This is a genomic window from Phocaeicola sp. GP0067, assembly GCF_031119655.1.
Taxonomy (GTDB): Bacteria; Bacteroidota; Bacteroidia; order Bacteroidales; family Bacteroidaceae; genus Phocaeicola; species Phocaeicola vulgatus.
The window spans coordinates 1-46,017 of sequence record NZ_JAVHZY010000032.1; the positions used below are offsets into that span (position 1 = coordinate 1).

General features: G+C 42.5%; 36 protein-coding genes and 1 tRNA gene. 29 read left to right on the forward strand and 8 right to left on the reverse strand.

Annotation, left to right across the window (positions count from 1 at the left end):
• Positions 1-636: 636 nt before the first annotated feature.
• The 5 genes from RE317_RS18170 (at position 637) to der (ending at position 4,787) form a co-directional block, all read left to right on the forward strand.
• Positions 637-1,170, forward strand: a complete 534-nt coding sequence (locus RE317_RS18170) for a DUF177 domain-containing protein (RefSeq protein ID WP_080510721.1) — start codon at positions 637-639, stop codon at positions 1,168-1,170.
• Positions 1,171-1,181: 11 nt separating this feature from the next.
• Positions 1,182-1,367 (forward strand): 50S ribosomal protein L32, encoded by a 186-nt coding sequence (gene rpmF / locus RE317_RS18175; RefSeq protein WP_002562387.1) that lies wholly within the window; start codon positions 1,182-1,184, stop codon positions 1,365-1,367.
• A 104-nt stretch (positions 1,368-1,471) separates the two neighbouring features.
• Entirely contained in the window at positions 1,472-2,476 is a 1,005-nt protein-coding gene (locus tag RE317_RS18180) for a beta-ketoacyl-ACP synthase III (RefSeq protein ID WP_008655190.1), read from the forward strand.
• Positions 2,477-2,558: 82 nt separating this feature from the next.
• The gene (gene era, locus RE317_RS18185) at positions 2,559-3,440 is read left to right on the forward strand and encodes a GTPase Era (RefSeq protein ID WP_005840230.1); all 882 of its coding nucleotides are present in this window, start codon (positions 2,559-2,561) and stop codon (positions 3,438-3,440) included.
• Positions 3,441-3,473: 33 nt separating this feature from the next.
• Positions 3,474-4,787 (forward strand): ribosome biogenesis GTPase Der, encoded by a 1,314-nt coding sequence (gene der, locus RE317_RS18190; RefSeq protein ID WP_005840228.1) that lies wholly within the window; start codon positions 3,474-3,476, stop codon positions 4,785-4,787.
• Positions 4,788-4,864: 77 nt separating this feature from the next.
• Here the strand turns inward: der and RE317_RS18195 are convergent, their stop codons facing one another.
• Both RE317_RS18195 and RE317_RS18200 read right to left on the reverse strand, forming a co-directional pair.
• Positions 4,865-5,629, reverse strand: a complete 765-nt coding sequence (locus RE317_RS18195; RefSeq protein WP_005840227.1) for an ABC transporter ATP-binding protein — start codon at positions 5,627-5,629, stop codon at positions 4,865-4,867.
• Positions 5,626-6,369 (reverse strand): ABC transporter permease, encoded by a 744-nt coding sequence (locus tag RE317_RS18200; RefSeq protein ID WP_032935144.1) that lies wholly within the window; start codon positions 6,367-6,369, stop codon positions 5,626-5,628. The genes RE317_RS18195 and RE317_RS18200 overlap by 4 nt, the downstream gene beginning before the upstream one ends.
• A gap of 128 nt (positions 6,370-6,497) precedes the next feature.
• Between RE317_RS18200 and lptB the strand changes: the two genes are divergently transcribed.
• Positions 6,498-7,319: an LPS export ABC transporter ATP-binding protein gene (lptB, locus tag RE317_RS18205; protein ID WP_005852797.1), complete on the forward strand. Its 822-nt coding sequence runs from the start codon at positions 6,498-6,500 to the stop codon at positions 7,317-7,319.
• Between the two features lie 74 nt (positions 7,320-7,393).
• On the opposite strand, the gene RE317_RS18210 is transcribed toward lptB, so the two are convergent.
• The gene (locus tag RE317_RS18210) at positions 7,394-7,639 is read right to left on the reverse strand and encodes an RNA-binding protein (protein ID WP_005840220.1); all 246 of its coding nucleotides are present in this window, start codon (positions 7,637-7,639) and stop codon (positions 7,394-7,396) included.
• Between the two features lie 381 nt (positions 7,640-8,020).
• On the opposite strand from RE317_RS18210, the gene tig reads away from it, so the two are divergent.
• The 5 genes from tig (at position 8,021) to RE317_RS18235 (ending at position 16,714) form a co-directional block, all read left to right on the forward strand.
• Positions 8,021-9,376, forward strand: a complete 1,356-nt coding sequence (gene tig, locus RE317_RS18215; RefSeq protein ID WP_005840219.1) for a trigger factor — start codon at positions 8,021-8,023, stop codon at positions 9,374-9,376.
• A 180-nt stretch (positions 9,377-9,556) separates the two neighbouring features.
• A complete protein-coding gene (clpP, locus tag RE317_RS18220; RefSeq protein ID WP_005840217.1) occupies positions 9,557-10,228 on the forward strand; it encodes an ATP-dependent Clp endopeptidase proteolytic subunit ClpP in 672 nt (223 codons plus the stop codon).
• Between the two features lie 123 nt (positions 10,229-10,351).
• The gene (clpX, locus tag RE317_RS18225) at positions 10,352-11,602 is read left to right on the forward strand and encodes an ATP-dependent Clp protease ATP-binding subunit ClpX (RefSeq protein ID WP_005840215.1); all 1,251 of its coding nucleotides are present in this window, start codon (positions 10,352-10,354) and stop codon (positions 11,600-11,602) included.
• A 157-nt stretch (positions 11,603-11,759) separates the two neighbouring features.
• Positions 11,760-13,940 carry a DNA helicase RecQ gene (gene recQ, locus RE317_RS18230; RefSeq protein ID WP_005840213.1) on the forward strand — a complete coding sequence of 727 codons (2,181 nt, stop codon included), beginning with the start codon at positions 11,760-11,762 and terminating at the stop codon, positions 13,938-13,940.
• 677 nt (positions 13,941-14,617) lie between these two features.
• Positions 14,618-16,714, forward strand: a complete 2,097-nt coding sequence (locus RE317_RS18235) for a BT4734/BF3469 family protein (RefSeq protein ID WP_117694150.1) — start codon at positions 14,618-14,620, stop codon at positions 16,712-16,714.
• A 123-nt stretch (positions 16,715-16,837) separates the two neighbouring features.
• On the opposite strand, the gene RE317_RS18240 is transcribed toward RE317_RS18235, so the two are convergent.
• Positions 16,838-17,272: a DUF6078 family protein gene (locus tag RE317_RS18240; RefSeq protein ID WP_016271391.1), complete on the reverse strand. Its 435-nt coding sequence runs from the start codon at positions 17,270-17,272 to the stop codon at positions 16,838-16,840.
• A 251-nt stretch (positions 17,273-17,523) separates the two neighbouring features.
• Here RE317_RS18240 and guaB point away from each other — a divergent pair, with 251 nt between their 5' ends.
• The 14 genes from guaB to RE317_RS18310 all read left to right on the forward strand — a co-directional run bounded on the left by guaB (position 17,524) and on the right by RE317_RS18310 (position 34,520).
• A complete protein-coding gene (gene guaB / locus RE317_RS18245; protein WP_005840208.1) occupies positions 17,524-18,999 on the forward strand; it encodes an IMP dehydrogenase in 1,476 nt (491 codons plus the stop codon).
• 12 nt (positions 19,000-19,011) lie between these two features.
• Positions 19,012-20,349, forward strand: a complete 1,338-nt coding sequence (locus RE317_RS18250; protein ID WP_117848848.1) for a peptidylprolyl isomerase — start codon at positions 19,012-19,014, stop codon at positions 20,347-20,349.
• Between the two features lie 36 nt (positions 20,350-20,385).
• A complete protein-coding gene (locus tag RE317_RS18255) occupies positions 20,386-21,258 on the forward strand; it encodes a peptidyl-prolyl cis-trans isomerase (protein ID WP_022508951.1) in 873 nt (290 codons plus the stop codon).
• 4 nt (positions 21,259-21,262) lie between these two features.
• Complete coding sequence (locus RE317_RS18260; RefSeq protein ID WP_005840202.1) at positions 21,263-22,621, forward strand: peptidylprolyl isomerase; 1,359 nt, start codon at positions 21,263-21,265, stop codon at positions 22,619-22,621.
• A gap of 17 nt (positions 22,622-22,638) precedes the next feature.
• Positions 22,639-24,306 carry an OstA-like protein gene (locus tag RE317_RS18265; protein WP_117848845.1) on the forward strand — a complete coding sequence of 556 codons (1,668 nt, stop codon included), beginning with the start codon at positions 22,639-22,641 and terminating at the stop codon, positions 24,304-24,306.
• A 2-nt stretch (positions 24,307-24,308) separates the two neighbouring features.
• Positions 24,309-24,605 carry a hypothetical protein gene (locus tag RE317_RS18270; RefSeq protein WP_005840198.1) on the forward strand — a complete coding sequence of 99 codons (297 nt, stop codon included), beginning with the start codon at positions 24,309-24,311 and terminating at the stop codon, positions 24,603-24,605.
• Between the two features lie 21 nt (positions 24,606-24,626).
• Positions 24,627-26,495, forward strand: coding sequence for a DNA mismatch repair endonuclease MutL (gene mutL / locus RE317_RS18275; protein ID WP_005840196.1), 1,869 nt, complete (start codon positions 24,627-24,629; stop codon positions 26,493-26,495).
• A 228-nt stretch (positions 26,496-26,723) separates the two neighbouring features.
• Positions 26,724-27,932 carry a BamA/TamA family outer membrane protein gene (locus RE317_RS18280; protein WP_005840194.1) on the forward strand — a complete coding sequence of 403 codons (1,209 nt, stop codon included), beginning with the start codon at positions 26,724-26,726 and terminating at the stop codon, positions 27,930-27,932.
• Positions 27,933-27,946: 14 nt separating this feature from the next.
• Positions 27,947-28,756, forward strand: coding sequence for a 3'(2'),5'-bisphosphate nucleotidase CysQ (gene cysQ / locus RE317_RS18285; RefSeq protein ID WP_117709512.1), 810 nt, complete (start codon positions 27,947-27,949; stop codon positions 28,754-28,756).
• 15 nt (positions 28,757-28,771) lie between these two features.
• On the forward strand, positions 28,772-30,325 hold the full coding sequence (locus tag RE317_RS18290; RefSeq protein ID WP_117709510.1) for an SLC13 family permease: 1,554 nt from the start codon (positions 28,772-28,774) through the stop codon (positions 30,323-30,325).
• Between the two features lie 29 nt (positions 30,326-30,354).
• Positions 30,355-30,969, forward strand: coding sequence for an adenylyl-sulfate kinase (gene cysC, locus RE317_RS18295; RefSeq protein ID WP_005840188.1), 615 nt, complete (start codon positions 30,355-30,357; stop codon positions 30,967-30,969).
• Between the two features lie 11 nt (positions 30,970-30,980).
• Positions 30,981-31,892 carry a sulfate adenylyltransferase subunit CysD gene (gene cysD / locus RE317_RS18300; RefSeq protein ID WP_005840186.1) on the forward strand — a complete coding sequence of 304 codons (912 nt, stop codon included), beginning with the start codon at positions 30,981-30,983 and terminating at the stop codon, positions 31,890-31,892.
• Positions 31,893-31,928: 36 nt separating this feature from the next.
• A complete protein-coding gene (cysN, locus tag RE317_RS18305; RefSeq protein ID WP_008667718.1) occupies positions 31,929-33,386 on the forward strand; it encodes a sulfate adenylyltransferase subunit CysN in 1,458 nt (485 codons plus the stop codon).
• 27 nt (positions 33,387-33,413) lie between these two features.
• Positions 33,414-34,520, forward strand: coding sequence for a sulfotransferase (locus tag RE317_RS18310; RefSeq protein WP_008667717.1), 1,107 nt, complete (start codon positions 33,414-33,416; stop codon positions 34,518-34,520).
• Between the two features lie 77 nt (positions 34,521-34,597).
• On the opposite strand, the gene RE317_RS18315 is transcribed toward RE317_RS18310, so the two are convergent.
• Both RE317_RS18315 and yaaA read right to left on the reverse strand, forming a co-directional pair.
• Positions 34,598-35,797: an OmpA family protein gene (locus RE317_RS18315; protein WP_005852854.1), complete on the reverse strand. Its 1,200-nt coding sequence runs from the start codon at positions 35,795-35,797 to the stop codon at positions 34,598-34,600.
• 106 nt (positions 35,798-35,903) lie between these two features.
• The gene (gene yaaA / locus RE317_RS18320) at positions 35,904-36,671 is read right to left on the reverse strand and encodes a peroxide stress protein YaaA (protein WP_005840177.1); all 768 of its coding nucleotides are present in this window, start codon (positions 36,669-36,671) and stop codon (positions 35,904-35,906) included.
• Between the two features lie 87 nt (positions 36,672-36,758).
• On the opposite strand from yaaA, the gene RE317_RS18325 reads away from it, so the two are divergent.
• The gene (locus RE317_RS18325; RefSeq protein WP_005840175.1) at positions 36,759-37,259 is read left to right on the forward strand and encodes a TlpA disulfide reductase family protein; all 501 of its coding nucleotides are present in this window, start codon (positions 36,759-36,761) and stop codon (positions 37,257-37,259) included.
• 20 nt (positions 37,260-37,279) lie between these two features.
• A complete protein-coding gene (locus RE317_RS18330) occupies positions 37,280-40,084 on the forward strand; it encodes a TonB-dependent receptor (protein WP_008667711.1) in 2,805 nt (934 codons plus the stop codon).
• Positions 40,085-40,149: 65 nt separating this feature from the next.
• On the opposite strand, the gene carB is transcribed toward RE317_RS18330, so the two are convergent.
• On the reverse strand, positions 40,150-43,371 hold the full coding sequence (gene carB, locus RE317_RS18335) for a carbamoyl-phosphate synthase (glutamine-hydrolyzing) large subunit (RefSeq protein WP_008781978.1): 3,222 nt from the start codon (positions 43,369-43,371) through the stop codon (positions 40,150-40,152).
• A gap of 254 nt (positions 43,372-43,625) precedes the next feature.
• Positions 43,626-44,417: a hypothetical protein gene (locus RE317_RS18340; RefSeq protein ID WP_005840169.1), complete on the reverse strand. Its 792-nt coding sequence runs from the start codon at positions 44,415-44,417 to the stop codon at positions 43,626-43,628.
• Between the two features lie 103 nt (positions 44,418-44,520).
• Between RE317_RS18340 and trpS the strand changes: the two genes are divergently transcribed.
• The gene (gene trpS, locus RE317_RS18345) at positions 44,521-45,615 is read left to right on the forward strand and encodes a tryptophan--tRNA ligase (RefSeq protein WP_005840166.1); all 1,095 of its coding nucleotides are present in this window, start codon (positions 44,521-44,523) and stop codon (positions 45,613-45,615) included.
• Positions 45,616-45,830: 215 nt separating this feature from the next.
• A tRNA-Val gene (locus RE317_RS18350) sits at positions 45,831-45,905 on the forward strand.
• Positions 45,906-46,017: the final 112 nt, after the last annotated feature.

The following is a 46,017-nucleotide window of genomic DNA, read 5'->3' on the forward strand; positions in this document are numbered from 1 at the left end:
GTTAAGCCTTGTCACGCCGATGGTACTGCGTCACAGTGGGAGAGTAGGTAGCCGCCGTTTTGATTGAAGCCTCCGGAACTTCTTCAAGTCCGGAGGCTTTTTTTTGTATACGCACGTGTGAAATGTGACCTCTACCGTTTTTTCGGCTCAGTTTGAAAACTTGGGGGAATTAGTTAAAAGCCTTATCTTTCCCGTGGGTGTGGATACGTTTCCCACGGAACTGTCCGGAAGGCTCCGCCATGTCCTTTCTCCGGCGGAAGCGGTTCCGGAAACCCTCGCCGGGTACTTATGCCTTGGAATAGGGACTGGAAATAGAACAGGCAGGTCTGAAGACCTGCCCTGATAGAGAACCGGGAGATGATAATAGGGCCTTTATGCAAGCTGCATGAGCCGAAAAGGGATAGTGGAGTATAAAGGGAAGAAGTGTACAATGAAAATCACTGATATGAGATATGAAAGGCAAACACACTTCAAAAAAACGCTAAATTATGCGCTAAAAATAATATATGTCTAATTTATATTTGAAAAATACGCACTTATATTATACATATTGGAATATTATTCGTATCTTTGTCGCCCGATTTATATAGTATTGCTTTGGGAAAGTTTGATAAATATAAGATTGAATTGAAGAATATGAAAGCGGACTCTGCTAAGTATGAGTTTACGCTGGATAATCAATTCTTTGTAGATCTGGATGGACCGGAAGTACAGAAAGGGAAACTGGCAGTAGAACTGAATGTGAAAAAGACATCCGGTGTTTTTCTGTTGGATTTTCAAACTGAAGGCTTTGTCATTGTACCGTGTGACCGTTGCTTGGATGAAATGGAATTACCTGTTTCAACTTCAGATAAACTGAAAGTAAAGTTAGGTTCTTCATTTGCGGAAGAGGGCGACATAGTTGTAGTACCTGAAGAAGATGGGTATATTAACATCGCATGGTTTTTGTATGAGTTTATAGCCTTGAATATTCCCATGAAGCATGTACATGCGCCTGGGAAATGCAACAAAGGCATGGTTGGCAAGCTGAGTAAGCATTTGCGCATTTCGGCGGATGATGAAGATGATGATGACATAGCGGTGGAGTTACCCGAAGGAGATATCAGCGAAGGGCCCCAGGAAATAGATCCGAGATGGAATGAATTAAAGAAAATATTAGATAATAATTAAAGTTTAGAAAAATGGCACATCCTAAAAGAAGACAATCAAAAACGAGAACTGCAAAGAGAAGAACTCATGATAAAGCAGTTGCTCCTACTTTAGCTATCTGTCCTAACTGCGGCGAATGGCATGTTTACCACACTGTATGTGGAGCTTGCGGTTATTATAGAGGTAAGTTAGCAATCGAAAAAGAAGCTGCTGTCTAATCAGTAGCTTTAAACACGTTTGTACGTTTTATAAAATAAAGCCGGCGAGCTTCGGCTCTGTCGGCTACTTTTTTGTAAGGGTATAAACTAATTAAATTGGAATGATGGAAAAAATAAATGCAGTAATAACAGGAGTCGGTGGATATGTACCAGATTATGTCTTGACTAACGAAGAGATTTCAAGAATGGTAGATACCAATGATGAATGGATTATGACTCGAATCGGAGTTAAAGAAAGACGTATTCTGAATGAAGAAGGATTAGGTACATCGTATATGGCGCGTAAGGCTGCCAAACAACTGATGCAGAAAACAGCTTCTAATCCGGATGACATTGATGCAGTAATCGTAGCAACTACTACTCCTGACTATCATTTCCCTTCCACTGCTTCTATCCTGTGTGATAAGCTGGGATTGAAAAATGCATTTGCATTTGATTTGCAGGCTGCCTGCTGCGGCTTTTTGTATTTAATGGAAACTGCTGCTTCACTTATCGCATCGGGAAGACATAAAAAGATTATTATTGTCGGTGCAGATAAGATGTCATCTATGGTAAACTACCAGGATCGTGCAACTTGCCCTATCTTTGGTGATGGTGCAGCAGCATGTATGGTGGAAGCTACTACAGAAGATTATGGTATTATGGATTCTATTCTTCGTACAGATGGTAAGGGACTTCCTTTTCTTCACATGAAAGCCGGTGGTTCTGTATGTCCTCCTTCTTATTTCACTGTTGATCATAAGATGCATTATCTTTATCAGGAAGGAAGAACAGTATTTAAATATGCTGTTTCCAATATGTCGGATATTACAGCGACTATTGCCGAAAAGAATGGTTTGAATAAAGATAATATCGACTGGGTAATTCCTCATCAGGCTAATCTGCGTATTATTGATGCGGTAGCCTCTCGCTTGGAAGTTCCCTTGGAAAAGGTAATGATTAATATTCAGCGATATGGTAATACCAGTGGTGCTACACTTCCGTTGTGTCTTTGGGATTACGAAAAGCAGCTGAAGAAAGGAGATAACCTGATATTTACAGCTTTCGGCGCAGGTTTTACCTATGGAGCCGTTTATGTGAAATGGGGTTACGATGGTAGTAAGAGATAATAATCATTAAACTACAAATACAAATGAACGCATCCGTATTCCGATGCGTTTTTTTGTCTGTAACCAATAAAATGAAAGAATTATGCATAAGGCAGGATTTGTAAACATAGTAGGAAACCCCAACGTAGGCAAGTCGACACTGATGAATTTGCTGGTGGGGGAACGTATTTCTATTGCAACGTTCAAGTCGCAGACAACTCGTCATCGTATCATGGGAATCTTGAATACGGACGATATGCAGATTGTATTCTCGGACACTCCGGGAGTAGTGAAGCCAAACTACAAGTTACAGGAATCTATGTTGAACTTCTCAGAGTCGGCATTGGTGGACGCGGATATATTGCTGTATGTGACAGATGTGGTGGAGAAAACGGATAAAAATGCGGACTTTATAGAAAAAGTCCGTAATGTCAAGGTTCCTGTCTTATTGTTAATTAATAAAATAGATTTGACCAATCAGGAAGATTTGGTCAAGTTGGTGGAAGCATGGCACGAACAGCTTCCTCAAGCTGAAATTATTCCGATTTCCGCTACTTCTAAATTCAATGTGGATACGGTAATGAAGCGTATCAAGGAATTGCTGCCCGATTCACCCCCCTATTTCGGTAAGGATCAGTGGACAGACAAACCGGCGCGTTTCTTTGTCACCGAGATTATCCGCGAGAAGATTTTGCTTTATTATGATAAGGAGATTCCTTATTCTGTAGAAGTGGTAGTGGAGCAATTTAAGGAAGATGCTAAGAGTATCCATATCAATGCTGTGATTTATGTGGAACGTGAATCGCAAAAAGGTATTATTATAGGTAAGCAGGGCAGGGCATTGAAGAAGGTGGCTACAGAGGCTCGTAAAACGTTGGAACATTTTTTCCAAAAGTCTATTTATCTGGAAACCTTTGTGAAAGTTGATAAGGATTGGAGAAGCTCGGACAAAGAATTAAAGAACTTTGGGTATCAAATGGATTAAAATCGACTGTGATAGCCGTAAACAAGAAAGAAAATGGGAAATTTAGTAGCAATCGTAGGACGCCCCAATGTGGGAAAGTCTACACTTTTTAATCGTCTGACCAAAACGCGTCAGGCAATTGTAAACGAGCAGGCAGGAACTACCCGCGACCGTCAGTATGGCAAGTCGGAATGGGTGGGACATGAGTTTTCTGTCGTTGATACCGGTGGATGGGTAGTAAACTCGGATGATGTTTTTGAGGAAGAGATCCGTAAACAGGTAAGTCTTGCCATAGATGAAGCGGATGTAATCTTGTTTGTTGTGGATGTAGTGAACGGGGTTACCGATTTGGATATGGCTGTAGCCTCTATTTTGCGGCGTACAAAGAAACCTGTTATTATGGTAGCTAACAAGACTGATAATAATGAACTGCAATATAATGCTGCCGAATTTTATAAATTGGGGCTGGGTGATCCCTATTGTATTTCTGCATTAAGCGGAAGCGGTACAGGGGAATTGTTGGATCTGGTGGTAGGTAAATTCAGTAAGGAGGGTGAAGAACTGCTGGATGAGGATATCCCTCGTTTTGCAGTAGTAGGACGTCCGAATGCCGGAAAATCTTCTATCATCAATGCCTTTATCGGGGAGGACCGTAATATTGTAACAGAGATTGCAGGTACTACCCGCGATTCTATTTATACCCGTTATGAAAAGTTTGGTTTTGACTTTTATCTGGTAGATACTGCCGGTATCCGTAAGAAGAATAAGGTAAGCGAGGATTTGGAATATTATTCTGTCATTCGCTCTATCCGTTCTATTGAGAATTCGGATGTGTGTATTCTTATGCTGGATGCCACCCGCGGCATTGAAGGACAGGATTTGAATATCTTCTCTCTCATTCAACGTAATCAGAAAGGTTTGGTGGTAGTGGTGAACAAATGGGACTTGGTAGAGAACAAGAATGCCAAAGTGATGAAAACTTATGAGGAAGCCATTCGTTCCCGTCTGGCACCGTTTGTTGATTTTCCTATCATCTTTGCTTCCGCTTTGACAAAACAACGTATTTTCAAGGTGCTGGAAACTGCAAAAGAAGTATATCAGGCACGTACTACCCGTATTCCGACAGCTCGTCTGAATGAAGAAATGCTTCCGTTGATCGAGGCTTATCCGCCTCCTTCAAATAAAGGTAAGTATATCAAGATTAAATATTGTACGCAGTTGCCAAACACACAGGTTCCTTCTTTTGTGTTCTTTGCTAATTTGCCGCAATACGTGAAAGAGCCTTATAAGCGTTTCCTTGAAAACAAGATACGTGAGAAATGGAATTTGTCAGGAACGCCGATAAATATCTTTATCAGACAGAAATAAGAATAGTGGTTAATGATTAGTGGTTAATGGTTTTCACCGTGATATCCGCTGGTTATTAACCACTAATCATTTTATCATTATTTTCTATGTTCTTCCACTTCTCTCACCTTGCGGAGCAGATCAGATGCAAAGATAAAATTATTCAGCCGTTCATTGGTAGCAGTGAACACATCATCTTTTGTTCCTTCCCATTCCTTATGTCCTTGATAAATATAGAGAATACTGTCGCCGATTCCCATAACGGAATTCATATCGTGAGTATTGATAATAGTGGTCATATTATACTCTGTAGTTATGTCATGAATCAGTTCATCAATTACCAGGGAGGTTTTAGGGTCCAGGCCGGAATTAGGTTCATCACAAAACAAATACTGGGGATTTAAAGCTATGGCACGTGCAATTGCTACACGCTTTTGCATACCACCACTGATTTCTCCCGGATATTTGCTTTGTGCCTCAATCAGGTTCACACGGTCCAGGCAGAATTGGGCGCGTTTTACGCGGTCACGATACGTATCGTTTGAGAACATATCCAATGGAAACATTACATTCTCTAGTACGGTAAGAGAGTCGAACAAGGCGGCACTTTGGAAAATCATTCCCATTTCGCGGCGCAATGTCTTTTTTTCTTTTTTATTCATGTTGAGGAAGTTGCGTCCGTCATACAGAATCTCGCCTTTTTCGGGAGTCAGCAAACCGACGATACACTTCATTAATACCGTCTTCCCGGAACCGCTCTGACCGATAATCAGATTGGTCTTACCATTGTTAAAAGTAGCATTGATATCCACCAATACGTCTTTTCCCTCGAATGATTTATATAATGATTTAACTTGTATCATCCCATTAAAAGTTGTGTTAATACTAAATCGGAAAATAGAATGAGTACACTGCTCATTACTACAGAATCTGTACTGGCTTTACCTACTGCAATAGAACCTCCTTCTACCGTGTAACCGAAATAAGCAGATACACTGGAAATGATGAAAGCGAAAAAGATAGATTTAATAAAACTGCACCATACAAACCATTCCTGAAAACTATATTGCAGCCCATAGGCCAGATCCTCGGCATTCATGACTCCTCCGAACCAACAGGTGCAAAAGGCACCAATAATCCCCGAGGATATGCTGAAAATAACCAAAAAAGGAATCATTGTCATCAAAGCTATAATTTTAGGAAGAATAAGGTATCCGGCGGAATTGACCCCCATGATTTCCAATGCATCAATCTGTTGGGTTACACGCATGGTTCCTATTTCGGAGGCAATATTAGAACCTACCTTTCCTGACAGGATCAAGCACATGATGGAGGAGGAGAATTCCAGCAACATGATTTCGCGAGTGGTGTAGCCTACCACAAAACGGGGCATCCACGGGCTTTCGATGTTTAATTTGATTTGAATGGTAATTACGGCACCAATGAAAAAAGAAATAAGCAGTACAATACCGATGGAATTTACTCCCAACTGTACCATCTCATTGAGATATTGCTTGAAAAACATATGCATACGTTCCGGACGAGCAAAAGTACGCCCCATCAGCATGATATATTTCCCTACGGTTGTTATGGGTCTTATCATCATAGTTTTCACAATTTCCTGCAAAAGTAGCCTTTTTTGTCTATATAAATGCAAAAGAAGTTCTGATTTTCTGTTCTGTTATGCGTTTCCTAAACTTTTTTAGTATTTTTGTCGCAAAATACATGGATATGTCAGAGCAGGAAATAGAACAACAAAATACAGTGACCGATGACAACCGTATGATACTTCGTACAGAAAATCTGGTGAAGAAATACGGCAAGCGTACGGTAGTAAGTCATGTTTCTTTTGATGTGAAGCAGGGAGAGATTGTAGGGTTATTGGGACCGAATGGTGCCGGTAAGACTACTTCGTTTTATATGACTACGGGACTTATCGTGCCGAATGAGGGGCATATATTCCTAAATGATTTGGATATTACCAGTTATCCTGTATATAAGCGTGCTCAGAATGGCATTGGATATTTAGCACAGGAGGCTTCAGTTTTTCGTAAGATGAGCGTGGAGGATAATATTGCCTCTGTGCTGGAGTTGACTAATACTACTCCGGAATATCAAAAGGACAAACTGGAAAGCTTGATTGCCGAGTTCCGTTTGCAGAAAGTACGTAAGAATTTGGGAGACCAGCTTTCAGGAGGCGAGCGTCGTCGTACGGAGATTGCGCGTTGTCTGGCTATCGACCCTAAGTTCATTATGTTGGATGAACCGTTTGCAGGAGTAGATCCTATTGCCGTAGAGGATATCCAGCATATTGTATGGAAATTGAAAGATAAAAATATTGGTATTTTAATTACCGACCATAATGCATTGGAAACGTTGCGCTTGACCGACCGTGCGTATCTGTTGTTTGAAGGAAAAATTCTGTTTCAGGGAACCCCTGAAGAACTAGCGGAAAATCCTGTTGTCCGTGAGAAATATCTAGGCACTAATTTTGTGCTTCGCCGTAAGGATTTTCAATTGGCGGAAAAGGACAGGCAGGGAAAAAATGTATAAAACCGGAGATGTGGGATATAAAAAAAGCTCTGAATTTGCTCAGAGCTTTTTTTTTGATTGTATCAGATAAGTAATTAGTCTCTAGGTCTTGCTTCCTTGATTACCAATTGGCGTCCCATGAATTCCGAGCCGTTCAGTTCATTCATGGCCTGGGCTGCTTCTGCGTCATTTTCCATTTCAACAAATGCAAATCCTTTAGATTTACCTGTTTCGCGGTCTTTGATAACTTTTACAGAAGTAACAACTCCATAAGCCGCCATTGCTTGTTCCAAATCTCCTTCCTTAACACGGTAGTTAAGGTTTCCAACATACATGTTCATAGTGAAAAAATAAAAATAATTAAAATAAAAAATACTCTCTGAGTGGTGATTATTAATGAAGTAGGGGATTCGAACGACAGAGAGTTTACGTAAGTGCTATTCGTACAAAAGTAAAACCTTGTAATAAAAATCACTAGCTATAATTAGTATCACCAGTCGGGCACAAAGGAACGCATAAATTTTGAATTTGCAAGAAGAAAAACAACTTTTTTTTCTTTTTTTTGAATCGGTTTCTTAGTCAGTCATTTTAAATGGATACTTTCTGCTGTCAATTAGTATTTTTTAGTCTGTGTATTTGGTTATTGAAAGATTAAACACTAATTTTGCAACCTCTTTGGTGAAAAACAGAAAGAAGTAATAATTAAATAAATAAAGTTCAGAATGAATATTTCATTGCAAAACGTTGACAAAGTGAGTGCATTGCTTACTTTAAAACTGGAAAAAGCTGATTATCAGGCAAGAGTAGAAAAGACACTGAAGACTTACCGTCAGAAAGCTAATATTCCGGGATTCCGTCCGGGTATGGTGCCTATGAGTTTGATTAAAAAACAATTTGGCAAGTCTGTCCTTGTAGAAGAGGTTGATAAAATGATGCAGGAAAAGGTAAACGAATATATCCGCGACAACAAAGTGAATATGCTGGGTATGCCGTTGCCTAATGAAGAAAAGATGAAACCTATCGATTTCGATACGCAAGAAGATTTTGAATTTGTGTTCGACATCGCTTTGGCTCCTGAATTTACAGCTGAAATCTCAGCTGCGGATACAGTGGATTACTATACTATCGAAGTTTCAGACGAACTGATAGAACAGCAGGTTAAAATGTATACTCAGCGTGCTGCAAAATATGATAAAGTAGAGCAGTATGAAGACAAAGACATGATTAAAGGTCTGTTGGCTGAATTGGATGAAAATGGAAATACTAAAGAAGGCGGTATTCAGGTAGAAGGTGCGGTAATGATGCCGGCTTATATGAAGAATGATGAGCAAAAGGCTATATTTAACGGTGCTAAAGTAAATGATGTGCTGGTATTTAATCCTGCTGTAGCATTTGATAATAATGAAGCTGAACTTTCTTCTTTGTTGAAGATAAAGAAAGAGGAAGTTGCCGGTGTGAAAGGTAACTTCAGCTTCCAGGTGGAAGAGATCACCCGTATGGTTCCCGCTGAGTTGAACCAGGAATTGTTCGACAATGTATTTGGCGAAGGCACTGTAAGCAGTGAGGAAGAATTCCGCGCTAAGATCAAAGAAGGAATTGCAAAGCAGTTCGAATCAGATAGCGATTATAAATTCTTGATCGATGTTCGTGAATATTTGGTTAATAAGATTGGTAAGTTGGAATTCCCCGATGCGTTACTGAAGCGTATCATGTTGCTGAATAATGAAGAGAAGGGTGAAGCTTTTGTCGCTGAAAACTATGACAAGAGTATCGAAGAACTGACTTGGCATCTGATTAAAGAGCAATTGCTCAAGAATAATGAGATTAAAGTGGAACAAGCCGATGTGATGAATATGGCCAAGGAAGCAACTCGCATTCAGTTTGCTCAATACGGAATGTTGAATATCCCTGAAGAAGTTCTAGAGAACTATGCAAAAGAAATGTTGAAGAAGCAGGAATCTGTAGAAGGTTTGGTAAACCGTGCTGCTGAAAGCAAACTTTCTGCCGCATTGAAAGCTAAGGCTACTTTAAACCACAAAACGGTTTCTATGGAAGAATTCAACAAAATGTTTGAATAATAACTTAGTAAGTCGAAGTAAGTGATTGCTAAAACTTTCTAAAAAAGGGGTTTTTGACCATAAATTTTCGTTATAGATAAGAGTATTGGATACGTTAACCGTATTTTTTTGTACTTTTGTTTGTTTGAAAAATAGAGGTTGAAAACCCTTTTTTGTTACTAATAACTAAACCATTAGATTATGGATGATTTTAGAAAATTTGCTACCAAGCATTTGGGGATGAACAGTATGGTGCTGGATGATGTCATCAAGTCGCAAGGATATCTGAATCCTTACATTTTGGAGGAGCGTCAGTTGAATGTGACTCAGTTGGATGTGTTTTCCCGACTGATGATGGACAGAATTATTTTTCTGGGTACACAGATTGATGATTATACAGCCAATACACTCCAGGCGCAGCTTTTATATTTGGACTCAGTAGAGTCTGGTAAAGATATATCTATTTATATCAATTCTCCCGGAGGATCTGTTTACGCCGGATTAGGTATTTATGATACCATGCAGTTCATTAATAGTGATGTTGCCACGATCTGTACAGGTATGGCCGCTTCGATGGCAGCCGTGCTGTTGGTTGCGGGAACAGAAGGTAAACGTTCTGCGTTGACTCATTCACGTGTGATGATTCATCAGCCGATGGGAGGCGCGCAAGGACAAGCTTCGGATATTGAGATCACGGCCCGTGAAATCCAAAAGTTGAAGAAAGAACTGTATACCATTATTGCAGACCACTCTCATACGGATTTTGACAAAGTATGGGCAGACTCTGACCGTGACTACTGGATGACAGCTCAGGAAGCTAAGGAATATGGTATGATTGATGAGGTGCTGTCACGCAAACCGGCTGCTCTATAATGTATTTATTTCCATTCGATAAGAATAACAGTACTAAAAACAACCCAGGTTTCCGCTATCATTTCATGCAGGCTTCTTTCTTAAAGACGCATTAGGAAACTTGGATATTTAAAGGAATAAACATTGGAAGATAATAAAACACCTAGAAACAGTAGAAGGAAATGTAGTTTCTGCGGACGTTCGGAAAATGAAGTCGGATTTCTGATAACCGGAATGAACGGCTGCATTTGTGACAGTTGCTCGGAGCAGGCATATGAAATTATGCAGGAAGCCATGCATCAAAAAAAAGGTGCACCGGGTGAGTTGAACTTGAAGGAACTTCCGAAGCCAAAGGAAATCAAGGAATTTCTTGACCAATACATTATTGGTCAGGATGACGCCAAACGCTATCTTTCCGTTGCCGTTTACAATCATTACAAGCGTCTGCTCCAAAAAGTGGATAAGGATGATATAGAGATTGAAAAGTCCAATATCATTATGGTAGGTAGTACGGGAACGGGAAAAACCTTGCTGGCACGCACTATTGCCAAATTATTGCATGTGCCGTTTACCATTGTTGACGCCACCGTGCTGACAGAGGCCGGATATGTGGGTGAAGATATTGAGAGTCTTTTAACCCGTCTGCTTCAAGTAGCGGATTATAATGTGGCGGAAGCTGAAAGAGGCATCGTATTTATTGATGAGATTGACAAGATTGCCCGTAAAGGAGATAACCCCTCCATTACTCGTGATGTAAGTGGTGAAGGTGTACAACAAGGTCTGTTGAAACTGCTGGAAGGATCTATCGTGAATGTACCACCTCAGGGAGGACGTAAACACCCCGACCAGAAAATGATTCCGGTCAATACGAAAAACATTCTGTTTATTTGTGGTGGGGCATTTGATGGTATTGAACGCAAAATTGCGCAACGTTTGAATACGCATGTGGTAGGTTATAGCGCGGCAAAGGACGTGGTGAAGATAGATCGCGGCAACTTGATGCAATATATTGCCCCTCAGGATTTGAAATCATTCGGGCTGATTCCTGAAATCATAGGCCGTCTGCCCATCTTGACTTATCTGAATCCGTTGGATAGAACCGCTTTGCGCAATATCTTGACGGAACCGAAGAATTCCATTATCAAACAGTATGTTAAATTATTTGAAATGGATGGGGTCAAGCTGGAGTTTCAACCCGAAGTATTCGAGTATATTGTAGACAAAGCTATTGAGTATAAGTTAGGAGCACGCGGATTACGTTCCATTGTGGAAACGATCATGATGGACGTTATGTTTGAAATTCCCTCTCAGAAAGCGAAAAAGTACGAAGTGACACTTGATTTTGCAAAACAGCAGATGGGAAAGGCAAATATTTCGCGAATGCAAACAGCTTAGTATCAAGATATAAAGGGAGAGAGAAAGAAAAAATGCAATTCTTCTGAAAAATATTACCCGAAATATTCGTGTAATTTGAGAACTTGTTTATAACTTTGTTAGGCAACAAAAGATGTAAAACAAGAAATCGGGAAAACCGTGAAAAACTATTGATACAATGACGGAGAATATAAATTTAACGGACGCATTAAAAAAGTATTTTGGATTTGATACTTTCAAAGGTAATCAGGAAGCGATTATCCGTAATCTGCTTGCCGGAAATGATACATTTGTTTTGATGCCTACGGGCGGTGGTAAATCGTTATGCTATCAGTTGCCATCCCTTATCATGGATGGAACAGCAATCGTTATATCTCCTTTAATTGCATTGATGAAGAATCAGGTGGATGCCATGCGTAATTTCAGTGAGGAAGACGGAGTAGCACACTTTATAAATTCGTCATTGAACAAATCGGCTATAGACCAGGTTAAATCGGATATCCTGAGCGGCAAAACCAAATTGCTCTACGTAGCTCCCGAATCCTTGACAAAGGAGGAGAATGTAGATTTCCTGAAAGGAGTGAAGATCTCATTTTATGCGGTGGATGAAGCACACTGTATTTCGGAATGGGGGCATGACTTCCGTCCGGAGTACCGTCGCATCCGTCCTATTATTAATGAAATAGGAAAGGCGCCGGTGATTGCCCTTACTGCTACTGCAACTCCGAAAGTGCGTATGGATATTCAAAAAAATCTGGGTATGCAGGATGCGCAGGAGTTCAAGTCCTCTTTCAATCGCCCGAACCTGTATTATGAAGTGCGCTCGAAGACAAATAATATTGACAGGGATATTATCAAGTTTATCAAGGCTAATCCTGGTAAATCAGGTATTATCTACTGTTTGAGCCGTAAGAAGGTGGAAGAATTGGCCGAAGTGCTTCAAGCTAACGGAATCAATGCGCGTGCTTATCATGCCGGAATGGATTCTGCTACACGCACAGCCAATCAAGACGGGTTCCTGAAAGAGGATATAGATGTGATTGTAGCTACCATCGCTTTTGGAATGGGAATTGATAAGCCCGATGTGCGCTTTGTGATACATTATGATATTCCGAAAAGTCTGGAAGGTTATTATCAGGAAACGGGGAGAGCCGGTCGTGACGGAGGGGAAGGTCAGTGTATTACGTTCTATTCCAACAAGGACTTGCAGAAGCTGGAGAAGTTTATGCAGGGAAAGCCCGTGGCAGAGCAGGAAATCGGTAAACAGTTGCTGTTGGAAACAGCTGCATACGCAGAGTCTTCTATATGCCGTCGTAAATCATTGTTACATTATTTTGGGGAAGAATATACAGAGGAGAATTGTGGAAATTGTGATAACTGTTTAAATCCTAAAAAGCAAGTGGAGGCTCAGGATTCATTATGCGCTGTGATTGAAGCAATCATAGCAGTGAAAGAAAACTTTAAAGCAGATTATATAATTGATATTCTTTTGGGTAAGGAAACGTCAGAAGTACTTGCTCATAAACATGAAGAACTGGAAGTATTCGGTTCAGGCATGGGAGAAGAAGAAAAAATGTGGAATGCTGTCATTCGTCAGGCTTTGATAGCGGGTTATTTAAGTAAAGACGTAGAGAATTACGGTCTGTTGAAGGTTACCCCTGAAGGACATAAATTCTTGAAAAAACCGAAATCCTTCAAGATTGTTGAAGACAATGATTTTGAGGAGGAGGAAGAAGAAACTCCGGTTCGGGGAGGTGCCTCTTGTGCAGTAGACCCCGTGCTTTACTCTATGTTGAAGGATTTGCGTAAGAAGCTGTCCAAGAAACTGGATGTGCCGCCGTATGTTATTTTCCAGGATCCTTCTTTGGAGGCGATGGCTACCATTTATCCGGTGACTTTGGAAGAATTGCAGAATATTCCGGGCGTAGGTGCCGGAAAGGCAAAACGTTATGGCCAGGAGTTCTGTGTATTGATAAAGAAGCATTGTGAGGAAAATGAAATAGAGCGTCCGGAGGATTTGCGTGTCCGTACGGTGGCCAATAAATCCAAACTGAAGGTATCCATCATTCAGGCTATTGACCGGAAGGTAGCCTTGGACGACATTGCAGTGTCAAAGGGGTTGGAGTTCGGTGAATTATTGGATGAAGTGGAGGCTATTGTTTATTCAGGAACCAAGCTGAATATTGATTACTTCCTGGAGGAAATTATGGATGAAGACCATTTGAACGATATTTATGATTACTTCAAGGAGTCTACAACAGACAAAATAGATGACGCGATGGATGAATTGGGTGATGACTATACGGAGGATGAAATCCGGTTGGTCCGCATCAAGTTTATTTCTGAAATGGCAAATTGATGCTTCTTTGATTGTTTTGATAATAAAAAAGCCGGGCGACAGAGATGTTTGTCCGGCTTTTCATATGTTTTTATAGCATATTCTTGTTTCGGGAGAAAATATCCGTTGTATTTGCATAAACCTTAAATTTGGTATTATGAGAAATCTAAACTGTCACATCCGTCACATCTGTCACACAGCAGTTTATGCGCTTGAATTACAACGTGTTGCGATGGTGACGGATAGCGTGACGGATACGGTGACAGACTTTTGTCAATCTTGCACATATGCTACAGCCTCTTTTTACATGCATGATGTGGGTTGTTCCACTTGTTGGAACAGTTTGTTCCGCCCAGTGGAACAAATAGTTTCATGCTAATGGAACAAATTATTCCTATCAGTGGAACAACTTATTTCTATATGTAAAGACAGGTTGTACCATGCGCTAGAATTAATGGTTTCTATTAGAAAAACTCATTGTTCCAAATGGTGCAATACATTGTATCATAGCATATAATGGTCTGGATTATACCTGTCGCGAATGCATTCCTTCAATATCTTTCCGCTTCACCTCCCTATCGGAAACTCCTGTGCCCTTCGCGTCCTTTTTTTTGAAAGAAACCTTCCTGTATATTGCTTTGTTTCCCGATTTTATCCGTATCTTTATAGATTGGAAAAAACGAATAAATACACGATAAATGATAAAGATTACCCAAGTACGCGACGGCGGAAACCATGTAACCCAAAGCACCCTTACACTGGATGCATGGGTAGAAAGAATGAAAGAGGAAGTGAAAACCTATCCCGTCACCATGTTCAGAAGCCAGTTGCGCCATTTCCTCCCCGGCGACCATTGCGAGGCGGCGGACAAACTGCCCAAGATGATGCCCGCCGCCGAGTTCCGCAAGACGGAGGGCGGACAGTGCATGAAGGCTTATAACGGATTGGTGGAATTGACCGTAGGCCCCTTGGCGGGCAGGGCGGAAGTGGAGCAGGTGAAACGGGAGGCATGGAAGTTGCCGCAGACGCGGTGCGCCTTTATGGGCGCCAGCGGACATTCGGTGAAAATCCTGGTGGCTTTCACCCGACCCGACAATACGCTGCCCCTTACCCGTGCGGAGGCGGAAGCGTTTCATGCTCATGCCTACATCATGGCGGTGAAGTGCTACCAGCCCCAGTTGTCATTCGATATCCGTCCCAAGGAACCTTTCCTGGAACAATATTCACGCCTTTCCTATGACCCCGATGTGCTTTACCGGCCGGACTCCGTGCAGTTCTACCTGTCACAGCCTATGGGGATGCCCGATGAAATGGCCTTGCATACCGAACCTGCTGTCTCCGGCCAGCGTCCTTTGGAACGTGCCTTGGGGAGTTATGAAACGGCAGATGCGCTCTCCATGCTGTTCGAGGCGGCCTTGAGGCAGGCTTACATTGATTTGGATAAGCCCGATCCGGCCGATGAAAAGTCCTCCTATAGCTGGGATACCCTTCTTTCGCAACTGGCGTTGAACTGTTTCCGGTCGGGCATTCCGGAGGAAGCGGTGGTCAGCAGGGCGCGTTTCCGTCATTTTGCACGCAAACCTTTGGAACTGGTGCGTCAGGTGGTACGGAATGTGTACAGCCGGCGTCAGGATTTCGGAAGCAAATGCGCTTTGAGCCGTGAGCAGCAATTGTCGGTCCTCATTGCCGAGTTTATGAAAAGACGTTATGAATTTCGCTTTAACGTGCAGACCGGCGAGGCGGAGTTCCGCGAGCGGCATTCCTTCTGCTTCCGCTTTCAGCCGGTGGACAAGCGTGCGCTGAACAGCATCGCCCTGGATGCACAGGCCGAAGGTATCCCATTGTGGGACAGGGATATCAGCCGCTATGTGTATTCCAATCGTGTGCCGGTGTATAATCCGCTGGAGGATTTTCTGTTCAACCTTCCGGAGTGGGACGGACGCGACCGCATCCGTCCGCTGGCGCAGACCGTACCTTGTAACAATCCGCATTGGCCCGAATTGTTCCATCGCTGGTTTCTGAACATGGTGGCTCATTGGCGGGGAATGGACAAGCGCTATGCCAACAGTGTTTCGCCCCTGCTGGTGGGAGCGCAGGGAACGCGCAAGTCCACCTTTTGCCGCAGCATCATGCCGCCTTCCGAATGTTCCTACTATACGGACAGCCTCGATTTCTCACGCAAGAAAGATGTCGAACTAAGCCTGAATCGCTTCGCGTTGATCAACATTGACGAGTTCGACCAGGTGAGCGCCACACAACAGGGATTCTTGAAGCACATCCTGCAAAAGCCGGTGGTGAATGCGCGCCGGCCTTACGGCACATCGGTGGTGGAGATGCGCCGCTATGCTTCGTTCATTGCCACCAGTAACCACAAGGATTTGCTGACCGATCCTTCGGGCAGCCGCCGCTTCATCTGCATTGAGGTGAAGGGGGTGATTGATACCTCGCGTCCCATAGACTACGATCAGTTGTATGCACAGGCCATGCACGAGCTGGCGCACGGCGAGCGTTACTGGTTTAATGATGCGGACGAGTATGTCATGACGGAGGCGAACCGCGAATTTCAGCAATATTCTCCTGAAGAGCAGTTCCTTTTCCGTTATTTCCGCATGGCGGAAGCGGGGGAAGAGGGCGAGTGGATGGCGCCTGCCGAAATATTGAAGATATTGCATCAGGAAGTGGATATTCCATTGAACGCCAAGAGGGTGGCGGCATTCGGACGAATTTTGAGGAAACAGGGTATTCCTTCACGGCATACACGTAAAGGCACTGTGTATCAGCTGGTAAGGGCATGATGAGGTCCGGAGGCGGCGGTGTGACAGATAAAAGTCCGTCACACCATCTGTCACACCATCTGTCACAGTGGTAAACTATTGTCGCACAATGTGTTGCATGCGGCTGTGACAGTGTGACGGATATTACCAGTTAAATTCATTTGTGTAGTAGTCGAATGACGGCTCTTCGCTGATGCCTCTCTGGCGGAACAGAAGGCGGATGGTCTGTTGGTCCTGTGGTGAAAAAGGGCGTTCCTTGCGGAAGCACCGGTAATACTGGCTTCTGCCCAGGTGGTTGATGATCATATTGCGCAGCAGGCTGCCTTCTTTGTAGGGCACATTGTCCAGCAGGTGGGTGACTCCCCATGCCATCCGCACTTTGTCGGTGGAACGGAACAGTTCACATTCTTCACCCTCCTTGGGATAACGGAGCGGGTTTACCACTTTGAGAAATAGATGTTCATCCGTATCCTGCAGGGCGGCAGTTCGTCTCAGGCAGTTTTGGGAACGGGGGCATGTGGCGTTAAGGCAGCGTGCGAAGTCTTTGGGCGCAAAGGGAAATTGCGGTTGTTTTTCCATGTTTCTTTTGTTTCTTTTGTTCAAAGTACAAATTTAATGAAAAACACTGGACCTGAAGAATAAAAGCGCTTCATTTGTTTCATGAACTCCCTGTTTTTTTGTAATTGTTTTATGTGAGCCATTTGGGGGACTGATTCTTTTTATTTCTGCAAAATTTCGTATTCTCTTAGCAAAAAAATATTCTATCGTTTTCCCATATTGAATAAAATGCGTATATTTGCACGCAATAAAATCTAAACGCATAAAGCCCTATGTCATTTATTGCAGATAAAATCGTAATGGACGGATTAACCTACGACGATGTATTGTTGATCCCCGCCTATTCTGAAGTTTTACCAAAAACAGTCGAACTCACGACTAAGTTCTCACGCAACATCGAGTTGAAAGTCCCTTTTGTGACTGCCGCTATGGATACGGTTACAGAAGCGAAAATGGCCATTGCCATTGCCCGTGAAGGGGGAATCGGTGTGATTCACAAAAACATGTCTATCGAAGAGCAGGCACGTCAGGTAGCCATAGTGAAACGTGCGGAAAACGGTATGATTTATGATCCTGTGACTATCAAGAGAGGATCTACTGTGAGAGATGCACTTGCGTTGATGTCTGAATATAGAATCGGCGGTATCCCTGTAGTAGACGATGAAAGATATTTGGTAGGTATTGTGACGAACCGTGACCTTCGTTTTGAGAAGGATATGGACAAACGTATTGATGAAGTAATGACGAAGGAGAATATTGTCACTACCAACCAGTCCACTGACATGGAGGCTGCCTCACGGATTCTGCAAGAGCATAAGATTGAAAAGTTGCCGGTGGTGGATAAGGAAGGTAAACTGGTAGGTCTTATTACTTATAAAGATATTACAAAAGCGAAAGATAAACCGATGGCTTGCAAGGATGCCAAAGGACGTTTGCGTGTGGCTGCCGGTGTAGGGGTTACTGCCGATACGCTGGACCGTATGCAGGCCTTGGTTGATGCCGGTGCGGATGCAATCGTTATTGATACGGCTCATGGCCACTCCATGTATGTGATCGAAAAATTGAAAGAAGCTAAGAAACGTTTCCCGAATATTGATATTGTGGTAGGTAATATCGCTACGGGCGAAGCTGCCAAAATGTTGGTGGAAGCCGGTGCGGATGGTGTGAAGGTCGGTATCGGTCCGGGTTCTATCTGTACTACCCGTGTGGTTGCCGGTGTGGGTGTTCCCCAGCTTTCTGCCGTTTATGATGTTGCCAAGGCGTTGAAAGGTACAGGTATACCCTTGATTGCTGATGGTGGCTTGCGTTATTCGGGGGATGTGGTAAAAGCTTTGGCTGCCGGCGGTTATAGTGTAATGATCGGTTCATTGGTTGCCGGAACGGAAGAGTCACCGGGTGATACGATTATCTTTAACGGACGTAAATTCAAATCTTATCGTGGAATGGGATCTTTGGAAGCGATGGAGAACGGCTCGAAGGATCGTTATTTCCAGAGCGGAACTGCCGATGTGAAGAAACTGGTTCCGGAAGGTATTGCAGCCCGTGTACCTTATAAAGGTACTTTGTATGAAGTGATTTACCAGTTGGTAGGTGGTCTTCGTGCGGGAATGGGATATTGTGGCGCTGCTAATATAGAACAATTGCATGATGCCAAATTCACCCGTATTACTAACGCAGGTGTATTGGAAAGTCATCCGCATGATGTGGCCATAACCAGCGAGGCTCCTAACTACAGCCGTCCTCAATAAAATGTATGAATGATGCCGCATAGAATGGTCGGTATTCTGTCACTTCTCCTTGTGTTCGCGTTGGAAATGCGGGCGCAAGGAGAAGTTGTGTTATCTATTGACGGTGAACCTGTAAAACGTTCCGAGTTTGAATATTATTTTCGTAAATCTTCTCATCGGACCCCGCTTTCTTTTCTACCTTCTTTTATCAACTATAAATTAAAAGTACGCTATGCACATGATATGGGAATAGATACGTTGTCTGTTTTCCGCAGGCAGGTGGACTGGTATCGGGGCAAACTTTTAAGAACTTATTTGGCAGATGCAGAAAAGGAGGAACAGGCTGCCCGCCGATTATACCTGCAAGGTGAACAACGTTTGCAGGCAAATGATTGGATAAAAATTGCCCATATTAGCAAATATTTATCCCAGAATGCAAGCCGTCAGGAGGAAATGAGGGTGCGGCAGCAAATGGATTCGGTTTATGAAGCATTGCGGGAAGGCGCGGATTTTGCAACGCTGGCCCGCCGGTACTCGGATGATGAAGCTTGTAAAAATGTGGGAGGAGTGTTGCCGTGGATGCCTGTGAACAAGAATATGCAGGAATGGATAGACAAACTGGAATCTTTGGAAAGAAATAAGATTTCAGCTCCTTTTTATTCACCTATGGGCATTCATATAGTGAAATGGATAGAGCGCAGGCAGGGTGTCAGTTTTGAAGAAAAACGGGAACAGTTATTGAATTATCTGGAGAAGAATGGCAATTGTACATGGAAGGAGCTTTCTGCAGGACAGAAGGAAGAACTGGAGTTCCGGGTGCGGGAATTGCAGGATGGTTTGCTTGCGGCTTATTTGTCGCAAAAATATCAATCGGGTGATGAAGCTTGGAATGAGGATGACCTGGAACGCTTCTTCAAGCAACATAAATCAGACTATGCCTGGGAATTGCCGCATTATCGGGGAGCAGTGATTCATTGTAAAGATAGAAAAACGGCTTCAGCCATTAAGAAACAATTGAAAAAAAAACCGGTATCCCAGTGGAAAGATATATTACATACACTGACCGGAGATGATGCTTCCTCCAAAGTTCGTATGGAAGCAGGTGTCTTTCAGATAGGGACCAACAGGTATATTGATAAATTGGTCTTTAAATGCGGTAGCTTTCAGCCTGAGCCGGATTTACCTTATACTTTTGTGATGGGAAAGAAGTTAAAGAAAGGTCCTGAAAGTTATGAGGATGTAAGAGAAGCGGTTGTCAAGGATTATCTGACTGTCTATGAGGATGCCTGGTTGAAAGATTTGAAGCAGAAATATAAGGTTGAAATTAACCAAGAGGTTTTAAAAACAGTTAATAATAACGGAAGTAATTAATTATTGCAGTATCTTCGTTCACTATTTTAATGTTATATGAATATCGTGAAAAACTGGGGGGTGTTACTTGTTATAGCAGGTGCTTTGTCGGGATGCGGCCAGGAGCACGACCATAAGGGGAGGACTCCTTTAGTGGAAGTTGCTGGTGAATATCTCTATAAAGAAGATTTGCAGGCGGCGTTGCCTTTCCATATTTCAAAAGACGATAGTGTCTTGTTTGCCGAGCACTATATAAAAAACTGGGTGGAGGATGTGCTGCTTTTTGATAAAGCGGAAGGAAATATTCCTGATAATGCAAAGATTGCCAAGTTAGTGGAGAACTATCGCAGGGCATTGATCATGCATACGTATCAGGAGGAACTGGTTAATCAGAAACTGGCCAATGAGATAAGTGATGAGGAAATCAGCACTTATTATGAGAAAAACAAGGAGTTGTTTCATACAGAACATCCTTTTGTGAAAGGGCTGTTTATAAAAGTCCCTCTTCATTCTCAGGATTTGGCAAGTGTACGCAAATGGTATAAAAAAAATAACCGGGATGCTATTGAGAGCCTGGAAAAATACAGTTTGCGCAATGCGGTGAGCTATGATTATTTTTATGACCGTTGGATGCCATTGTCCGATATTGCTGTCAAAATACCTTTGAAAGCGCTTGATACGGATGAGAACTATTTGGACAAGAACCGGAATATAGAGGTAAAAGACACGGCGTTTTGTTATTTCCTGCATGTAGAGGAATTCTTGGGTAAGGACCAACAGAGGCCGCTGGATTTTGCAAAGACGGAAATTAAGGAGATTTTAATAAACCTGAAGCGGGTTGAATTTATAAATAAAGTCAAAGAAGAGTTATACCGACACGCTTCGGACAGGAACAAGATTAATTACTATTATTTGAATTCAAATGAATAAATTGATGTGTACCAAAGTTTATGCACTGATGCTGATGCTGTTTGCCGTTGTTTCAGTATACGGGCAAGACAATGTGATAGACGAGGTTGTATGGGTAGTAGGTGATGAGGCCATTCTAAAATCGGACGTGGAGAATGAACGTCTGAATGCCCAGTATGAAGGCCGCAAGTTTGACGGTGATCCGTATTGTATTATTCCGGAGCAGCTTGCCATCCAGAAATTGTTTCTTCATCAGGCTGCTATTGATAGTATTGAGGTTTCCGAACAGGAAATTATCAGTGATGTGGAAAGACGTACAAATTGGCTGATTGATCAGATTGGTTCTAAGGAAAAAGTAGAAGAATATTATAATAAGACTTCTACACAAATACGCGAAATGCTCCGCGAGAATATACGTGATGGAAAAACGGTGCAGAAAATGCAGCAGCAGATTGTGGGGGATATCAAGATTACTCCGGCCGAAGTCCGTCGTTATTTCAAGGATCTTCCTCAAGACAGTATTCCTTTTATTCCTACTCAGGTAGAAGTGCAGATCATTACTATGGAACCTAAGATTCCGCAGGAAGAAATTGAGCGTGTGAAGAAGACTTTGCGTGACTATACGGAACGTGTTACTTCCGGTGAAATAGCTTTCTCCACTTTGGCACGTCTGTATTCGGAAGATGAAGGTTCGCGCCGCCGTGGTGGCGAACTCGGCTTTATGGGCAGGGCTGAGCTGGTACCTGAATATGCGAATGTGGCATTCAATCTGCAAGATCCTAACAAGGTATCCAAGATTGTGGAGTCTGAATTCGGCTTCCATATTATCCAGTTGATCGAAAAACGTGGTGACCGTATCAATACCCGCCATATCTTGTTAAAACCGAAAGTGGATGAAAAAGATCTGGAAGCAGCCTTGTTACGTCTGGATTCTATTGCCAATGATATCCGTAATGAGAAATTTACTTTTGATGATGCCGCTACTTATATCTCTCACGATAAGGACACGCGTAACAACCATGGTTTGATGGCGAATCCGCAGACTGGTACGGCGCGTTTTGAAATGCAACAATTGGCACAGGTGTCACAAGAGGCTGCAAAGATGGTGGAAGGCATGAATGTGGGGGAAATTTCCAAACCTTTTACCATGATTAATGCAAAAGGAAAGGAAATTTGCGCTATCGTGAAATTGAAAACCCGTTTGAACGGGCATAAGGCAACCATAACGGAAGACTACCAACGGCTGAAAGGCATCGTGATGGAAAAACGCAGCGAAGAAAAACTTGATAAGTGGATCAGGGATAAACAAAAACATACCTACGTGCGTATTAATGAGAAGTGGCAGAAATGCGATTTCAAATATCCGGGTTGGGTAAAGAAATAATGTAGTGTATAAAGTATATGCTTGGAAAAAGAAAGAATAAATACTCTTCGGGCAGGCATAGGATACTTGTGGTAAGTGTCCTGTGCCTGTTCGGCTTTTGCTTGCTGGCTCAGGTGAGACCGGCTAAAAAAGGGGAACAGAAACCGGCTAAAAGCAAGGTGTATCTGTTGCATTCGGATGTGTTGAAGAAAAGTCCGTTGAATCCGGACCCGGATGCACAGATTCTGATTGGAAACGTTGCGTTCCGTCACGACAGTGTATATATGTATTGTGACAGTGCCTGTTTCTATGAGAAAACGAATTCGCTGGAAGCTTTTGACAATGTGAAGATGGTGCAGGGGGATACCTTGTTTCTGTATGGGGACTATTTGTTTTATGACGGAAATACCCAGATTGCCCAGGTACGCTATAATGTACGCATGGAAAACAAGAATACGACTTTGTTGACGGATAGCCTGAACTACGATCGTATTTATAATTTGGGATATTACTTTGATGGCGGGACATTGATGGACGAGGAGAATGTATTGACTTCGGAATGGGGGGAATATAGTCCGGCTACCAAAATATCTGTGTTCAATTATGATGTGAAGTTGGTCAACCCTAAGTTTATTTTGACTTCCGATACATTACGATACAGTACAGCAACCAAAATAGCCAATATCCTTGGTCCGTCCGATATTGTCAGTGATGCTAACCATATTTATTCGGAATTGGGCTTTTATAATACTCAGATAGGGCAGGCGGAATTGTTGGACCGGTCCGTGCTGACCAATGAGGGGAAGCGTTTGACTGGAGACAGTCTGTTTTATGATCGTGTAAAAGGATACGGGGAGGCGTTTGATAATGTGATCATGACAGATACTGTAAACAAGAATATGCTGACTGGTGATTATTGTTATTATAATGAATTGACCAAGTATGCTTTTGCTACTAAAAAAGCGGTGGCAGTGGATTATTCACAAGGTGACAGCTTGTTTATGCATGCCGATACATTGCAAATGTATACCTACTATTTGAATACTGATTCTATGTTCCGGGAAACGCGGGCGTATCATAAGGTACGTATGTATCGCACGGATGTGCAGGGGGTATGCGATTCGTTGGTCTTTTCCTCCAAGGATAGCTGCCTGACCATGTATTATGACCCTATACTGTGGAATAACAACCAGCAGTTGCTGGGAGAGAAAATCATGATTTATATGAATGACAGTACGATAGACTGGGCACATATTCAGAATCAGGCTTTGTCTGTAGAACAACTGGATTCTACTAGTTATAATCAGGTGACAGGAAAAGAGATGAAGGCTTGGTTTCAAGGCGGTGAGATGCGCAAAGTAGATGTGATCGGTTCGGTTCGTCTGGTATATTATCCGATGGAAAGCGACAGTACACTGATTGGAATGAATGTTTCTGAAACCAGTCTGCTGAATATGTTTCTGGAAAACCGGAAGATGAAAAAAATGATTATGAGTCCGAAATCGAACGGTACTCTTTATCCTATGCTCCAACGTCCGCCGGAGAAGATGAAGTTGGATAACTTTGTGTGGTTTGACTATATCCGTCCGCTTGATAAAGAGGATATCTTTAAGTGGCGTGGAAAGAAAGCCGGTCAGGGGTTGAAGAAGAGTAACCGGAGTGCTGTTCCTTTGCCCAATCATAATTTATTTAATAAAAAGAAATAGCTATGGGAATGTTTAAGATGGAAAAGCCCCGCCGTTTCAACCATCAATATATTTATGTGGATGAACGGAAGGAGAAGCTGCAAAAACTGGAGGAGAAAGCCAAACGCGAGTTGGGTATGCTTCCTCCCAAAGAATTTTCTCCGGAAGATATCCGTGGAAAGTTCGTTCAAGGTACCAAGCATTTAAAACGCAGAAAAGAAAGCGGGCGTAAGCCGATGACTTATGGAGCTTTGTTTGTGGCCATTTTGGTTTTGTTGTATATTCTGCATTACCTGGTGACCGGTGAGTTTACTTTTTAATTACGTAAGTTTATAAGATATATGAGCGATATTATCCGTTTGCTGCCGGATTCCGTTGCCAATCAGATAGCAGCGGGAGAGGTGATTCAGCGTCCTGCATCAGTGATTAAAGAATTGGTGGAGAATGCTATCGACGCAGGTGCTCAGCACGTTGACGTGTTGGTAGTGGATGCAGGAAAGACTTCCATTCAGGTGATTGATGATGGAAAAGGTATGTCGGAAACAGATGCACGTTTGTCTTTTGAGCGCCATGCGACTTCTAAAATTCGTGAAGCTGCTGATTTGTTTGCTTTGCATACCATGGGATTTCGTGGAGAGGCTTTGGCTTCTATTGCTGCTGTGGCTCAGGTGGAGCTTCGTACTCGTATGGAAGGGGAGGAATTGGGAACGATGTTGACGATATCCGGCTCCAAGGTAGAGGGACAGGAGGCGGTTTCTTGCCCGAAAGGCAGTAGCTTCAGTGTGAAGAATTTATTCTTTAATGTGCCGGCGCGTCGTAAGTTCCTGAAGTCGAACCAGACGGAGCTGAGTAATATATTGACGGAGTTTGAACGGATTGTATTGGTTAATCCGGAGGTGTCTTTCACTTTGCATCATAATGGGGCGGAACTGTTCAATCTTCCTGCACTTCAGTTGCGCCAGCGTATCATGGGAGTTTTCGGAAAGAAAATAAATCAGGAGTTGTTATCGCTGGATGTAGATACTACAATGGTCCGTGTTTCCGGGTTTGTAGGAAAACCTGAAACAGCCCGTAAGAAAGGAGCCCGCCAATATTTCTTTGTAAACGGGCGATATATGCGCCATCCTTATTTTCATAAGGCTATCATGGATGCATACGAGCAGTTGGTTCCCGTGGGTGAGCAAGTATCTTATTTCATTTATTTTGAGGTGGATCCTGCTAATATTGATGTGAACATACATCCTACTAAAACAGAGATAAAGTTTGAGAACGAGCAAGCCATCTGGCAGATATTGGCAGCTGCCGTGAAAGAAACTCTAGGTAAGTTCAATGCGGTACCTTCCATTGATTTTGATACGGAGGGAATGCCGGATATTCCAGCCTTTGATGCATCTCCATACACTGGTATACAGCCACCAAAGACGACTTATAATCCTGATTATAATCCTTTTAATGTTTCGGCTGCTCCTCCCTCTTCTTATTCAAAGCCTAGTAAGGACTGGGAACAACTGTATGCGGGGCTGGAACGTCATGCTTCTTCTCAAAACTTTCATCCTGACGAGAATGATTATAGGGCGGAAGAGGCTTCTCCTGCGGAGGAAAATCCCGGATTGTATGATCATGTGGAGGACTCTTCAGTCAGTGAGAAATCCGGCCAGCATTATCAGTTTAAAGGACGTTTTATTTTGACTTCTGTAAAGTCCGGCTTAATGATCATTGATCAGCAGCGTGCCCATATCCGTATTTTATATGACAAGTATATAGACCAGATAAGTCGTCGTCAAGGTGTTTCTCAAGGAATGCTGTTTCCGGATATTGTGCAGTTTCCGCTTTCCGAAGTGGCTATTTTGCAGGAAATTATGGAAGACTTGTCTTTCCTGGGATTCGAACTGACTGATTTGGGAGGAGGAAGTTATGCCATAAACGGTGTTCCTGCAGGTATTGAAGGCCTTAACCCGATAGACTTGATCCAAAATATGGTGCATACAGCTATGGAAAAAGGTGGCAAGGTAAAAGAAGAGGTGCAGAGTATTCTGGCATTGACTTTGGCTAAAGCGGCGGCAATTGTTCCCGGACAAGTGTTGACGAATGAGGAAATGACAGGTTTGGTGGATGGCTTATTTGCTGTGGCTACTCCTAATTATACTCCGGATGGTAAAACGGTTCTTTCCGTGATTAATGAGGATGATTTGGAAAAACTGTTTAAATAATTTGCCAATGTGCTGGTTTGCCAATGTGCTGCTCTATGTCCGCATGGTAATTGACACATTGGCATATTGACACATTGTTACATTATAAAGAACGTGAAGATTCTTGAACTAAATAAAAACAAATTCAACACACCGTTATTCTTTGGCAGGACTTTTGTACTTTTGAAAACTCATTTGCCGTAGAAAGTTTTTTTGAGTAAGGACTTTGGGCAGACAATAAACTATTATATGAAAATAACATTACTTAGCTTGGTCCTGTGCCTGCTTTGTTCTTTGAATATGGCGGCACAAGGAAGTGACATAGGTAGTAATCCTGAGGATACCACCATCCATCAACTTTCAAAAAAAGAATTAAGACGCCGGAAGGTGGCTAAGCGCAATATACATTATAATATATTGGGAGGACCGAGTTATACTCCGGACTTTGGTGCGTTAATAGGAGGTAGTGCTCTTGTTACATTTCGTATGAATCCGTCGGATACCTTGCAGAAACGTTCTGTGTTGCCGATGGCTGTTGCGGTAATGTTCGAGGGGGGCTTGAATCTGATGGTGAAGCCTCAGTTGTTTTTCAAAAATGATAAATTCCGTATTTTTGGAAAATTCACTTACAAGAATACATTGGAGAATTTTTATGGTATCGGCTATGCTACCAATAAGCATTATGAGCGCAGTGACTCTACCAGTGAATATCGTTATAGCGGTTTCCAGATTAATCCGTGGTTTTTATTCCGTTTGGGTAAAAGTAATTTCTTTGCCGGTCCCCAGATTGACTTGAGTTATGATAAAATATCCGAGCCTGCCAAGTATTTGGTAGATCAGCCTGATTACAAAAGGTTGGGAGGCACTGCTCACGGATATTCCAATTTCAGTTCGGGAGTGGGATTTCTGCTGACTTATGACAGCCGGGATATTCCTGCCAATGCTTATAAAGGCATTTATCTGGATTTTCGTGGGCTGATGTACCAGAAGTTTTTGGGAGGAGATAATAACTTCTACCGCTTGGAAGTGGACTACCGCCAATACAAAAAGGTAGGAAATAGAAAAGTTATAGCTTGGACTGCCCAAACCAAGAATGTGTTTGGGGATGTTCCTATGAACCAATATGCTTTAAGTGGCACTCCTTTTGATCTTCGTGGATATTATATGGGGCAGTATCGTGATAAATCCTCTCATGTGGTGCTTGCCGAATATCGTCAGATGTTCAATACGGATAAAAGTACATGGGTAAAGCGTATGTTGCATCATTTGGGTTTTGTTGCATGGGGAGGGTGCGGTTTTATGGGGCCTACCATGGGTAAGATTGAAGGAGTGCTTCCTAATGCCGGTGTGGGACTTCGTATCGAGGTGCAGCCGCGTATGAATGTACGTCTGGATTTCGGACGTAATTTTGCCAATGATCAAAGTTTGTTCTATTTCAATATGACAGAAGCATTTTAATGGAAGTAAACACTATGCAGACTGAATATATATTAAAAGCGATGGATGCGGCTTTAGCTGCCGGTAAGGAAATTCTGAACGTTTATAATGATCCTTCTTCTGATTTTCAGGTTGAAAGGAAAGCCGATAATTCTCCACTGACTCTTGCAGACCGTAAGGCGCATGAAACCATTATGACTTATTTGCAGGAAACAGACTATCCGGTATTGAGTGAGGAAGGAAAGCATTTGCCTTACGAGAAACGGGAGCAATGGGATACGTTGTGGATAGTCGATCCCTTGGATGGAACAAAGGAATTTATAAAACGGAATGGGGAATTTACTGTCAATATTGCTTTGGTAAAAGAAGGAGTTCCTGTTTTTGGAGTGATTTATGTTCCTGTCAAAGAAACGCTTTATTGGGGTGAAGTGGCAACCGGCGCTTATAAAATGGAAGGAGTGACCGGACGTGCAGGCCGTTCACTGGAAGAAATGAAGGCATCGGCATTTCGTATGCCCTGTGCCGAAACAAATGAAGTTTTTGTCATTGTTGCTTCCCGTTCCCATCTGTCGGCCGAAACGGAAGAGTATATTGAGGAAAAGCGAAAGATATACCCTCATGTGGAGTTGGTGTCTGTAGGCAGTTCCATCAAGATTTGCAAAGTGTGTGAGGGACTGGCCGATGAATATCCCCGTTTTGCTCCTACCATGGAGTGGGATACGGCTGCCGGTCATGCCATAGCCAAGGCATCCGGAGCAGAAATATATCAGGCGGGAAAAGAAGAACCGTTGAAATATAACAAGCCGGACTTGCTGAATCCTTGGTTTGTCGTTAAACGAAATTAATATCCGGAAACGATGCTGACATTCGAAATGATTATTGTGTTTTTGGGATTAATAGGGATGGTGACTGCATTAGTCCTTGATAAAATGCGTCCCGGAATGATTCTGTTCTCTGTTACTGTACTCTTTCTTTGTTTCGGTATATTGACTCCGAAAGAGATGTTGGAGGGATTCAGTAATAAAGGGATGATTACCGTAGCGTTGCTTTTCCTGATCAGTGAAGGAGTCCGGCAATCGGGAGCGTTGGGACAGTTGATAAAGAAACTTCTGCCTCAAGAGAAGACAACGGTCATGAAGGCGCAGGCACGTATGCTGCCCGCTATTTCTTTTGTTTCTGCTTTTCTCAATAATACGCCGGTGGTTGTGATTTTTGCTCCTATTATTAAACGTTGGGCGGAATCTGTCCGCATTCCGGCAACTAAATTCTTGATCCCTCTTTCATATGCTACCATACTGGGGGGAATGTGTACGCTTATCGGGACTTCTACTAATCTGGTGGTGGATGGTATGATTTTAGATGCCGGATATAAGGGCTTTGGTATGTTTGAATTAGGCCGGGTGGGCATTTTCATTGCTTTGGCAGGAATTGTTTATTTGTTGTTTTTTTCTTCCAGGTTGTTGCCGGAGGTCCGGAAAGACACGGTAGGCGACGAACATGGGGAAGCGGATGCGTCTTCTTTTCATCGTGTTGAAGCGGTGATAGGTGCTCGTTTCCCGGGTATCAATAAAAGGGTGGGGGATTTTAATTTTGTCCGTCATTATGGTGCTGAAGTAAAAGAAATAAAACGAAGCGGAGTTAGTATTGTAGAGAATCTGTCACGGGTGAAGTTTCATGAGGGAGATACGTTGGTGCTATGGGCGGATGATTCATTTATCTCTACATGGGGAGATTCTTCTGTATTCGTGTTATTGGCCAATGGCAAAGATACCGAGCCGAAAGCCGGGAGAAAGAAACGTTGGTTTGCATTGACTTTATTGGTGCTGATGATTGTGGGGGCAACAGTAGGAGAGTTGCCTTTTATGGAAAAATTACTTCCCGGTATTGATCTTGATATGTTCTTTTTTGCAGCTGTAACGACTGTGATAATGGCATGGACCAAACTTTTTCCGGCACGTAAATATACAAAATATATATCATGGGATATCTTGATAACCATTGCCTGTGCGTTTGCTATAAGTCGCGCCATGGTAAATTCCGGAGTGGCGGATATCATTGCGCATGGAATCATTGATATGAGTGATGACTACAGTCCGCATGTGTTGCTGGCTGTTTTGTTTATCATTACAAATCTGTTTACCGAACTGATAACCAATAATGCCGCCGCCGCATTGGCTTTTCCGCTTGCCCTTTCCTTATCCAATCAGTTGGGGGTAAGTCCGATGCCCTTTTTTGTTGTCATTTGCATCGCTGCATCTGCCAGTTTTTCCACTCCTATCGGTTATCAGACTAATTTGATTGTGCAGGGTATCGGAAACTATAAGTTTACGGATTTTGTACGTATCGGTTTGCCGTTGAATATATTGACATTTATAATTTCGGTTATTCTGATACCGCTGATATGGCCTTTTTGATGAAGTTAAAGACAAAATGAAAATAGAGAATGGAAGAGGAAAATATATATCCTATCTTTGACCGTATGCTTTCCCGGAAAGATAAAGAAGAACTGCTGGGACAACGGGGAGTTATGCTGTGGCTGACGGGACTTAGCGGTTCCGGTAAGAGTACTATTGCCATAGCTTTGGAACGTGAATTACATAAACGTGGTTTGCTCTGCCGTATATTGGACGGGGATAATATTCGTAGTGGCATCAATAATAATTTGGGCTTTTCGGCAGAGGATCGTGTGGAAAACATCCGTCGCATAGCCGAAATAGGCAAGTTGTTTGTTGATACGGGAATCATTACCATTGCCGCTTTCATCAGTCCCGGCAATGAGCTTCGGCAGATGGCTGCCCGTATTATCGGGATAGAGGATTTCCTGGAAATCTATGTCAGCACTCCTTTGGTAGAGTGTGAGAAACGTGATGTGAAAGGACTTTATGCCAAAGCACGTCGGGGTGAAATCAAGAACTTTACCGGAATTTCCGCCCCTTTTGAAGCTCCGGAGCATCCTGCCTTATCTTTGGATACTTCTAAGCTGAGTTTGGAAGAGTCGGTCAATACTTTGTTGGAGTTGGTGCTCCCCATTGTTGGTAAAAAAGGAGAAAAAATATAATTCATTATAAAATGGAAGAAAATTATAAATTGAGCCACTTAAGGGAACTGGAAGCGGAGTCTATCCATATCATTCGTGAAGTGGCAGCTGAATTTGAGAATCCTGTTATGCTTTATAGTATTGGTAAAGATTCGTCTGTCATGGTACGTTTGGCAGAGAAGGCTTTCTATCCGGGAAAGGTGCCTTTCCCTTTGATGCATATCGATTCTAAATGGAAATTCAGGGAAATGATAGAGTTCCGTGATCAATACGCCAAAGAACATGGATGGAATTTGATAGTGGAAAGTAATATGGAGGCTTTTAATGCCGGAGTAGGGCCTTTTACGCATGGCAGCAAAGTGCATACCGATTTAATGAAGACACAGGCGTTGCTTCACGGGCTGGATAAATACAGGTTTGATGCCGCCTTTGGTGGAGCACGTCGTGATGAGGAAAAGTCACGTGCCAAAGAACGTATATTCTCTTTTCGTGACCGTTTTCATCAGTGGGATCCTAAAAACCAGCGTCCTGAGTTGTGGGATATTTATAATGCTAAGATTCATAAAGGGGAAAGTATCCGTGTGTTTCCATTAAGCAACTGGACTGAGCTGGATATCTGGCAGTACATCCGTTTGGAAAATATTCCTATCGTGCCGCTCTATTTTGCCAAGGAACGTCCTGTGGTGAATATAGATGGAAATCTGATTATGGCTGATGATGACCGACTGCCCGAAGAATATCGGGACCGTATTGAAATGAAGAAAGTGCGTTTCCGTACTTTGGGGTGTTGGCCTTTGACCGGGGCCGTAGAGAGTGATGCCGATACGATTGAGAAAATTGTAGAGGAAATGATGACCACTACCAAAAGCGAGCGTACTACCCGTGTCATTGATTTCGACCAGGATGCCAGTATGGAGCAGAAGAAACGTGAAGGATATTTTTAAATGGATAAGTAGGAATTTAAAATGAAGGAATGGGTGATGGAGAATAAACTGAATATAAAGGAATATTTAGATAAGGATGAACAGAAAGACTTGCTACGCCTGTTGACAGCCGGTTCGGTAGACGATGGAAAGTCTACCCTGATAGGACGTCTGTTGTTTGACAGCAAGAAGTTGTACGAGGACCAGCTTGCCGCTTTGGAACGTGACAGCAAACGTGTGGGGAATGCAGGTGACCATATAGATTACGCTTTGTTGTGCGACGGGTTGAAAGCAGAGCGCGAGCAGGGTATTACGATTGATGTAGCTTACCGTTATTTTTCAACGAACAACCGTAAATTTATCATAGCCGATACTCCGGGACATGAACAATATACCCGCAATATGATTACCGGAGGTTCTACTGCCAATCTTGCCATAATCTTGGTAGATGCTCGCTTGGGTGTGATTACGCAGACCTGCCGCCATACTTTTCTGGTATCTTTATTGGGAATAAAGCATGTGGTGCTGGCGGTGAACAAGATGGACCTTGTCGGGTTTTCGGAGGAGCGTTTCAACGAAATCGTGACCGAATATAAGAAATTTGTAGAGCCATTGGGAATCCCGGATGTGACTTGTATTCCTCTTTCGGCACTTGACGGTGACAATGTGGTGCAGAAATCTGAACGTACGCCATGGTACAAAGGTACTTCTTTATTGGAATTGCTTGAAACGGTTTCCATCGAGAATGACCATAATCTGACTGATTTCCGTTTCCCGGTTCAGTATGTATTAAGACCGAATCTGGATTTCCGCGGTTTCTGTGGAAAGGTTGCTTCCGGTGTCATCCATAAAGGAGATGAGGTGATGGCTTTGCCTTCCGGCAAGAAATCTCATATCAAGAGTATTGTTACTTATGATGGTGAGTTAGAGTATGCTTTCCCGCCGCAAGCAGTGACATTGACTTTGGAGGATGAGATTGACGTGTCTCGCGGAGATATGTTGGTGCATGCCGATAATGTGCCTGTGATAGATCGTAACTTTGAAGCCATGTTGGTATGGATGGATGAGGAGGCGATGGACCTTGACAAATCTTTCTTTATCAAGCATACCACCAATACAGGACGTACCCGTATAGATAGCATTAAGTATAAAGTGGATGTGAATACGATGGAGCATCTGTCTGTTGAAAACGGTAAATTGAAAAAGGAGGATCTGCCTTTGCAATTGAATCAGATTGCCCGTGTGACATTTACTACCGCCAAGCCGCTTTTCTTTGATTCTTATCAAAAGAATAAAGCTTGCGGTTCTTTTATTCTGATTGACCCCATTACCAATAACACCAGTGCGGTGGGGATGATTATAGACAGAGTGGAAGCCAAAGATATGCTGAATGCCATGGAAGTTCCTACTTTGAATCTGGCAGCTATGGGTATTGGTGAGGAACATTATGAAGCCATAGAAAAGGTGGTGAAAGAATTGGACCGTCAAGGCATTTCAGTCAAGATAGAAAAATAACAGCGTACAATTAAAAAAAGAAAAGTAATGGGATTACTTGAATTCAACAAGCTGCCGATTAATACATTGGTAGGCGCCGATTGGAAAACGTTCAAGGCGATTACTGCGGGAAGGGAAATTGATCCGGCATATAGAGGAAAATACCGTTTGACGAAAGCAGTATGCCGTTTGCTTTCCACCTTGGCTCCATTGCAGGAAAAGCGATACAGGAAACTGTTGGCCGACAAGCCTTTGGAACACGATCCGGTCTTTATCCTCGGACATTGGCGTAGCGGGACTACCTTTATGCATAATGTGTTCTCTTGTGACAAACATTTCGGATATAATACTACTTATCAGACGGTGTTTCCTCACCTGATGATGTGGGGACAGCCTTTTTTCAAGAAGAATATGAGTTGGCTGATGCCCGACAAGCGTCCGACGGATAATATGGAACTGGCTGTAGACTTGCCTCAGGAGGAAGAGTTTGCATTGGCCAATATGATGCCCTATACCTATTATAACTTTTGGTTCCTGCCTAAGTACCAGCAGGAATATGCTGATAAATATTTGTTATTCAATGATATCAGTGATGAGGAATTGAAAGTGTTTGAGGATATATTCACCAAACTTATTAAAATTTCTCTTTGGAATACAGGCGGAACACAATTCTTAAGTAAGAATCCGCCTCATACAGGCCGTGTAAAAGAGTTGGTCAAGATGTTTCCGAATGCCAAATTCATCTATTTGATGCGTAATCCGTATACGGTATTCGAATCTACAAGGAATTTCTTCACCAATACAATCCAGCCGTTGAAACTGGAGGATATTTCTCCAGAGGCGTTGGAACAGAATGTGCTTTCCATTTATACCAAGCTGTATCATAAATATGAGGCGGATAAACAATTCATTCCTGAAGGAAATTTGATGGAAGTGAAGTTCGAGGATTTTGAAGCGGATGCAATGGCTATGACCGAGCATATCTATAAATCTCTTTCTATTCCCGGATTCGAAGCAGCTGCTCCGGCTATCAGCCAATATATAGGCGGAAAGAAGGGATATAAGAAGAATAAGTATAAGTATGACGACCGTACGGTCCGGTTAGTGGAAGAGAATTGGAAGTTTGCACTGGATCAGTGGGGCTATTCCATCTAAAAAATAAATGCCCGCAATTCTGTTTTTATAAGGAATTGCGGGCATGATTATCTTCTGTTGACAGAAATCAGTGTATATTATTGGGCTTCGATAATTACACGACGGTTGAATGCCGGAGGAGTTAAGGTGTTGACACCACCCATTCCGCTGATAATCAGATTGTTTTTGTTGACACCCAATTTAACCAGTTCATTAGCCACGTTGTTGGCACGGTCTTCACTTAACTGCTTGTTCCATGCAGCGCTACCTGTATCACTATCAGCATAACCGGTTACTTTCAATTTTAGTCCCGGGTTGTCTTTTACCAGATCTGCGATTTGTTGCAAATTTACAGTAGAGTTGGTAGGAAGAACCGCTGAACCGATCTGGAAAAATACAGATTGAGGAGCCGGAGCAATTTGGTTCACTGTCACTTGTTCTGTAACCACTTCAGTGGGTTGGTTGGCAAGTTGGGCCTTTAATTGACGGTTTTGTTCTATCTGTTGAGCCAAAGCGGTATTGATGGCATCCATTTGTGAAGAGGTAAGTGCCATGATAGCATCTACATCCGGAGCAGGTTTGAATCCTCTTTGTGGAAATTTATAAGTGATACCCACTGTAGCACCTGCCATAAAATCAGGGCCTTTACTGGTGGTTTTTCCATCAAATTTGTTTTCTGTACCCATTCCGTAAAGTTCCAGATTCAAGTCCCAGGCACTGGCCAGATGGAATGTATTGATGATACCGAAATTGAATGCCAGTGAATTACGACGTGGAGCATCATATGAGTGGGCAAAACCGAAACCTACGAATGGCACGAAGTCGTATATGCGGTCTTCATTATATCCGGCTATCATGTTACTGACATTAAATAAGATGTCACCATGCAAATTCATGTAGTTGAACTTATCCTGATAGTATCCTTCGCTTAACATGTGAGGTTTGGAATATGCGGAAGGTTCACTGGAAAAACTCTTCGACTGCAAACCACTATATTGCAAACGTAATCCTAAGCCGGGAGTAAACCATTTGCCGATTGATATTTGAAGAGCGGGAGCAATACGTTTCTTGAATTTACCAAGATCGGACTGATCGCCGAACAGTACTTGTGCACCTCCACCAACAGAGAAGAACCAATTATCGAAGAAGTGATTGGTCTCTACCTTGTACTTATCCACAGGTACCTCCATTACATCTACACTCTCGCCTACAAGGACGTTTTGTGAATTGCTTTTCTGTTGCGCAAACGCTACAGAACTTAAACTGGCCGCAGCCAGCAAAAACATTAATTTTTTCATACTCATTTCTATTAGTTAATTATTGTCTAGGTTTATCTTCCCAAATTCAACTAAATAACATGAGTGCTGATAAAAAGTTTGAGTAGGTTGACTATTTAATATTTTTTTATGAAAGAAGGCTAAAAAGATAGTGGGTATCTGTGCTGTGTCCGGCATCAAAACTGAATCCTTCCCATTTGAATCCTTTTAAATCCCCAGGATTCTCTATCCGGTTTTTAATGATGAAGCGTGTCAATTCTCCACGGCACATTTTTGCATAAACCACAACGGTGGTTAATTTCCCTTTTTTCCATACCTGAAATTCCGGCGTGATCACTTGTACTTCCTGCTCCACGCGTTTCCAGTCGAATAAATCTTTCATCTCCCCACTTGCCAGATTGATTAGTATTCCTCCTCTTGCTTTAATTTCTTTGATAAAGGTGTCGGTCAGAATCGGCTTCCAATAGTCAAACATGGATATTCCTCCACGTTCGGGCAGTTTGATATCTCCTTCCATTCTGTAATTCTTGATCTGGTCTAACGGGCGGAGTAATCCGTAAAGAAAAGAAGTGATCCGCAAGTGATCCTGTGCATATTGAAAATCTTCAGGAGTAAAGTCCTGTGGATGGATACGTTTATATACTATACCGGTATAAGCCAGTAAGGCAGCTAAAGCCGAGGGAGAGTCCGAACAGAAATCTTGAAATCGCATATAGTTCTCTGCTGCTATTTTGCTGTTCACACGTAAAAGTCGTTCCAGTTCTTCAGCAGAGAATTGGGACATATCAAGTGCATTCTGTATCGCTTCGGTTTGGAATTGTGGTGTACTGGTAACAGGAGTTTGCATTTTGCTCCGTCCGGTCATTGTTTTGGCACATGAAATAAAAGTCATCATAGGCTAAAAAATAATATTTTCTGGCGGCAAATATAAGAAAAACAGATATATTTGTCTTTGTTATTCCATAATTAAATATTGAGAACTATGAAAATGAAAAAGTTAGGATTATTGTTCATGATGCTTTGCATGGTATTTGCCGTAAATGCTCAAGAATTGAAAAAAGGAGATAAATTACCTGATTTTCATCTAAAATCTGCGGTATATGGAGATGTTTCTTCGGCTGAATTGAAAGGTAAGGTCGTTTTGGTGAGCTTATTTGCCACTTGGTGCGGGCCATGTCAGCTGGAACTGGCTGAAATAGAGAAGACTTTGTGGCCTGAATATAAAGATAACAAGGACTTCGTATTATTAGTAATTGGTCGTGAGCATACGGATGAACAGTTGAGGGCTTATAATGAACGGAAGAAATTCACTTTCCCGTTATATCCCGATCCTAAACGTGAGGTGTTCTCTTTATTTGCTGAAAAGTCAATTCCTCGCGCCTATCTTTTCAATAAAGAAGGAGAAGCCGTTTATACTTCCATCGGGTATGAGAAAGAAGAATTTGGATATCTGATGAATGCCATTGCGGAAGCATTGAAATAGGACCCTGTTGATATTTCAAGATGACTAAACTGTTCTCGTTGTTTATTATATTGTCTTTTGTTCTCCCGGTTAGTGGACAGGAAAAGCTTGATTCAGATAAAGCAAGAAAAGAAAAAGCTTATCATTTGACGGGTTCTGTCAGAGAACAGGGAGAACGCCCTTATCCCGATCCTTTGCCGGATGTAAATATCCAACTTTATTCTTTGCCTGATACGAGTTTTATAGAAGGTACGGTGAGCGATAAGAAGGGTGTTTTCCGTTTGTACCCTATGAATCCCGGTAATTATTTAATAAGGGCTTCTTTTTTAGGATATGAAACCATTGAAAAAAAAGTGAATATTCCTGCTTATCGGAAAGAAGTTTATGGAGGTGCTCTGATGATGAAACCTTCCAGTATTGTATTGGATGAAACGGTTATAAAGGCCGAACTGCAGAAAATGAAGATGTCCGGAGATACATTAGTATATAATACCGGAGCCTTTAAGACATCGGAAGGAGCTGTTCTGCAGGATTTGGTGAGGCAGCTTCCCGGATTGGAATTAGACGAGAAATCCGGCAAGATGAATTTTCATGGAAAGGAAATCACTCAGATCTTATTAAATGGAAAGGAGTTTTTTGCAGATAGCAAAGTTGCTTTGAACAATATGCCGGTAGATGCTTTGAAAGAGGTAAAGGTATACGAGCAGCAGTCGGATAAAGAGCAAATGACAGGGGTGTCAGACGGTAAGAAGAAAACGGTGATGGATGTGAAGACCAAGAAGGATTTGACAGATGGATTAATGGGGGACGTTTCAGCTTTGAAAGGTTCGGGGGATATGTATGGAGCGAAAATGAGTTTGAATAAATTTGTCGGAAAATGGCGGATGTCCTTGTATGGTGATTTAGGAAAACTCCCCAGATATGGTAATTTTATCAGTGATATGGCCGATAATCCTGCTCAAATGAAGGATATTGGTTTTAGCTTGGGAACGGAAATAAAGAAACTCAACCTCAATGTCAGTGCTTCATATAATAATAATAAAAGCGCGGATGAATCGCGAAGCCAGTCAGAAGAATATCTGCCTAACGGTAGCCAATATGCCTATAATAATGGCTTGAGTACGGGTAGGAATCGTTCTTTTTGGGAGAATATATATCTGACGGGAAGTTTGAGTGACCGGACGGAAATTAATTTCAGGCATAACATCAATCATAGCCGGTTAAATTCGGTATCAGAAAATATTTCGGCGACTTTCAGTACCAATCCTTTGGACTATGTTTCAGAGCCTTGGAGGGACGATGCAATGATTCCTCCTGAGTTCAGGATAAATAAAAATACGGGAAATTCTCAAAATAAGACGAACAATCTGATGATAGGCAATAATCTTTTGCTCACTCATAAATTGAATGATATCGGCCGGAAACTCTCCATAGAGTTAAGAAATGATTATAGTAATCAGGCGAGTGGTAATTATCAGCAATCGTCTATTACTTATTATCAATTGAAGAATGACCTGGGGGCAGATTCGGTTTTATATAGAAATCAATACCGGGAGTCACCTGCCAGAAATTTATTATTGGCGGGGGAGGTCAGCTATACGGAGCCAATAGGAAAACAAATGCTTCAGGTTTATTATCGGCATGAGTATCAACGGCAGAGTAATAATGCGGTTACGTACAATTTGGATGAGGATGCTTTGTGGGGAAGTCTTCCATCTGGTTATGAGGCAGGAAGGGTGGATAGTTTAAGTGATTATACTCGTAATGATCTTCATTCCAATGAATTCGGACTGCGCACCACACTTAATTGGAGAAAAGTGAGGTTGAATATCCGGTTTGGGCTGTCGCCTCAGAAGTCTACGACGAAAAGCAACAGGGGAAAAGTGAAGATAGATACGACCATTACCGTGTTGAACATAGTGCCCGAACTGCATTTTGATTATGATTTGGGCAATAACCATAATATGAGTGTGTATTATAGCGGATACACCCGGCAGCCTTCCATTTATGATTTGTTGTCTGTGCCCGATTATACTAATCCTCTGAACATAACAATGGGGAATCCGGGGCTGAAACCCGCTTTCGGGCAAAGTATATCTGTGAATTATAGAGGAGGAAATATGGAAAAGCAGGAAATGTTATATTGTGGTTTGAGATATAATAATACGATAAATGATATAAGCCGGAAAAGAACCTATGATGAGAAGAGTGGGGTATATACCAGTCGGCCCGAGAATATAAATGGTAATTGGGGCATTGGCGGGAATATATATTATACGAATAAATTATTCAAGAAAATTTTCGCTCGTCTTGCTACCAATGCAAATTATAACCGGAGGGTTTCGTATGTGCAGATAATGGGAGAAGCCAATGAGAATGATCGTAACACCTCCCAAATGCTTTCCTTGATGCAGGATGTGGAGTTTGCCTATAAATTGGAAGAGCATGAGTTTAAGATAAATGGAGCAATCACTTATCAGCAAGCCGATAACAGTTATACAAACAATTCGGATTACAGGACGTATGATTTTTATTATGGCGCGGAGTGTCGACTGAAGTTACCTCTCAACTTGAATCTTTATACCGTTGTGAGAAGTATGAATCGCAGGGGATATAAGGATGAGGCCTCCAATACGACGCAGTGGCTTTGGAACGGTGAGCTGACTTACAGTTTTCTGAAAGGGAAAAGAGGGTTGCTTAAATTTCAGGTTGTTGATATTCTGCAACAACGGGATTTTGTCAATCGTTGGATGAATGATACCGGACAGGGAGAAACTTGGACTTGGGGATTGGGACGTTATGCGATGGCTACTTTTACTTATCGTTTTAATGATCTTTCCCGTTAGGAGATAAAAAAGGAGCTGATTCAGGAAAAACGAATCAGCTCCTTTTTGAATATCCCTAAGAAAGATTATTTGTAATCTTGCCAGCTCTTTATCTGAATATCCTTTTCACTCATTTCACAGAATGCTTCAATGAAAGCACTTGCCAAACGGGCGTTGGTAATCAAAGGAATATTGTGGTCGATTGCTCCACGACGAATTTTGTAACCATTAGTCAGCTCACGTTTGGTATGGTTTTTCGGAATGTTGACTATCAGGTCGAATTTATGTTCGGCAATCATCTTCATGACATTGTTTTCTGCATCGGGCTTTTCATCCGGCCAGTAAACCGGTGTGGTATTTACTCCGTGTGCATTCAAGAAAGTTGCGGTTCCGGCAGTTGCATAGATCTCATATCCTTTTTCTGCCAGCATACGGCTTGCTTCCAGCAAATCTACTTTGGATTTGGTGGCACCTGACGAGAACATGACAGATTTTGTAGGAATCTTGAAACCGACAGCAATCATAGAGTTCAGCAAAGCTTCATGGAAGTCATCACCGATACAACCCACTTCACCTGTTGAAGACATATCTACGCCCAATACAGGGTCTGCCTTGTGCAGACGGGAGAAAGAGAACTGGGAAGCTTTCACACCGATCCAGTCAATATCGAATGCCGACTTGTCCGGTTGGCTGTATGGAGCACCCAACATGATGCGGGTTGCGGTTTCAATGAAGTTGCGTTTCAATACTTTGGAAACAAACGGGAATGAACGTGATGCGCGCAGGTTGCATTCAATCACTTTCACTTCATTGTTCTTAGCCAGGAACTGCATGTTGAACGGACCGGAAATGTTTAATTCTTTAGCGATACGGCGACCAATCTTCTTGATACGGCGTGCTGTTTCGAAATAAATTTTCTGAGCCGGGAATACTAATGTGGCATCACCTGAATGGACACCTGCATATTCAATGTGTTCGGAGATGGCATATTCCACTACTTCACCGTTTTGGGCTACAGCGTCGAATTCTATTTCTTTAGTATCTTGCATGAATTGGGATACGACTACCGGATATTCTTTAGAAACTTCTTTAGCCATCTGCAAGAATTCCTTCAGTTCATCTTCGTTATGGCATACGTTCATGGCAGCGCCCGAGAGCACATAGGAAGGACGGACCAATACCGGGTAACCTACTTTGTTTACAAATTCTTCCATGTCTTCCAGGCTGGTCAATTCTTTCCATGCCGGTTGGTCAATACCCAGTTGGTCAAGCATGGCCGAGAATTTATGACGGTTTTCCGCACGGTCGATAGAAAGCGGAGAAGTTCCCAATACAGGTACCGACTGACGGTGAAGCTTCATCGCCAGGTTATTAGGTATTTGTCCACCTACCGATACAATGACACCACCCGGCTGCTCCAGATCAATCACGTCAAGTACACGTTCAAATGAAAGTTCGTCAAAATACAGACGGTCGCACATATCATAGTCGGTAGAAACTGTTTCAGGGTTATAGTTAATCATGATGGATTTGTAACCCAACTTGCGTGCGGTTTGGATAGCATTTACAGAGCACCAGTCGAATTCCACGGATGAACCGATGCGGTAAGCGCCTGAACCTAATACAACTACCGATTTTTCGTTTTTATAATAATTGACGTCATAACCCGTAGTAGCGTATGTCATATACAGGTAATTGGTCAATTCGGGATGTTCAGATGCGACGGTATTGATACGCTTGACAGCCGGAAGGATATTCAAAGCTTTACGACGGGCGCGTACAGCCAAGTTCTCCTTTTCCATATTGCCACTGGCTTTCAATACGAAGCGTGCAATCTGGAAGTCGGAGAAGCCTAATACTTTAGCTTGGCGAAGCACATCTTCGGGCAGATCCTCAATCTTATTATAAGTCGAAAGTTTGGCCTTATAGTCAACGATGTTTTTCAACTTACCCAGGAACCACGGGTCGATTTTGGTCAGTTCGTGGATGCGTTCAATGCTGTATCCTTCTTCCAATGCCGAGGCGATGGAGAAAATACGGAGGTCTGTCGGGTTGGCCAGTTCCTCATCCAGGTTTTCAAATTTAGTATGGTCATTTCCTACGAAACCATGCATACCCTGACCTATCATACGAAGACCTTTCTGAATGATTTCTTCGAAAGAGCGGCCTATAGACATGATTTCACCCACAGACTTCATGCTGGAGCCAATCTGGCGTGATACACCTGCGAATTTAGTCAAGTCCCAACGGGGGATTTTACAAATCAAGTAATCCAACTGGGGAGCTTCGTAGGCTGAGTTGGGAGTACCCATCTCGCCAATCTGGTCTAGTGTGTAGCCTAAAGCGATTTTGGCGGCAACGAATGCCAGAGGGAATCCGGTTGCTTTAGAAGCCAGGGCAGAAGAACGGCTCAGGCGTGCATTTACTTCGATAACACGGTAGTCATTCGTTTCTGCATTGAAAGCATACTGGATATTACATTCACCCACAATACCCAAGTGACGGATACATTTTGTAGACAAATCTTGCAACATTGTTACTTGTTCTTCTGTCAGAGAGCAAGTGGGGGCCACCACGATAGATTCACCGGTATGGATTCCCAGCGGGTCGAAGTTTTCCATGCTTGCCACTGTAAAACAATGGTCGTTGGCATCGCGGATTACTTCGAATTCTATTTCTTTCCAACCTTTCAATGACTCTTCAACCAGGATCTGTTTAGAGAATGCGAATGAACTTTCAGCCAGTTTGATGAAAGCTTCTTCATCCGGACAGATGCCGCTGCCTAAACCACCTAGTGCGTATGCGGAGCGTACCATAACCGGATAACCGATTTCGCGGGCAGCTTTCAGAGCCTCTTCCATACTTTCCACGGCGTGGCTCTTCGGGGTTTTCATCGGAATTTCATCCAGCTTCTTTACGAATAAATCACGGTCTTCAGTGTACATGATGGCTTCTACCGAAGTACCCAATACTTCTACACCATATTTCTTCAGTGTACCGTTCAGGTAAAGTTCGGTACCGCAGTTCAATGCAGTTTGTCCACCGAAAGCCAATAAAATACCGTCCGGTTGTTCTTTTTTGATAATTTCTTCAACAAAGAAGGGAGTGACAGGAAGAAAATAAACCTTGTCGGCTATGCCTTCCGAAGTCTGGATAGTTGCGATGTTAGGATTTACCAACACCGAATGAATGCCTTCTTCGCGCAATGCTTTCAGCGCTTGTGAACCTGAGTAGTCAAACTCTCCTGCCTGGCCTATCTTGAGTGCACCCGAACCCAATACCAGGACTTTCTTTAAATCCTTTTTCATTGAAAGTTTCTTTTATTGTAATAGTTGTTTTAATGTCGCTAAATATTAAAAAAAATGCGTCCATCCTCGTACGAGGACTAACGCATTTGTTCGTATGTCTATATTATCTTTGTTCCTGTAGGATACATAGCATTACTAAATTTTGTGCAAAGTAACGACTTATTTCCAAGATAACAAAATAAATCAAGATCTTTGTCAACACAAATTAAAATAAAAGTCTGAAATCCTCTCCGAATGTTCTGTTTTTTGTATATTTATTCGGATACTTCTGTATCATCGGCATACGAAAAGCGGAATGAATATCCTATATTTTCCGATCCGCCCATCAGGGTCATATCTTTTAGTCTTCCATCCTGCCGGAAACTATAGTCGTATATATAATAAGTGTCTTCCAGAATATTGGCGCTTCTTTTCCCTAGAATTTCGGCCATCTGTCCGAAAGTGTTCATTACGGTGGTATAGTTTTCGCGGTCATCAATCCATTGTGCCAGTGTGTTCAAGTCCAGACTATAATCATTGGCGATATTGGAAACTCTGTAATCACTGTTGTAAGTTCCTCTTGGAGTAGTGGTTATGGAAGATAGATTTCCGCTTTCCCAATTGTATTCCAATACGGTTCCATTGTTATTGCAGCTTTTCAGATAACCTTCATTGTCATAAGAATAGGTTACCGGATTTTCCCGGTTGGAGAATTTGCATACATAACTTCTGCCGTTTTCCAACGAGGTGCTTATTTCTACCAAAGGAGAATTTTCCGTAGAGTAAGTATAACTGACTTCAGAGTTCTCTTTGTACGTGTAATTTACTGCCGCTAACGGTGAACTGCTATAAATGCGGGTCAGCCGTTTGTTGTTGTCGTAAGTGAGGCTTATCATTCCCTGATAAGTGATAACATCCGAAATCTTATGCACTTTAATTCCGGTAATCATCCGTGAAGGTTCCGGTACGGGAATACTTTTATCGTCATCATCGGAACATGCGGCAAAGAACAGGCTTGCTACAGAAATAAATAGAGCTAGTTTAATGGTCGGTCTTAGTTTATTCATCGAAACAATTATTATATGTGAAATAGCGGTTCAAAGTTAAGTGTTTGTGTCAGAATATTCCTATCTTTGCGTAATTTTTAATATAAGATAATATTTAAGAGATATGGGAAAAGAAAAAATCATACTGACCGGTGACCGTCCTACGGGAAGATTGCATATCGGTCATTACGTAGGTTCGTTGAAGCGCAGAGTTGAACTTCAGAATTCCGGACTGTATGACAAGACTTTTATTTTCATTGCCGATGCGCAGGCATTAACCGATAATATAGAAAATCCCGAGAAGGTGCGTCAGAATGTGATTGAGGTGGCGCTTGATTATATGGCTGTCGGTCTGGACCCGATGAAGTCCACCATCTTTATCCAGTCTCAGATTCCCGAATTGTGCGAATTGACTTTCTATTATATGGATTTGGTCACAGTGTCACGCTTGCAGCGTAACCCGACAGTGAAAACCGAAATCCAGATGCGTAATTTTGAAACCAGCATCCCGGTAGGGTTCTTCACTTATCCTATCAGTCAGGCTGCTGATATTACCGCTTTCAAAGCAACTACCGTTCCGGTGGGTGAAGATCAGGAGCCGATGATTGAGCAGACCCGTGAAATTGTACGTCGTTTCAATCATATTTATGGTGATACGTTGGTAGAACCCGAAATCCTATTGCCGGACAATGCGGCTTGTCTGCGTCTGCCGGGTACGGATGGAAAGGCTAAGATGAGCAAATCATTGGGTAACTGTATTTATTTGTCGGACACAGCCGACGAGGTGGAAAAGAAAGTGAAGAGCATGTATACCGACCCTACTCACCTGAAAGTTTCCGATCCGGGTAAATTGGAAGGAAATACAGTATTCACTTATCTGGATGCTTTTTGTAAGCCTGAGCATTTTGGACGTTATTTGCCCGATTATCCTAATTTGGATGAACTGAAGGCACATTACACCCGTGGTGGATTGGGAGACATGAAGGTGAAGAAGTTCCTTGCCGCTATTATGCAAGAAGAATTGACGCCTATCCGCGAACGTCGTAAAGAGTTTGAAAAGGATATTCCGGCTATTTACGATATGTTACGTAAGGGATGCGAAACAGCCCGTGCTACGGCAACCGCTACATTGGATGAAGTACGCAAGGCGATGAAGATTAACTATTTTGATGATGTGGAATTGATTGCCGAACAGGCAAAGCGTTTCGGGCAGGAATAAAATAAATTCAAAAGGAAAAAGGGGAAACTATATATAATAAGGTATAGTTTCCCTTTTTTGTTTCTTGAATGATAAGACAGGATTTGTAATTTATCCTCTGTATTTCAGTGTGTTAAGTGCTTAATTGAAAAATAAATGAAAAAATAGTGTGCATAAAATTTGCAGTTATCGGAAATAGCCGTATCTTTGCAACGCTTTTGAAACAAGAGGCTATCGGGCGTTTAGCTCAGCTGGTTCAGAGCATCTGCCTTACAAGCAGAGGGTCGGCGGTTCGAATCCGTCAACGCCCACCGAAGAAAGAAATTAAATATTGCACGAGAAAGCACTATCGGGCGTTTAGCTCAGCTGGTTCAGAGCATCTGCCTTACAAGCAGAGGGTCGGCGGTTCGAATCCGTCAACGC

Coding starts and splice junctions, on each gene's coding strand:
- RE317_RS18170 (WP_080510721.1), top strand. CDS start 637: ATGAAAGCGGACTCTGCTAAGTATGAGTTTACGCTGGATAATCAATTC.
- rpmF (WP_002562387.1), top strand. CDS start 1,182: ATGGCACATCCTAAAAGAAGACAATCAAAAACGAGAACTGCAAAGAGA.
- RE317_RS18180 (WP_008655190.1), top strand. CDS start 1,472: ATGGAAAAAATAAATGCAGTAATAACAGGAGTCGGTGGATATGTACCA.
- era (WP_005840230.1), top strand. CDS start 2,559: ATGCATAAGGCAGGATTTGTAAACATAGTAGGAAACCCCAACGTAGGC.
- der (WP_005840228.1), top strand. CDS start 3,474: ATGGGAAATTTAGTAGCAATCGTAGGACGCCCCAATGTGGGAAAGTCT.
- RE317_RS18195 (WP_005840227.1), bottom strand. CDS start 5,629: ATGATACAAGTTAAATCATTATATAAATCATTCGAGGGAAAAGACGTA.
- RE317_RS18200 (WP_032935144.1), bottom strand. CDS start 6,369: ATGATAAGACCCATAACAACCGTAGGGAAATATATCATGCTGATGGGG.
- lptB (WP_005852797.1), top strand. CDS start 6,498: ATGTCAGAGCAGGAAATAGAACAACAAAATACAGTGACCGATGACAAC.
- RE317_RS18210 (WP_005840220.1), bottom strand. CDS start 7,639: ATGAACATGTATGTTGGAAACCTTAACTACCGTGTTAAGGAAGGAGAT.
- tig (WP_005840219.1), top strand. CDS start 8,021: ATGAATATTTCATTGCAAAACGTTGACAAAGTGAGTGCATTGCTTACT.
- clpP (WP_005840217.1), top strand. CDS start 9,557: ATGGATGATTTTAGAAAATTTGCTACCAAGCATTTGGGGATGAACAGT.
- recQ (WP_005840213.1), top strand. CDS start 11,760: ATGACGGAGAATATAAATTTAACGGACGCATTAAAAAAGTATTTTGGA.
- RE317_RS18235 (WP_117694150.1), top strand. CDS start 14,618: ATGATAAAGATTACCCAAGTACGCGACGGCGGAAACCATGTAACCCAA.
- RE317_RS18240 (WP_016271391.1), bottom strand. CDS start 17,272: ATGGAAAAACAACCGCAATTTCCCTTTGCGCCCAAAGACTTCGCACGC.
- guaB (WP_005840208.1), top strand. CDS start 17,524: ATGTCATTTATTGCAGATAAAATCGTAATGGACGGATTAACCTACGAC.
- RE317_RS18250 (WP_117848848.1), top strand. CDS start 19,012: ATGCCGCATAGAATGGTCGGTATTCTGTCACTTCTCCTTGTGTTCGCG.
- RE317_RS18255 (WP_022508951.1), top strand. CDS start 20,386: ATGAATATCGTGAAAAACTGGGGGGTGTTACTTGTTATAGCAGGTGCT.
- RE317_RS18260 (WP_005840202.1), top strand. CDS start 21,263: ATGTGTACCAAAGTTTATGCACTGATGCTGATGCTGTTTGCCGTTGTT.
- RE317_RS18265 (WP_117848845.1), top strand. CDS start 22,639: ATGCTTGGAAAAAGAAAGAATAAATACTCTTCGGGCAGGCATAGGATA.
- RE317_RS18270 (WP_005840198.1), top strand. CDS start 24,309: ATGGGAATGTTTAAGATGGAAAAGCCCCGCCGTTTCAACCATCAATAT.
- mutL (WP_005840196.1), top strand. CDS start 24,627: ATGAGCGATATTATCCGTTTGCTGCCGGATTCCGTTGCCAATCAGATA.
- RE317_RS18280 (WP_005840194.1), top strand. CDS start 26,724: ATGAAAATAACATTACTTAGCTTGGTCCTGTGCCTGCTTTGTTCTTTG.
- cysQ (WP_117709512.1), top strand. CDS start 27,947: ATGCAGACTGAATATATATTAAAAGCGATGGATGCGGCTTTAGCTGCC.
- cysC (WP_005840188.1), top strand. CDS start 30,355: ATGGAAGAGGAAAATATATATCCTATCTTTGACCGTATGCTTTCCCGG.
- cysD (WP_005840186.1), top strand. CDS start 30,981: ATGGAAGAAAATTATAAATTGAGCCACTTAAGGGAACTGGAAGCGGAG.
- cysN (WP_008667718.1), top strand. CDS start 31,929: ATGGAGAATAAACTGAATATAAAGGAATATTTAGATAAGGATGAACAG.
- RE317_RS18310 (WP_008667717.1), top strand. CDS start 33,414: ATGGGATTACTTGAATTCAACAAGCTGCCGATTAATACATTGGTAGGC.
- RE317_RS18315 (WP_005852854.1), bottom strand. CDS start 35,797: ATGAAAAAATTAATGTTTTTGCTGGCTGCGGCCAGTTTAAGTTCTGTA.
- yaaA (WP_005840177.1), bottom strand. CDS start 36,671: ATGATGACTTTTATTTCATGTGCCAAAACAATGACCGGACGGAGCAAA.
- RE317_RS18325 (WP_005840175.1), top strand. CDS start 36,759: ATGAAAATGAAAAAGTTAGGATTATTGTTCATGATGCTTTGCATGGTA.
- RE317_RS18330 (WP_008667711.1), top strand. CDS start 37,280: ATGACTAAACTGTTCTCGTTGTTTATTATATTGTCTTTTGTTCTCCCG.
- carB (WP_008781978.1), bottom strand. CDS start 43,371: ATGAAAAAGGATTTAAAGAAAGTCCTGGTATTGGGTTCGGGTGCACTC.
- RE317_RS18340 (WP_005840169.1), bottom strand. CDS start 44,417: ATGAATAAACTAAGACCGACCATTAAACTAGCTCTATTTATTTCTGTA.
- trpS (WP_005840166.1), top strand. CDS start 44,521: ATGGGAAAAGAAAAAATCATACTGACCGGTGACCGTCCTACGGGAAGA.